Raw genomic sequence first — 57,671 nt, 5'->3', positions numbered from 1 at the left:
AAGCGATCGCCTAGAGTCGTTACTCGCTCGATCGTCACGGGATTGTAGCCAGCCACTCGCATGTAGGCAAATACTTCATCTTCTTGGTAAGTTTTAGCGATCGCTGGTACACCAATCACTGGAAACAAATTTTCGTAGTCTTTGAGACTGGTTGCATGTCCTGTAGGCTGTCCTTCATATAGAAGGTTAATTATCCTATTTAGAGCATCTCTGAGGATCACAAGTCCGTTTTCTTTCAAAATAGAATAAAAAAGATCGTCGAGTTCTCTAAGATCCTTAGATATGCCATTGAACAAAAACTGAGGGATAATTTGCAAGATTCTTACCAGAATGCTGATTCTGACTGGTACTGCTCCCTTGAGCAAGGCTTCTAAAATAAACCTTCCGACATCATCACGAATCGATTTAGAACCTTGATTGCCTCTGTTGACAATCAAGGTATTGATAAACACAACTCGTAACTGCTGGGCTAATAAAAAATACCAGTTAGTGGTGAACTCTTCGGCAATAGAAAGCCGATCTAGCATCGCAATAGATGGTATATGGATGTAGTTATATTGATACTGTTGCCTAGCTATATCTAAAGTATGAGTACTTGATGAACTGATTGAATTATCTGGTGATGAAGCAGTCATTGACTCTACTCATGTTTAGTATGGGGAACTTTAATAGTTTAGGATAAACAGGTTTGAGTTAGCTAAACGTATTATCGCAATCAAGTTTAAAGTTACGATTTTTCTCAAGAAGTTTTCTGGATTTTATCAACTCTTGAACCATGCACCAAATTTAGAAATATTGCCATAAATATTTAGCAACACAAATAATATTAGCCAAGATTTAGAAAAAATTCTCAAAAAAGACTTTCATACTAAGGTCTTGTGTTTGAGTTGACATTTGAACCACTGAAACAATATCAGGAATATGACTATCAGATTCTTCCTCTGCTGCCGATGTCTCCAATGCTTCTTCTGCTTATAGAGCGATCGCATATTTTTCTATTACTTTCCTCTCTCAAAAATCTATCTCTACCTCACTGCCTTTATCCTTCAACAGTTAGAAGCAGCGAATTTTGCTCCATGCAAAGCTATGAAGGCAAGTTTTCATACTGTGGCAAAAGGATAAATTTGTGGATATTAGCAGACGAAATTTACTGAAGGTAGTTTCTGCTTCTAGTTTAGGTGGAGCCGGGGTATTTGCTTTACAAGGTTTAACTAAACAGGTTTTAGCGCAAAATCAGTCTACCCCACTCCAAACTAAAAAAGGTGAAATGCTTTACAGGCAACTAGGACGCACCAAAGAACAAATATCTGTAATTGGTCTAGGTGGTCATCATATTGGTAGACCAAAAGATGAACAAGAGGGTATTGAGTTGATCCGTGCTGCTCTTGATCGCGGGATTAATTTTATGGATAATAGCTGGGATTACCATAATGGAGGTAGCGAAATTCGCATGGGTAAAGCTCTGCAAAATGGTTATCGTCAAAAAGCTTTTCTGATGACTAAAATCGACGGTCGCACAAAGGCGGCGGCTGCTAAACAAATTGATGAATCTTTAAAACGTTTGCAAACAGACCGGATTGATTTGTTGCAGCATCATGAAGTCATTCGCATGGAAGACCCAGACCGGATTTTTGCCCCTGGTGGTGCAATGGAAGCAGTTGTGGAAGCACAAAAAGCTGGCAAGATTCGCTACATAGGCTTTACTGGACACAAAGACCCTTTAGTACACCTGAGAATGTTGGAAGTTGCCGATCAAAACAACTTCCGTTTTGATGCAGTGCAGATGCCGTTAAATGTTATGGATGCCCATTTCCGCAGTTTTGAGAGGCAAGTCTTACCCAGACTGGTTCAAGACGGAATTGCTGTACTGGGGATGAAATCAATGGGCGATCAAAACATTCTCAAAAGCAATGTGGTCAAACCGATCGAATGTCTGCATTACGCGATGAATCTGCCAACTTCAACGGTGATTACAGGCATTGAAAGTATGCCCATCTTAAACCAGGCTTTCGAGGCGGTACGTACTTTTACACCTATGAGCCAGGAACAAGTTAGAGCATTACTGAATCGGACTCGCCAAGCTGCTCTCAAAGGTCAGTATGAACTGTTTAAAACCACTAACCAATTTGATAGTACAGCCAAAAATCCTGAGTGGTTAGGATAAGTTTTAGCTAGGGCGTGTTTGAAAACTAAGGTTCACAGCAAACAACCGTATATCTTGCTGTGGGCACAAAACTGGCAGAGCAGCTGCAAAATCCAGAACCAAGTACAATTTTGCGTAAAAGCGTAGCGTTTTTAATGCAGGGAGATGCATTGGCATTGCAGGGGCACGCACTAACATTGCAGAGAGATGCATTAGTATTGCAGAGGGACGCATTGGCATTGTATCGGGATGCAATGGCATTGCAGGGGCACGCATTAACATTGTATCGGGATGCATTGGCATTGCAGAGGGACGCATTGGCATTGCAACGTATTGCCAAATTTAATTCGCTACAAATTAATGAAATGCTGTACTAATACCAATTCTGTATAATGATGCGCCAAATTATATAAGGAACGAACCGCAAAGGCGCAAAGGACACAAAGGAAGAAAGAAAATTTGGCGCAGCCTCACAAAGAAATGGTATAAGCGATCGTGAGTTGAAAGTGTTGCGCCTGATGGAAGTACTGAAAAAATGTCATCATAGTTAAAGTGAAAACATTTTGGAGACAAGACAACGGTTTACGCACGCCCTTTAGCACGGTTAATTGAACAATTGCAACGCCTACCGGGAGTTGGCCCCAAAAGTGCCCAACGACTGGCTTTGCATATTTTGAAGCGACCAGAAGCAGAAGTAGAAGCTTTGGCACAAGCTTTAGTTGAGGCAAAAAAACAGATAGGCTTGTGTTCTGTTTGCTTTCATTTATCTGCTGAACCTGTTTGTGAAATTTGCCGCAATCCCAACCGTGACAACAACACTATCTGTGTTGTTGCAGATCCTCGCGATGTGATTGCGCTGGAAAAAACTCGCGAATACAAAGGCAAGTATCACGTTTTGGGCGGGGTGATTTCGCCAATTGATGGAATTGGCCCAGATCAATTGACTATACTAGCTTTGCAGCGCCGGGTGAGTCAGCAAAAACCTCAAGAAGTAATTCTCGCAATTAGTCCGAGTGTAGAAGGGGAGACAACAACCCTGTATATCGGTCAGCTACTGAAACCATTTACCAAGGTGACACGGATTGCTTTTGGTTTACCTGTAGGTGGCGATTTGGAGTACGCAGACGAAGTGACTTTGGCGAGGGCGTTGGAAGGACGCCGCGAGTTAGATTAAATTTTGTTTATTTTGCTGGTTAATCACTTTCTAGACTATTGACTGTACATAACATCCGATCGCAAGACGTACTTTTGTCCCTGGATAATAGTAGCGCCTTCATATACTAGTTTGTGGACAAAACACAAGCCTAATGATAGTGTATTCCTCATCACACAGTACGGTTCAGTTCAGCCTAAAATCCAATGAACAGAAATAGAGTTTTAGTCATGATTTTGACCTAGTAAATCTGCAATCAAGGTGAGTAATTCAGTTGGTTGTACTGGTTTGGCAATGTGTTTCTGAAAACCAGCTGCTAAAACTCGATCGCGATCGCTTTCTCCTGCATAGGCGGTAAGAGCGATCGCCGGAATTTCCCCGCCCTCCTCTTTGGGCATGGCTCTGAGCATCTTAATCAAGCTGTAGCCATCCATTTCTGGCATTCCTAAATCACTGATTAATAAATTAGGTACAGCCTGTGCGATAATTTTAAGCGCCTCATTTACCGATGCTGCGGCAGTTATCAACGCCCCATTCTGTTGTAGCAAGAAGTGCAGAAACTCACGTGTGTCAACATCATCATCGACAATTAATACTTTTAGTCCACGCAGAACTGACGAGTTAAATTTCTCCCCTGCTCCTCCTGCTTCCCCTGCACCCTCATTCTCCTTCATCACAGGCAGTCTGACAGTAAAAACTGCTCCCTGTCCAATTCCGGGACTGGCTGCTCTTACAGTACCACCATGCAACTCTACTAAGTGACGAACTATTGCCAATCCCAATCCCAGTCCGCCAAATTTCCTGGTTGTGCTGCTATCGGCTTGACGAAAATATTCAAATACTTGGGGTAGAAATTCAGGGGAAATACCTTGACCTGTGTCTTTAACTTGAATTAGTGCAGAGTGGAAAGTTAACTCACCACTCAATGAGAGACTTACTTCCACTGAACCACGAGAGGGAGTAAACTTGACTGCGTTTGAGAGTAAATTCCCGACAATTTGCTGTAAGCGATAATAATCGCCTAACACTTTACTAGCCTTGGGGTCAACCTGTACTCTAATCTGGATAGATTTGGTTTCGGCAATTAACCGGACTGTTTCCAATGCAGCATCAATTACAGCTACCAGGTTAACAGTGGCAAAAGTCAGGTTCAACTTACCACGAATAATTCGGGAAACATCCAGCAACTCATCAATTAATTGAATCTGCAATTGAGCATTTCTTTCGATGGTTTCCAAAGCACGATTTGTAGTCACTTCATCAAATTTGCGGCTTTTGAGTAGCGATGACCACCCTAAAATGGGGTTGAGGGGCGATCGCAATTCGTGGGAGAGAATAGCCAAAAACTCATCTTTATTCCGGTTTGCCTGTTTGAGTTCCTCAGCTTGTTGCCTGAGTGCCTTTTCTAATTGCTTCCTGGGGGTTAGGTCAAGAATAAAACAAATCCAAGACGCTGGCTCTCGCTCCACCAAAGCACCACCAATTAATATGGGAATGCGGGAACCATCCTTGCGGATGTATTCTTTTTCAAAGGGAGTACATATCCCAACCGTTAAAAGTTGTTCTAGCCCCTGCCGATCGACAGCATGATATTCAGGTGGGGTGATGTGTTGTCTGTGTACCTTAGCCGTTAATAGTTCCTCTCGTGTATAACCCACCATTTCTAAAAAAGCCTCGTTCGCCTCAGTAATGTAGTCAGGAGTGGCGAACATAATGCCAATAATGTTGGAATCTACTAACCGCCTTAATTGAGTTTCACGCTGGCGCAAATCATTTTCTACCTGTTTGCGTTGGGTAATATCCTGGGTAGTACCCATCATCCGTACTGCCTTCCCCTCAGCATCATAAAAGACGCGACCTTTGGCAGCAATCCAATGAATGCTAGCATCAGACCAAACGTTGCGGTATTCTAGATCACAGTCAACATTTTCTTCAATAGAGCGGGCGATCGCTTCATGAATGCATTGGCGGTCTTCTGGATATACACAGTTGAGGAAAATCTCAAAGCTGATTTCGGCTTTTAGAGACAGTCCAAACAGCTGCCGACATTTGTCTGTCCAAATTAACTCGTTGGTAATGATATTCCAAAACCACATACCCAGTTCAGCAGCATTAGTGGCCAACCGAATCCGTTCTTCACTCTCGCGCAGATTTGTTTGAATTTTTTGACGTTCCCATAAAGCAGCTTGCTGTTCGGTAATATCAGTACTCGCACCAACTACCCTAACTACCTGACCATTTGCATCCCGGACTGCAAACCCCTGGTCTTCCACCCACAAATAACGGCCATCCTGGTGACGTACTCGATACTCAATCCGATAACGGTTTCCATTGGCCATACTAGCCATGAACTGGTCATTAACTCTTTGTTGGTCATCGGGATGGATGCGTTCTTGCCACCACTGGAAGGTAGGTTCCGTTTCTTGTTGTGTGTAGCCAAAAACCTGGGTTAGACCCTGAGTTCTTTCCACTGTATTTCTCCCAATCTCCCAGTCATAGATTAGGCAATTAACCGCAGCTGCTGCTAGCTCAAACCTTTCGTTACTTTGCCGCAGGGAAATTTCTATATGTTGTCGCTCTGTAATATCAAAAGCGATCCCCAAAAGATATTGCGGCAATCCATCAGCAGTTCTGCTGTGCACAGTATCATAGCTACAAAACCAGCGCCACTCACCATTGGCGTGTCGAATCCGGTATTCAAAGCTGAGGACTTCACCCTGATAAGCAGAATTAAATTTTTCAAAATAGCTAGGGAGTCGAGCCAAATCTTCAGGGTGTAAAAGTTGAGTAAATAACTCTTTTCCCATCGCCTGGATTTCTGCTGGTGTGTAGCCCCAACCTTGAGCAATTTCGTAATTAACGTAAGAATTTCGCTGCTCAATTAGATCATAAATGTAGATTATCCCCGGAAGAGTGCCAGCAATTTGTTGAAACAGATGATGACTATCCCACAGTATTTGAAATTCATCTACATCAAATCGTTGAGTATCTTGTTCGCAACTACAGTCCTCCTGGAACTGAGTATGCTTAGATTCCGTAATATCCGAAAAAGTTGTCACGATCGCATACAGATTACTTCCTTCAATTTGAAACAGAGGTTGCGAGGAAAACAATAGCCAGACTAGCTCACCATTTGGCTTATAAAAGCCACACACCACATTTAAGCAAGGTTTACCTGTTTTTTGGGTAACGATCGCAGGGTGAGTTTCACTGAGTAAAGGAGAGCCATCTTCATGAATAAACTGCAACTTGGGATCGAGCAAACTTTGCCCCACAAGCTGTTGTGCGGTCAGTCCCAAAATGCGATCGCTAGCGGCATTGCAAGCTTGGATAGTGCCATCAGCCAACTGAAGCACCATTCCTTCTTCTTCACTGGCTACTAGCAAAGATTTTGCCTTTTTACTAACTTGCCGATGCAGCAGCTTGTGATTAGCCAGCTGGTTCTGGAACTTTTCCGCGTCTGGCATTCTAAAAAGTTAATTAAATAATTTTAAAGTTAATCTCAGATTAAGTGGCTGATCATCACATAAATTTTAGGGCAATTTCTTCCATCTTGAGGCAGAAGCAGCGATCGCTACTTCTTTCACTGGTTTATTTTTTACCGCATCTTTATAGGACAAGGAAAGGGGGAGACAAGGGAACAAGGAGAAAAAAGAACTCTGTTAACGAAACAGTGCTGAGTGATTTTAATTTACTCAGCACTCAGCACTCCTGAATCAACCCCCAACATGAATACCAGGTCGCATGTGGGGATTCTTTTCAGCCCGACGCAGTACTTCACGGGTAACTACAGCAATGTCACCTTCGCCGAACAAGATAAAACGCAATAGGTATTGTATGGGATTTCCCTCAACCCAGCCGAAGTAAGCATGGGGAATCTTACCTGTTTGGTCACGAATGTAAAGTAGTAAAGCTGCGATCGCATTCGGTACTGCTGCACTTTCAGCCCGGAGGATGCGATAATCACCAACTTGTACCCCTTTTACTACGATCACATCCGCAAATTCTGAAGCATCGGATACATGAATTTCTAGAAACAGAATTGGATCGTTGGCTGGAATATGGTTGTCTTCGCGTACCTCTTTCTCTTTCATAAAATACTCTAGGACATCGCCCGTATTCAACCGATTTGCAATCAGTCGTATTGTTCCCTGGCTATCTTCGGCAAAGAATTGCCTAGCAAGTTCGTCAACTTCAATCCGCTCTGCTCGCAGTTCTGTTGAACGCCAAACACGAGAAACCAGCGAGGTGAAAATGATCGCACCGATGAAAAACCCAGCAATCTTAATCCCTTCTGGTCTTTCGATGATATTGACAATGGTGGTATATAAAAATAACAGTGTAATGATGCCAAAAACGAGTTTGGCCCGCTTCTGTCGATGACGGTGAGCTGATAAGGTGACGGCAAAGGCGGCTGAGGTGATCAACACAAGCACACCAGTTGCATAAGCCCCGCCTTGCGCTTCTACACTTGCTTTGAAGATAATTGTGACCACAAAAGCGAGCGCTGTGTAGACTAACACTAATGGTCGGGTTACTCGTGCCCAATTGGGTGCCATGCCATAGCGTGGTAGGTAGCGAGGCACGATATTTAACAGCCCTGCCATTGCAGATGCACCTGCAAACCACAAAATAGAAATAGTACTTAAATCGTAAATTGTGCCAAAGGCATTGCCTAAATACAAATGTGCTAAATAAGCAAGGGCCCGTCCGTTGGCTTTGCCCCCTGATGCAAATTCTGCGGTTGGAATCAGTAGAGTGGTTATAAAGCTGGTGGTAAGCAGAAAGAAGCTCATAATCAGAGCAGCAGTGGTGAGCAACTTGCGTGTATTCCGAATCCGCCCTTTGGGATGCTGTGGAGTGCTGTTACTGCTACCTTTAACCAGGGGCATAACGGTAACACCAGTCTCAAAACCTGACAATCCCAGCGCTAGTTTGGGGAAGATGAGGAGAGAGATGCCGATTAGCATCAAAGGATTGGAATGGCGTGCAAAAAGTGCAGTTTGCCAGTTCGCGATCGCTTCTGTGTGAGTTAATATCTGATACACACCGACGCCAACGACAATGAAGTTCAACAGCAGATAAGCTGCCACCAAAACTACTGCAATCCCAATGGCTTCTCGGAAACCTTTCAAGAAAACTGCACCTAGTAGTGCAACTAATATCAGGGTGATTGCGATCGTCTGATTGTGAAACCAATTTGGTGTCAGCGGATTTTCGATGATATGGGCAGTAGCATCAGCAGCTGACAAAGTAATGGTAATAATAAAGTCAGTTGCCACAAAGCCAAGTAAGCACAGTACAAGTAATTTGCCTTGCCACCAGGGAAGTAAACGCTCTAACATTGCGATCGACCCTTCACCATGAGGGCTTTCGGCAGCAATGCGCCGATAAATTGGCAACGCTCCAAAGAGCGTCAGCAAAACCAGAATCAGGGTAGCTATAGGAGAAAGAGCGCCAGCCGCTAGTGCTGCAATCCCTGGTTGATAGCCAAGGGTCGAGAAATAATCTACACCAGTCAAGCACATCACCTGCCACCAAGAATGCTGGCGATGTGCTTCTTCCTTGCGGTAAGGCCCTTTTTTCTCTTGTCGGTTTTCTTCAAGCAACCAATGGATTAACTGGCTGCCGAGCCGTTTTGTTGAAACAATTGATTTAGCCATCAAATACGGTTGTGTTGCAAAAGTCGGCTTTGTGATTTTTTTAAGCCTTCGTGGTTTATTAAAATTTTTAACTACAAAGGCATAGCACTATTATTGTATGTTAAGCATCCTGTCCGATTTACAAAATATATAGTAGCTGTTCACAGTCGTCTACCAGATCAAGATCGGTTGCAGGTTTTGGTATAGGAATAATCAATACCGCAACCGTATATTTGGGGGTTAACGCTTTCGTATCCTTAGCACCTTCAAGCTGTATCAGTTAAAAAAAACGCCGCTGCTAAACAAGGTATGTACGCAAATAACAAATCAGCCCTAAAACAAAAGTCACTTTTAGTTATATGATGTTTATCTAACTGACCATAAAATAATTAACCTGCTAATCTATAACTCTATTTGTATAGACGCAGACTTTAGTTTGATGGAATTATGGACATATAGTCGTATACAACATACAGGCAATGTGTTAGATAGGTTCCCAGCATCATGTGAACCCGTCTGTCCCAACTACACTAATTCAGATGTTTGACAATATCTGCAAATTATTAGTTGAGAACTTCTCCAGTGATTTCGCTACGTGGTTATTAGGCGAATCTATTAATTTAACAGAACTAAGTCCAAAAGAATTATCTCTCGAACCGATTCGGGCTGATGCTCTAATTCTGTTGCAGTCAGAGCAAAGCATATTGCATTTGGAATTTCAAACCCAAGTCGATCCGGAAATTCCTTTTCGGATGATTAACTATCGATTACGAGCATATCGCCGCTTTCCAGACAAAGCAATGCATCAAGTCGTAATTTACCTCAAGCAGACAAATTCAAATTTGGTACAACAAAATACATTTACAATTGCTGGCACACGACATGAATTTGCAGTTATCAGACTTTGGGAACAACCAACTGAAGTATTTTTGAGAACACCTGGACTTTTACCTTTGGCAGTGTTAAGCAATACAATTGCTCCAGAAGTTATACTTAACGAAGTGGCACGGGAAATTAACAGTATTACAGAATTAAGAACTCAAAGTAATATTGCTGCTTCTACAGCGATTTTAGCTGGTTTAGTATTAGATAAAGAGGTTATTAAACGAGTTTTGAGGTCAGATATTATGCGCGAGTCAGCGATTTATCAAGACATTTTGCAAGAAGGTAAGGCTGAAGGCAAGGCTGAAGGCAAGGCTGAAGCTTTACTTGAAGTGGCAAGAAATCTATTTAGTACTGGTATGCCATTAGAACAGATCGGCAGAGTTACACGGTTATCAATTGAGCAGTTACAGTATTTACAGGCAAGTGAGTCTCGTGAGTCCAATCAATAAATAATCGGTGCAGTCAACCTGCACCGATTACCAAGTCTCACTCGAATTGAACAAACATCCCATTGTTTCACGCCAATGCTGAAGCTTGCGGTTTGGCAAAAATCATTCTTCCTGCTGTAGTTTGCAAAGCACTAGTAACTACTACTCGCAGTTCACCACCCACATAACTGCTACCTTCTTCAACAACTACCATTGTGCCGTCATCTAGGTAGCCAATGCCTTGACTGGGTTCTTTGCCTTCCTTGAGAATTTTCAAATCCAGGTTGTCGCCAGGTAAATAACTGGGACGGACGGCATTCACTAAATCATTCACATTCAAAACAGGTACTTTCTGAACACTGGCAACTTTAGACAAGTTGTAGTCGTTGGTTAGCAGTGTGCCGCTAATTTCTTGGGCGAAGCGTACTAACTTGGCATCCACTGTGGGAATATCTTCGTAGTCAACTGCATTAATCAGGATGCGATCGGGATAATCTTCCTTAATGCGGTTGAGAATTTCTAGTCCTCGCCTTCCCCGTACCCGCTTTTGGTCTTTGCTAGCATCCGCTACTTGTTGAAGTTCTTGCAAGACAAACTGCGGTACGAGAATTTGCCCTTCCAGAAACCCTGTTTCTAGTAAGGCTTCAATACGACCATCAATAATACAGCTAGTATCTAAAACTTTGGTATTGGCTGGTTTTAATGTTCCTTCCACTACCATTGATTCGACGGTGTTAGGATTAATGAACCGCAATAAGCCTCGCCCGTGGGTGTCTGCCAAATTCATACCAGTGACGGAGAGGATAATACTACCGACAACTGCCACCAATGGCTTAATAAATCCAAAATCTGCCGGGATAGGGAGCAAAAATAGTGGGGCTAGCATCAGGTTGGCTAGTAATAGCCCAATTACTAAGCCAATGGCACGAGTTAAAATCACTTCCAGAGGCATTTCCTTAACTTGTGATTCTAGGCGACGATATGTCGTCTGGAAACTCAACCCGATCGCACCACCAATAATAGCGGCAAAGACGGCAACAACTAAGCGTAAAGCTTCTAGATTCGTTACCTGATCTAGCGCCCCACTGGGTAGTAGTTCAATACTGTAGAACCCTATTCCCGACGCTGCTAGGATAAATGAGAAAATAATAATGGCGTCAAGCATGGTTGTCTTGTTTTCCTGCAACTGTGTTAACCGATAAAGTTAAGTATTTTTTATTTCATCGGTAAGATAAACTGATCAATATTGACTTACACTAGGGGTTTAGGCTGACAATATCTGCAATTATTATAACTAAAGGCTTTTATCTTAATATTTTTCATTGTTTCGTTGTAAAACGACAAAAACTTGTAAATAAACTACTCATTTTGTAAGAATTCAGAATCCAAAAAGTCAGAATTAAGAAGACTTTGATACCCAAACTTAATAATTTTAATAAAATCAAGAAGTGATTGCACGCTTGATTTTACAATTATTCTGGCTCCTGACTCCTGAGTCCTGAATTCTTTCCTCATTTTCATTGTCTCTAATTTGCAGTTAGATTAACTTAAAACTTTCTCAAAATGAGTAAAAAATTTAGTATTTCTGGAATTGCGAGTTCTGCTTATGTGCATATTCCCTTTTGCAGACGGCGGTGCTTTTATTGTGATTTCCCGGTGTCTGTTGTTGGCGATCGCTTGCGGGGTGAAACATCTGGTACTATCTCCCAATATGTTGAGGTGCTATGTCAAGAAATTGCCATTACACCAGCATTTGATCAACCCCTAAAGACAATTTTCTTCGGTGGTGGTACTCCTTCACTGCTATCAATAGAGCAGTTACAACGGATAATCACAGAGCTACAGAAGCATTTTGGGATTGCGTCTGGGGCAGAGATTTCTATGGAAATTGACCCAGCTACCTTTGATTTAGCCCATATAGCAGGCTATGGCAGTGCAGGCGTGAACCGGATAAGTCTGGGTGTACAAGCCTTTCAAGCAGAATTATTGCAAAGGGCGGGGCGATCGCACTCAGTTGAAGATATTTTTGCAGCAGTGGAACTAATCCACCAAGTCAAGATTCCCGTATTTAGCTTAGACTTAATTTCTGGATTGCCGCATCAGTCTTTAGATCAATGGCAGGATTCTCTAGAAAAAGCAGTGGCGATCGCACCCACTCACATTTCCATTTACGATCTTACCATCGAACCAGGTACAGCCTTTGGTCGTTACTACAAACCTGGCGATACTCCAATGCCGACAGATGAAGCCACAGTCAAAATGTACCAGATGGGTCAGCAGGTTTTAACTAGTGCAGGTTATGAGCATTATGAAATTTCTAATTATGCTCAACCTGGTCATCAGTGTCGGCATAATCGAGTGTATTGGGAAAACCGCCCTTATTATGGCTTTGGTATGGGTGCGGCGAGTTATGTTGAGGGGAAACGCTTCACTCGTCCGCGCAAAACTAAGGAGTATTACCAATGGGTACAAGCTGGCGGTGTAATTGATTGTGATGTGACTCCCCCAAAGGAGGTATTGTTAGAAACGTTAATGTTGGGGTTGCGTTTGGCAGAGGGTTTGAGTTTGGCGGCGTTGGTAGAGGCGTTTGGGGAAGAGAAGGTGGAGGAGATTTGTCGGTGTTTGCAAGGGTATTTTGAGAAAGGTTGGGTGGAAATTGCAGAGGGAAGGTTGCGTTTGATCGATCCCCAAGGGTTTTTGTTTTCTAATGTAGTGTTAGCGGAGTTGTTTGAGAAGTTGGGGTGACGAACTGCTTATGCAAAAAAATAAAGTTAGAAAAGCTGTAATTCCGGTAGCTGGTTTCGGTACTCGTTTGTTTCCAGCTACTAAAGTTGTCAAAAAAGAACTTTTCCCGATTATCGATCGAGATGGTAGGGCAAAACCTGTGATTCTCGCAATTATTGAAGAGGCAATTGGTGCTGGAATTGCAGAAGTGGGGATCGTGGTGCAGCCGGATGACAAAGAAATATTTGCAGATTTATTGAAAAATCCACCCAAAAAAGAGCTTTTACAAAAACTCTCACCAGAAAATCAAGAATATAGTCGATATTTGGAAGAATTAGGTAGCAGAATTACCATTTTGTTACAAGAGGAACAATTAGGCTATGGTCATGCGGTATTTTGTGCCAAGGATTGGGTACAAAATGAGCCGTTTTTGCTGATGTTGGGCGACCATATTTATGCATCTGATATTGAAAAATCTTGTGCGCATCAAGTTTTAGATGTTTACGAACAACTTAATCAAAACATTGTTGGCTTAACTACAATGCCAGCAGAAATTATTCATAAAGCTGGGTGTATAACAGGAGTTTGGCAAGAGTTAAACTCGATTTTGTCAGTTACACAACTCTATGAAAAACCGACTATTGAGTATGCACAACAGCATTTACGTGTAGAGGGAATGTTAGAAAATGATTTTTTAGGTATATTTGGCTTATATTTACTAACGCCGAAAATTTTTGACTTTCTCGCAGAACATATTAAGCAAAATTTTCGAGAACGAGGGGAATTTCAGTTAACATCTTGTCTGGAAAGATTGCGTCAGGAAGAGGGAATGACAGGATATGTTGTTAAAGGCAAGTGTTTTGATACAGGTTTGCCAGATGCTTATCGTCAGACAATGATTGATTTTAGAAAAATATAGATTAATCTCAGTTCAATTCGTTTGTCTGGGAGGATCTCACTTTTTAAGATGGCTCAAGCAGACAGTAATCCATTGAGGTAAGCAGAGCGCTGAACAAGGACTTGAGGCATCTTGAAACTATACCGTTTAATTTGCCCCTGGTAACAGCCTCCTGTTTTTTTGTTAAAGCAGTTTTCAGGTAGATGAGTTACAAAATGCAGGACTCAAAATCAGACACAAAGAATTTCTACTTCCTTCCTACTGCATCCTTAAAAAACTACCTCAAAACTAGCGGTAGTTAGAGTCGGAAAAGAGTTAGTACCTAATTGTGCAAATTTACCCCCGGAATTAATCTCAGCAAAATCATCCGCGGAACCATTCGGGTTATAAAAGAGACTACCATTTGCGCTATTATAAACGATCGCCGCACTACTACTTGCAGCCAAAGTATCGTTCGTCACTGTGGCAAAGTCTGCGGAATTTAATTTAGTTGGGAAGACTGAGTTACTTAGAGCGGTAAAGGTAGATTTAGATAGTTGGATCTTGTCTTGCTTAGGAGTGAAGTCACTAATAATATCAACTCCGAGTTCCCTAATATCAAACTTCGATCCTGTTGCAAATGCAAACTTATCTAAACCAGCGCCTCCTTCTAGTAAGTCATCCCCACTATCTCCCTGTAGGTAATCGTTGCCTTTGTTCCCGATCAGAATATCTTTTCCACTACTGCCAAAGAGAATATCATCACCGTTGCTCCCCTTGAGGATGTCGTCATCACTACCCCCATCTATTCTGTCTGCACCAGCTCCACCAACAAGGATGTCAGAACCTGCCCCCCCATCAATGTAATGATTACCAATAACACCAGAAAGCGAAATACTGTCATCACCATCCCCAGCAAAAATAACCTTATCGCCAGGCGAAAAATCCCTCCTACTAAAGGTATCGTCTCCATTTGTGGTAGCAACATCAGTACTTATCACATTTCTGGCTCGAGCAACTGCCTCTTTTATGGCATCAGCAAAATTCTCACTTTTAGAACCAAGAGTTAGTACACTACCTCGACCAAGCTGGGTAACTAGTGTCTCGTAATGACCTGCAACATCACTCGTAGTTAGAAAAATTGGAATAATGTTATTTGCTTCTAGCGCAGTTTTTACTTGTCCGATCTCTGGATAATCTTCATAAGTATCAACTATACCATCTCCATTATTGGCAATAGTATCACTTGGACTAACTGCTGCCCGATCGCCAGCAACGTGATAAATACTATTGGTGGCTATTATAACAACACGAAATGAACCTACTCTGTAACCAAGACTGCCACCACTATCTAAAGCTGCATACAAGAGTGCGTCTAATTGTGATTCTGACCCATCATTGCCACCAAAAGCTTCAAAGTTAAAGATTTTGTCTTTAACTGTTGTGACATTATTTGTCAAAGCGACTTCTGCTTGATATACATAGTCAGCGTAACCCCCAAAAGGTGGGAGTGGCTTATCCTTGAAAGAGGCAATACCAAATTTCAGGTCATCACCAAAGATACTTGCTAACGTCGGGTTGGTTAAGCGATTTACCGTCGCCGGAAGTACGGCTTTAAGCTGGACTAAATTGTCATCAGATGACGATGTTAAGTCTTGTAGCAGAACAATATCAGATACTAAACTCATAGTTTTTCCCTCTGACTATTTTTCTTCATGAGCTGTATAGCAAAGTGCCTGAGTAGTATTTCAGCTTGATATTAGCAGGGTTAATTGATTTAAGATAGTACTTAAACTGAAGAAAATATAATCTCTTTGAATAAATATTTGCTGTGTCCTTACTCAGGCTTGATTTCGTTTGTCTGGCGCTTGTGGTGCTGAGTTACCGAAGAAAGGCAGGAGGCAGAGGGCAGGAGGCAGGAGGAAGAAAATATATTTTTTACCCTCTGCAACTTTCTTTTAGAGCAAGTAAATTTATTTATTTTCGCGTAGCATGTCGTAGACAAGAAAGAATAAAATATGTATTGCGAGGTGCGTAGCGAATATTTACTGCCTCCTTATTGAAACGAAACCGATAAAGAAATTTAGGGGGTTTACCTCCTGCCTTCTGCCTTCTGCCTCCTGCCTCTACCGTACTAAGGTTCTAATCGCAGACTTAACGAGAGAGAATGTCACAAGATATGAGTTAAGCTAAAGTGCGTTAATGGGTGAGCAGTGAAGATAATGCTTTGGATTAGAGGATGAATCAGTATTTTGCAACGGTTGCTCGCGGATTAGAAACCCTCGCCGCTCAGGAGTTAGAGCAACTGGGTGCTCATTCCGTGGAGCCGGGGTTTTGCGGTGTAGCCTTTGAGGGCGATCGCACCCTACTTTATCGCGTCAACCTCTGGGCTAGGCTACCGTTCCGAATCTTGGTGAATATCGATGAGTTTCCTTGCCTTGATGCCAAGGATCTCTATCGCGGTATCCAGACTATCGATTGGCAAAACTATCTCACGCCAGACATGACGCTGGCGGTGAATGTCACGGGCAAAAATGATCGCCTCAACCACACCCACTTTACATCTCTCCAGATCAAAAATGCGATCGTTGACCAGCAGCAAGAAAATCTGGGTGAACGTTCAAATGTAGAGCTTCATGACCCAGATGTGCGGATCAATGTTCATATTGAACGCGATAGTTGTACCGTCAAACTCGACAGTTCTGGAAATAGTCTGCACCGTAGAGGCTACCGCCCTGCGGTTGGAGCAGCCCCTCTCAAAGAATCTCTAGCTGCTGCCCTAATTCAACTTTCGGGTTGGCAACCAGACCAGATGTTCTACGATCCTCTCTGTGGATCTGGCACTTTACCCTTAGAAGCTAGCTTAAAGGCACTGAACATCGCACCAGGACTATTTCGCGATTGCTTTGGATTTGAAAATTGGCTCGATTTTGATCTGTCCCTTTTAGAAAAGCTGCTGCAAGAAGCTAAGGATAGCCAACTGGATACCCTGCCCGCGCCTATTTGGGGAAGCGATCGCGATGAAAATATAATCGAGCAAGCGATCAACAATGCTCAAAACTGCGGCGTTGATAACCATGTATGGTTTTCTCAAATGGAGCTTGCCGATGTTGTCGCCCCCGCAGACAGTGGGGTTTTATTCTGCAATCCACCTTACGGCGAACGGCTGGGGCGAGATAGCGATCTAGGGGCGTTCTATAAACTTTTAGGTGATGTGCTGAAACAACGCTTCAAAGGCTGGACTGCATTTGTCCTGAGTGGCAACAAGGAACTGTCTCAATCGATTGGACTAAAATCATCCCAACGGATTGCAGTGTACAACGGAACGCTGCCCTGTCAGTTAATGAAATATGAACTGTACTAAGTACAGCATTTCATTAATTCGTAGCGAATTAAATTTGGCAATACTTTGCAATGCCAATGCATCCCAATACAATGTTAATGCCTCCCCCTGCAATGCCAATGCATCCCGATACAATGTCAATGCGTCCCTCTGCAATGCCAATGCATCCCGATACAATGCCAATGCGTCCCTCTGCAATGCTAATGCATCCCTCTGCAATGCCAATGCGTCCCTCTGCAATGCTAATGCATCCCCCTACATTAAAAATGCTACGCTTTTACGCAAAACTGTATTAAGACAGAATCGATCAGATTTTGCGATTTCCGATTTGTAGTATGTTTGAGGCGATCGCTCTCAACTACTTTTGCTCAGTAAAAAATACATTGCCTGAAAATTTTGTGACACTGGGGATGTGCTGTATTGTCGGAGCTTGTGAGAACCGCGACCTAAATCTGCTGTTGCATGGCATTGGCTATCTCGATAGACTCAATCTGAATCGGTGATATTTTCAATCCTCTTTAATAAATTTAAATTAAGTCAAACAAACTTGAAACTATGTGTAGGTCTATATTCTGGCAGTTAGTATGACAACTGTTGAAACAAGTGACAGTATAATCAGTGACTGACAATCTGCAATTTATTTATCGTTAAAAGGCAAGGGTATTTATGTCAGACCAATTCACCTTTACCGTTACCAATAAAACTGAATTGGCAATTACAGAGTTGTGGGTATCTATCGATGATGAAGAGTGGGCCTCATTTAACTTGGGTGAGTCAGGGATTCCATCAGGTGAAACAGCAACAATTGCTTGGGCTGAATATACGAATGGTTCGCCCTGTGAATGGTACATTTCTGCTGTATTTGAAGATGAATCAAAAACTGAGTCAGCCCTATTTAACTTCTGTAAAGAACCAGCTTTAACAATCGGATAAATTCTGCACTGCGATCGCCTACGCGGGCGTGTACGCCATCGCGCTTGATACATGATTCTATATCGACTCTAGACATAAAAACAAAAGCCCTACCTCGAAAGTATCTAGGTGGGGCTTGATATTAGAATTGATATGTCCCTTTTAGAGAAGTTGCTCGAAGAAGCTAGGGACAGCCAGTGAGACGCCCTGACTGCGCCTATTTGGGGAAGCGATCGCTCTCAACTACTTGGACTTTGCGATCTTCACAGTTTACCGTAGGTATGGCGATCGCCTTTTTGAAATTGACAATCTAGTACAACACGGCGGAAATAAACATACCCTTCGGGTTCACCAGTCGCCTGCGGAGGGAAACCCTCCCACAGCGCTGGTTCACCATTTCAATTGGCGCAAGAGCTTGGAATACAATTTTTTTGACTTTTGACTTTTGACTTTTGACTTCCGCTTTGCGGTACTAGTTACTTGAGTAAACGAATAAAGCTGGCTTTGTGATTTGGCCTAATTTGTCGGGCTGAAACAGGTTTCGTCCTTGCTTATCAGACAAAGCTGTTTCTGACCTAAATCGGTTTTGAATTTCACCTGATAAGTTTCGTTTTCGGCAGGCAAAGTTTTTGTGTAGTTATTCGCTCTATCGCAGGAAAAGTCACGAGTGAAAGATGTTGGAGACCAATTAATTGTCATCGTACTGCCGCTCAGACTGACTTTTCCTTTTCGAGATTGGAAAATTTGCTGGTTGCAGCTGCCGCTCATTACGTTCATTATTCCCGTAAATTCGACTGTTCCGTTCGGCATAAATTGATAAGTGAAACGCGAACCGTTTGATCCGATATATGCGCCACTCGTGCTTACAGCACTGTTTCCGGTATGCGTCCAGACCCATTTTCCAACTATAGACGAAATCTCTCCAACGCTATCAGATGAATTATCAGCATTATTTGAAGCGGTTTCGCCTGCGTGTGCGCTATCGTAAACAGACAGCAAAAGTTTAGCTTTTGCATCATTCGGTAAATTTCGCAATTGCCCTACATATTCTCCGTTAAATGCCTGCCGAATCCGGCTTTGTTCCTCTTCATTCTTAGCAAGAGCTTGTGTATAATTGGAAATTAAATTGTCAATGCTTTTTCTGGTTCCATCTGGGTCTTTGCGAAACTCATTTAATTTGATTGACTGATATTGATTGCGCTGTTCGCTAGTGAATTTAGCTGAAAATGCCCATTCGTAAAAAGCGATAACTTTATCAATATCCGATTTGTTAAGAGATTCGTTTTGAGCCGTTACTAAAACTTTACTTCCAGCAGCCTGGGCAGAAATATTTATAGTCGCTCCGTCCATCAAAACGATAGATAAAAATAAGATGGAAAAATATTTGAATTTGTTCATCATTACTTTAATTCTATGCATTCACTATTTCAGATTTTACGATCGCCATTCTTCAAAATACTTAAAGCCACCGCCTCCGCAACCTTAATCCCATCGATACCAGCCGACAGGATTCCGCCTGCGTATCCCGCGCCTTCCCCACCCGGATAAAGACCGACTGTATTTAAACTTTGATAATCTTCTTGGCGCTTAATCCGAATCGGTGATGAGGTGCGGGTTTCTACCCCAGTCAATACGGCATCGTCCATTGCAAATCCTTTAATTTGTTTATCAAAAGCGGGAAGGGCTTCACGGATGGCGGCGATCGCATAATCTGGTAAACTCTGACTCAAATCACCCAAATGTACCCCAGGTGTATAAGACGGTTTAACAGTGCCCAATGCTGTAGAGGGGCGATGGTTGAGAAAGTCTCCCACCAACTGCCCTGGCGCTTCATAAGTTCCACCGCCCAATTCAAAAGCCTGTTCTTCCAAGCGCCGTTGGAAGTCAATTCCCGCCAAGGCATTGCCCGGATAATCTTCAGGGGTGATGCCGACAACTATCGCACTATTGGCATTGCGCTCATTGCGAGAGTATTGGCTCATCCCATTGGTAACAAGTCGCCCCGGCTCTGATGCGGCTGCGACTACCAAGCCTCCCGGACACATACAGAAACTATAGACGGAACGACCATTTTGGCAGTGGTGAACTAGTTTATAATCGGCAGCACCTAAAAGCTTATGACCAGCCTGAGCGCCGAAACGACATTGGTCGATGAGAGACTGGGGATGTTCAACCCGAAAGCCGATGGAAAATGGTTTAGCCTCGATGTAAACCCCGCGATTAAATAGCATTTGGAAGGTATCACGGGCGCTGTGTCCCACCGCCAGAACCACATGATCGCTGGCGATATATTCCCCATTAGCGAGGGTGACTCCCCGCACCTGTCCATTTTCGATGTTGATATCTTCCACCCGACTTTGAAAGCGAATTTCACCGCCGAGGGATTCGATTTTAGCACGCATACTTTGGACGATTCCGACCAGTTTGAAAGTGCCGATATGCGGTTTGTTGATATAGAGAATTTCCGGTGAGGCTCCCGCATTCACGAGTTCGGTTAGCACCTTGCGCCCATAATGCTGAGGATCTTTGACCTGACTGTAGAGTTTGCCATCGGAGAATGTACCCGCACCACCTTCGCCAAACTGGACATTGGATTCTGGGTTGAAGTCTGATTTTTTCTTCCAAAAGTTAAAGGTATCAACGGTGCGATCGCGGACTTGTTTGCCACGTTCTAAAATGATGGGACAAAAGCCCATTTGTGCGAGCATCAAACCCGCAAACAATCCACAAGGCCCAGTACCAATCACGATGGGGCGAATCGCCAAATTGCTGCTAGCTTGTGCTACTGGGCGATAACTCATGTCTGGCGTGGCAATCACATGGGGATCTTTTTTCAGGCGCTTGAGTAGATGAGTTTCCTGAGTCGTTTCTACATCCAGAATATAAACAAGGTTAATCTCTCCTTTCTTACGGGCATCATAGCTACGCTTGAAGATGGAATAGCTGATCAAATCTTCGTCCGTGATTTGCAGCTTTTTGATGATGGCAGTCTTGATCTCATCTTCAGGATGATCAAGCGGGAGCTTTACTTCTGTTAGTCGTAACATAGCGAGGAGAAATTCATACTGTCTATCAAAATATTAACAAGAGAGGCAGGAGGCAGGACGAATACTGCCTTCTGCCGAAACTTTACATAAACACTGATTTTTCACGTCATGGAAAAACCCGCGAAAAACCTAACCCCCCTCCCGACGCAGTTGCAATGAGTAATAATACGTAGCAAAAATTACCTCAGAGAGACAAGAAAAGTTTAGTTCAAATCAATACCTGTTAAGGTGTAGTTCCAGTGTATTAAGCAACTTGGGCAAGTCCTTTTGAGAAACCTGACGTGTACCCGTCTCGACTGCATCAACCCAGGAAACGCTTTTCTCCATCGTTGTAGCGAAAAATGCTCTAGACCAGCCTTTTGCTTTTCTCGCTTCTCTGATCACATTACCTGATACAGGCTGGATATTGTTTGCACTTAGCTGATTCGAGTCCAGAGTCAAGCGTTCCTGTACTTCTGCTGGTAAATGAAAACGCCATCTAGAATTGAGTATTTGATTCCAGTAACCTATAGGTCTTTTAGCGCTTGTGCTGCTTGTTAACCAAGCTGGGCCTGTTTCCAGTTCTGCTTGCCATCCGGCTTCTTTGACAACTTTCAAGTCAGTTTCCAAATCATCAGCCATTTGCCGTCTAAGCTGTCTGTCTTGCTCTGCTGTTGACACTTTGTCTGCACCGTAGGCAATCTCCATCAAAGTCTTGCCCATTACACAATCCTGGAATTCCGGTTGGATTTGGAAGGTTAGCCAAACTAGCATTCTAGCCGCGCCAGCATTTTGTTTACCAATACTAAATAGTTTCTGTACAGTTTTCTTGGTAATAATTCCAGTCTGGTAGTGGTTTTTAGATTTGTTGAGGAAGTATTTTGTCCATACTCCAGCTTGACCGATCACCTTTAAACCCACTAGCTTGTTATTGCCAGCTTTATCTGTTTCAAAATCTCGTATTATGCTAACATCCCAAATCTTTAAATCAGCAACAGTAAAAGCTCCTACTTTCCCCTGTTTAGGCGATGCAATACAAGCTAGTACCTGAGCAGGTTGCCGTAACAAGTCGTACAAAATACTCAATTTTTCATGCTTGCATAAGTCCCTGCGTTTAATAAGCCCTGTGTATTCAAATAGTTGCTTATCATCAATGACAAAATTGCCTGACCAAGGTTTATCTAGGCTAGCTACTAAGGCACAGTAAATCAGGTGAATAGCACAGGCTCTTGGATCAAATTGGTCTATAACAACTAAAGCTGCCTCTTCTGCCAGAGTTTCTGGTTGTGGAGTTTCGGGATTATCTGTTACATAATAAAAGATTTTTCCTTTTCCAGTTTTAGCTTCTTTTTCGTAACTAAAAATATTATTTACTTGACTTTTCCATGACAGATTCATTTTTTGAGATAAGACTTCAGCAACTCCATACAAAACTAGCGACAAGGCAGCAACATTAGTCTTACTATCAGGAAATAAAGAAGCTTTTTTGAATTGCCGAGGTTTTGCTGAATACTGGTAATTTAATAGTAAATTTTGCTCATCTTTATTAACTCTGTCTGGAAGAGGAATTTGCTTTGATAATTGAATAGTTTGGTCTTTTAGAGATTCTTCATCAACAACATTAGTTTCCTTTGAATTTGGATTACGGGAAATGGTAATTACCATTACCTGGTGAAATAGATGCAGAAGTTTACTATATAAAGTTTTTGCTAACTGTTTCATTTTTATATAAATCCGCTGCTTACGTAGGTAATTGACAATGATGAAATAAAGCCTGAGTTTCTTCTACTTGACCTTGCTAGAATAAACTCTCAGCCGCTTTGAGTCGCTTTAAAGAACCACCAACAATGCAAGATATTTGACACCAGATGATACTAATATAATAAAAAGTGGTCAAGTAAAAAAACTGATTTTTACTTGACCATAATTATCAGTGATGAGTTTAAGCTTTCACTGATTGTAATTACGAATTGCAGCTTTGCTGCTTGACGTTACTAGCGGTACTGTTAGTCAGCAGGATCTCCATACGGGTCTTCGCTAGCTGGGCGGATATTACCATACTGCCCGGAATTTCCTTGATAGCCTTTTTGCATTAACTTTTTGACAGCTAAGACCGCGATCGCAGCGATCGCTCCCTTATACCATTTCTTTGTGAAGGTGCGCCAAATTTTCTTAGCTTCTTCTTTCTTTCTTTCTTTGTGTCCTTTGCGTTCTTTGCGGTTCGTTTCTCATATAGTTTGGCGCATCTTCATACAGAATTGGTATTAGCTAGTGACAACTCTCACCGCTAACTGCAAGCAGTGTCTGCATCCGCTCTTGTGGTGACATCCGACTAAAGGCTTCTTGTGCAGATTCCTGATATATGGAAAAAAGTTTCTATTAAAAAATAGAATGACGGTTAAACGCCATCTATTTATAATATATACAAAAATTAATTTGTTGGAACAGTACCTTCACCCAAACCCCTTAAGTCTCGCCCTGTGGGACTGTTATTATATCCTTGAAAGTCCCGGTATTGTTGTGCCTCCGACTGTGGAACACGAATGCCCTCTTGTGGCGCTGTTACCCAGACAGGGCGACGTTGAGCATCTCGATAGTAAACACGCCCATTCTTAGAAAGGTAGTATTTCCCCTGCGCTCCTGTTCCTTGGGCATTCTTTCGCTGATTGTAGAGGTAGAAAAGTCCAGCGGCTCCTGCCAAGATTGCCACTTTCTGCCCTGTACTCAATCCCCTCCTAGCTTGGGGTTGATTTACGGGGGCGCGATTATTTAAATTTCTACCAATACTATCGTCAATTGGAGGTGGCGCACCATTTTGGGAACCTCTGCCGCAGCTATTAAGCAGTGGGAGTGTTAGCAATGTTGAAAGAAATACTGTTGTTGTCAGCGAAGCTAATCTATTTGTCTTGATCATACATTTTCTTTTCCTGCTAATTTAGCTGACGTGGTGTAAGAGTCTACAGTTCTATACAATGGTCAAGTAAAACTCGGCTTTTTACTTGACCGAAAGTTCAAATACACTGGATTCGCCACTACACTTTAGTTAGCTTAAAGTCTGTGATTCTTCTCTGCCTAGAATTTGTTTTTTAAGCGAGCGAATTTCTGCTGTTAATTCTTGCCGAGTGGAATCTTTGAGCAAATAGCGGAAAGTAAACCAAATTGTGTAACCAAGTCCAATTAATTGGAGAAATGGAGTAACTAGTGGAATATCATTTATGGCGTTGATTACCGCTAGAAAAATTCTTAGTGCCGTAACCGTGATCACAAGCAAAGCAAAGCTGATAATCGGTAGTTTGTATTCTTGGTAGAATCTACCTATGTACTCAGGGATTTTTGCCAAAAATATAGAAATCTGTCTACCATTTTTTTGCCATTGTTCTTCATTTTCCGAGGCGGGTGGTAACATTGCCAGGTTTCCAGACTCTGAACCAATAAGAGCTTCTATCTGGTTTTGGGAGGCAGTATCGACATACTGCTGTTGCTGTAATTCTGTATCCATAATTATCTCCTGATTTTCTGCAATAAGAGCAGTTTTAAAGTTTACACTTAGCCACAATTTATCAACTTATGTAGCGCTTGTTCGGCATCCCGATGATGAGTAAATACGCCTATAGCACGCTGATGTACACTTAAGTCCATTATTTTTCCTTATTGCTCCTTAGCAGCACAGGTAAATATTTGTTTGCGAATTTATTAGGACTTTAATAATATTTAGGCATTTTTAAATTTATTTATCATCAATCTTTTGGAATAAATTCTGTCTTCAACAAGAGTGATAGAGCAAGCATTACAACTTAAGGCAATAAATCTTTAAGAATGTGAGGATATTTGATTTAAGTGTAAGGTATTAATAAATATTTTAAACTAGCTAGGTTTACTGGCATGTATCGATTTAGCTAAATTTAGACTTGAACTTTACTGCTAGTAAGTAGTCACACAAATGCTAGAAACTAGTCACAAAAGTTATAAAAATTTAGTCATTATCAATTTTATTTAAAATAAGAGGTTAATACTGAAAGCCTTATCCCGTATCATTCTTTTGGGTTATTAAACTATATTTAATTACTTCGATTGATGAAATATACAAGTGATTGAAGTCACTCCTGGGAGAGACGATTTATCTAAACTAAATTGTGTAATTTAGAAAAAAGACACAGCAAGATTTTAAGGAATCAAATAATGCCACTCCAGAAAATAAGTGAATTTGATGCAGACTACCATAATACTATTGAAGGTAATGACATCAAAGGAATGGGTGTGTATGTTCAAGGAACTGATGAGAAGATTGGCACAGTAAATGATGCTGTAGTAGACGACCAAGGAGAATTCCGCTATTTAATTGTTGACATCGGCTTTTGGATTTTTGGCAAGAAAGTCTTACTACCAGTAGGAAAATCGCGTATTGACTCTACAGCAAACCGTGTATATGTCGTTGGTATAACAAGAGAGCAAGCGGAAAATTTACCTGAATATCAAGAGCATACAAAACTTGACTACGACTATGAAGAACAGGTGCGTGGAGGATATCGTACACCGTCTGTAGAAAGTTCAGCTGCGTTAGCATCGACAGTTGGTCGCACTACTCCAAGTCCTGACAACTACACCTACGCAAAGGACGCGGATCTGTATGATGTCAGCGCTCACGAAGACCAAACTTTCAAACTTTACCAAGAAAGGCTAGTTGCTAATAAACAGCGCCGAAAAAGCGGAGAAGTAGCGATTAGTAAGCGTGTTGAAACCGAAACTGCAAAAGTTGCTGTTCCGGTGGAAAAAGAGCGAGTCGTGATTGAGCGAGTGACTTCTCAAGACACAGGCAAAGTTGTGTCTGCTGAAGCGACTGACTTTGGCGGGGGCGAGGTAGCGCATATAGACCTCTATGAAGAAGTTGCAGACATCCATAAGGAAGCTTTTTTGCGAGAAGAAGTCAGAGTGCAGAAAGTTGTAGACAAAGAAACCGTTGAAGCTGAAGAAACGATTCGACGCGAAGAATTAGATGTTAACACTGATGGAACTCGAATAGAGAATAAAACTGACCGGGGTTAACCTACTTAAACTACAAAAGTCATTGCATTTGAGTTAGTAGGAGTGGGTTTTCTACCTACTTCTACTCAAAATACTCTCAGTAGATTGATATTGCAAAAGAGTCATTAGTTTAGATGAGGTGCTTAAATTGAAAATAATTCAACAGTTTCGTCGGGTTTTAACAGCTTTAGTCTTGGTATTAGTACTAACAACGACTGCCGCCTGTAGTGGTACTGTTCAAGCTAAACAACCAACTCAATTACCGCCTGGAATCAGTCATAGTGCTGACTATGACTTGTTGTCACGCGGTAACAGTGTACAGGGTAAAGATTTTGGGAACTGGGTTGTCGCTACAGCCAAGGGAATTGTCCAAGATGCTTATGTACGTGACAACAATAAGTTAGGTGTCGTGATTGCGCCTCAAGTTCGTCCGACCGAAGTGCGACCATTAGCAAAATCCTTACTCCAAGGTTTTCACCAAAATTTCCCGAATCAAGACTTAAAAGTTTTGATGTATGCACCAGACAAAAAACTGATTTTGACGGCTCAGTATGATATGCAATCTCGGCAAATTGAGTATAAATAACGACTCAAATTTTTGGGAAAACCGGAATTAATTCAGCTGATTATAAGTAGAAAAGGAGACATTTAAAATGAGCAGCAGTGACAAGTATAAACGTGAAATTCTTAACGAGTTGGCTCACGGTAATACAGAGTCTTTAGATGATGTTTCATCTGACCCAACTCAGGAATACCAAAATTTTGACGATTTTGCCCAGCGCTCATCTCACGATCAACGTCGGCAATTATTTAGTCAATCTTTCAACCATAACAGCATTCCACCAAGCCAGCTGGAGCCAGAACTCCAAAAAGCGATCGCTCAGATTAAGCCTAACGAACGGGATGATGTTGCACGGGCATTTTTCAAGCACTTAAAGCAAAGAGGTCTAGACGAGCGCCATCTGGAGCGAGATTTGGGACTTTCTACCCACAACCCTAACCACATAAGTGCAGATGACCTGAGCAAGCTGGCATCTTTCACATATCATAGCCATCCTGACATCTTCCACGAAGTGATTGCTGAACAACCAGTGATTCTTAAGTTTCTCAGTAATCCAGTCGTCGGAGCAGCTTTAGGAGCGATCGCCTCTAAATGGTTTGGTCGTCATAAGTAAGCATTCCCAAACTTGATACGGGAGCAACGTGATTTTGTGAGATTTGATTTTTCCTATGAATAAAATTGGTTTATTGATAGGAAACAGGGCAAAATTACCGTTTTTTTAGTGTTTTTACTGATGCTATCAGCTTGAAAAAGTTTTTAAAGTGACATTAAAGTGACATTATTTGTTGCTTCTCACTTTTACGCGTTGCTCCCACTTGATACACATAGTCCTTTGTCTGGACGCTGCAAATATAAAGGAGACGATGATCATGACTCAGAATAAGCAACAAGCAGATAAGTATGACGAAAATACCGACCCCGATCAAGAGCAAACCGATGCTCAATCTTCAGGATCAGGCATTGGTGCTGGTATAGCTGGTGCAGCGATTGGTGGTATAGTTGGTGGTCGAGTTGGAGGTGTATTTGGTGCTGTCGCGGGCGCGGTAGCAGGCGCTTTGGCTGGCAAGGGTACATCTGAAGCTGTTCACGATTCTGTTGAAGGTATAGTAGATGCAGCAAAGAGTATAGCTGAGACTGTTAACCACTCTGTAGAAGAGGTAACAGAAGTAGCCAAAGATACAGCACAAGCCGTGAAGCCATCCGTTGTTGATGTAGTAGAGGCAGTTAAGGAGACAGTTGAGGAAACCAAGCCAGCTGTAGTTGATGCAATTAAGGGTGCAGCCCAAGAGGTCAAACCAGCTGTTAAAAATGTAGCGGACGCTGTTAAGGAGACAGTTGAGGAAGTTAAACCAGCTTTCAAAGATGCAGCAAAAGATACAGCGAATGCAGTAAAGGGTGCAGCCCAAGAGGTCAAACCAGCCGTTAAAAATGTAGCGGACTCTGTTAAAGAGACAGTTGAGGAAGTCAAACCAGCTTTCAAAGATGCAGCAAAAGATACAGCGAATGCAGTAAAGGGTGCAGCCCAAGAGGTCAAACCAGCCGTTAAAAATGTAGCGGACTCTGTTAAAGAGACAGTTGAGGAAGCCAAACCAGCTTTCAAAGATGCAGCAAAAGATACAGCGAATGCAGTAAAGGGTGCAGCCCAAGAGGTCAAATCAGCTAGTAATCAAGGCGTAGGATTAGATGAACGGCTGGTTGCAGATAATAAGCAGGTGAAAACTGAAGATGTTGGCTTGAGGAAAAGTGTTGAAACTCACTCACCCCAATCACTCCCAGTAGAGATTATTGATCGAACCACCTCTGTAAACACTGACACACTATGAAATGGTGATAAGTTAGACATTCCTTAAGGGGTGTTAGGGGACTTGCAAAAAATAAAGCATTCCCCCATAGATAATTAGGACTTAGGCAAAAAGGCAGTGAAAGCCTTGATTTACCGTAGGGGCAATTCATGAATTGCCCCTACATATTAGATAAAATGTGAGTCACTATTTTTACTATTCTAACCTCTTGCATTCTTCACACAAGACTAACAGCCGCCTCTAACATTCGTATTGTCCCAAGTTCAGCATTTATTTCCACTTCCACACCGATTGGCAAGGTAAATTTATCCTTAATATGACCAATCATTGAACCATACCAAGCAGGAATACCTAAAGGAAGTATGTGTTGTTGCAATACTTGCATTAATGTAAACGATGGTTCATCCCTAAGACTACATTTAGTGCATTGCCCAAAGATAAAGCCAGCAATTTGATTAAGTATCCCAGCAGTTTTTAACTGCGTCAGCATCCTATCTATACGATAAACATCCTCGCCAACTTCTTCCACAAACAGGATGCTTTTGTTCCAAGAAGGTAGGTAAGGTGAACCTACCATCGCTGATAAAACTGATAAGTTTCCACCTACAAGTTTACCCCTCGCCTTTCCCGGTGCTATTATTTCCACCCGCACTTCGCTAGGGTTGAGATTTTGCATACTTACAGCTTCAGCATTAAATAGGATGCGTTTGAAGTAATCGACTGTAAATTGATTCCAGTTAGATGTCGCAACTGGCCCATGAAAAGTAATCATTTGACTACGGGCATTAATTGCCAATAACAGCGTCGTAATATCGCTGTAACCGATGATAATTTTCGGATGGGAGCGGATTAGGGAGTAGTTGAGTAGGGGTAAAATGCGATTACAACCCCAACCACCACGCATGGGGATAATTGCTTTGATGGAGCGATCGCTAAACATCAAGTTTACATCCTGAGCGCGATCGGCATCTTTCCCCGCTAAATAGCCGTAACGATCTAAAATATGCTTCCCCCGCTTGACTTTTAACCCTAATTGTGAAAGTGATTGTTGCGCTGCTTCGATATCTTTAGCGTCAACGATACCCGCAGGGGAGATCAATCCTACAGTATCACCTACTTGCAGGTGGGGCGGCTTACGGATGGTATTTGCGAGTTCACCTTCAGCAGTAAATGCTGGTATCTGGGTGGCTATGGTAGCTAGTCCACAAGTTGTGAGAAATTGCCGACGCTTGATAAGCATAACTATTGATTGGGATAGTGACGAATTTTAATAGGTTATAGCAAGCCTAAATCATTCATAAAAAGTTAGATCCCCGACAACTTTTACGAAGTCGGGGATCTGAATACCGCGAATTTTCACAAATAAAATAGAATTGCGATATGTAAATTATTGTTGACTAATTTTACTCATGAATCATGCGGCGAAGATCATCAAGAGGGGATTCTGGTTCAGTGATTTCTGAATTTTTGCTATTAGTTATTTCTATATCTTCTTCTTCAATATAAAATTCAACGCTTATCTTAATTTTCACTTTCCCCTTTTTCCAGCTTTGAGAACCTAGTGTTAAAATTTCACAATCGATACCCTTATGAAACCAATTCCCATTCGGAGACTCTTTTATATGTATTCCTTTGCTACTTAATTCTTGATTCAATTTATATTCTATCGTGGGGTTAAACGAGGTATCGATTGCTTGTTTAAATTTACCAATTTTATATGTATTGTCTCCGAAGTCTAAAACATCACCATTGTTACACTCTATTGGCTTAAATCTATCTCCCATATCAACCTCAATATCTTAAATATTTCTACTTTACAAAAAACTGTAATTAGTGAGTGCTAAGGCACTCACTAAGCTACAACTATCTCAAAGATTGAGATTAAAATTAAACCTCTTATACCATATTTAAAACCAAAAATTCATTATTGATAAACTTCCCATCAGGAGCAAAGGAATCACCAATTACAGGCAATAAATGGTCATATAATTTAATTGCTTGTAAACAACTATTGATACTAGAAGCTGCTGAATTATATGTTGCAATATTTTCTTCAACAACACCCAATAATCGGCGATTTTTCGCAATTTTTTCTTCAGCTTCTTGTTCTAATGTTTTCTCTAAATAAGCACGCGCCTGTGGGTATTGCTGCAAAATTTCATCTGCTTGCTGATTTGCCATTGGTATCAATTGAGTTTTGAGTGTTTGATTAATGGTTTGACGGAAAGATTTCCGAATAGTGTGGGAAACCTTTGGCTCAAAATCTAACTTCAATAATTGCCTAATGGCTGGTTCTGCTTCCACGATACTTTCAGCGTCATAACCTTGAGAAGTTTGTGATAAAGTCTGGCGAAATTGATATATAGAAAAAGTGCCTTCATCATAAAATCTCGGACTTTCTCGCACGAAGCGATCGCACTCTACACTAGCTGCACTCACTAATGCTTGAGTAACTACTTTTTCTACAGTTCTTATTTCTTGTTCAATTCCACCATCATTATCTAATAAACGATACAACTGGCGATAATATTCTGACTTGCGAATCTTTTCAATCAATCGCTGGAAATAATTCGCAACTACTTGCTGAGAAGATTCAACCAAAATATCTTCTAATTGATTTGCTAAGTAATAAAATGCCTCTACTAAAATAGCAATTAAAGGTGCGGTAGCATTGCGAGGATGGCTAATTGTTGCACGTTGATAAGCAGAAGCCACAGAAAAACTATCTAGCAATTCATCTAGACGGCGAATCATTCGTGATTGCAATTGCTTAAAATCTGCTTCAAAAGCATCACAAGAATTATTAATTATTTGGTTAACTTGTTCTGTGATATCCTCATTAAAGTCTCTACCAATTTGCTGGAGTTGCTGATTTAGGCGTTGCAACTCTTGCGCCTTCATCGTCTCAATTTCTTGGGGCTGACTATCTAAATCGCGTTGGACGCTCTGATAATGTTTTTTCAGTTTAATACAAATATCTTCCAAATCATCAGCAAGATTTTTAAATAATTGGGGACGCTTTTCTTGTGTAAGATAGCGAGTAATTGCTGTGCGAAATTCCTCAGTCCCACTATCTTTAATTAGCTGTTCTATAATTTCATTTCCCCAATCTCCTAGAATCCGCACATAATTTTGATTTGGGGTTTCAAAGCCATTAACAGAGACACGGAATTTAGTGGAAGATAGCTTTCCTGAATTTACACAGTAGTTGTTAAACGCATAGACAAATTGTGGTGTTTCTTCTTTACCATCTAAACCCTTAATACTTTCTGCAAAAACAGAATCTAAACCAAATCTATCTTGTTGGCTTGTCTGTTTAATCTGACTGCCATAAAATCCTAATAATCCACTCGTTTTATAAACCTTCCTTGAATTGCCAAATTGTCCACTAATTAAATCATCTAATCGTTGCCGTAGCTGAGTATTATACCAAGTCTCATCAATGCGGTTGAAGACATAGAAAACGCGATCGCGTACTCCCCCATTCTCCCGCATTAATTCCAAAAGTTCTGTTTCTTCTTTTGTCATCTCACCCGCCGCAGCAGGTTTTAGCACACACACCACCGCCGAAGTATCAGGATGTTGAATTTTGGCATAAGTTAGTTGGGCGTCTTTCTCTACTGGCGCATCAATACCAGGTGTGTCAATAATTACATTACCATCTTGTAGCAGAGGATGATTGCAGTAATATTCTATTCGCTTCAATACGGCACTATTACTACCACGACGGGCATATCCAGCAGCTTCCTTGAGATTAGAAAAGTTAAATTGCTCCATTGAATATGTAGCATTATTAACCGTGTTGATGCGATCGCGGTTTGCTATATATCCTTCTACCAACAACATTAACGCCTTCGCCTGTTTTGCACGTTCTGATTTACTCTCGCCACCCTCCTGCTGAATAATAGCTTCGCAACCTTGACGTAGCAAGTTAATTACATCAGTTTGATTAATATTAGTTACAGTCTTAAATCCTAGCTGCTGACACAAAGAAACTGCTTGTTCCCGAATTTCTGCTTCACTTAAAAACGTCAAAATAACACGTTCTTTATCTACTTCTGCATACTCGATTTTGCATTCTGTACCTGTAGCGTGTCCCTCTGCACTGTAGAGTAATTCCCTTTCTAATAGTGCATTGATTAGCATTGATTTTCCAGCACTAAAAGCACCTGCAAATACAATTTCAAACTTGGGAGAAATCGCCTTACTTAAAGAAGTTTGCACAGGTGTAATATCTTGGGAACGTAGTGTTGGTTCTTGTTGTAAAAGTTGTAATATAGACTCAACCTGCTCTTTCAAATTTTTGCACTGAAGCGGCATATCTGACATATTCAGCATCCTGACAATATTTATGTATATATTAGTAATATTTAGTGTTCTGATGGTTCAGTAAAACTGCTGATAATCTCACTGTGCTTTAGCTGCTGGATATTACTAGGACTGACGCACTGTACAAATTAATAATGAGCGATTATTCTACAAACCAAAAGCCTACCTGGTTGCAGAAGTAGCAGTCAATTTGCAGTTGTTAAGAGTGCGCCCAGTCTCACCACATCAGATTTTGTTGTGCAATAGATGCTATTTTCACGTAAATATATCATGCGGTAGGGGCACAGCAATACTCATTGCAACTTAGCGTGAAAGCCAGCCTAGAACTAGCTTTTAGATTGTCTCGTTCCCAGTCTCCGACTGGGAATGCTCATCGTTCTGGCGGCAGAGCCGCTAGGAGCCGCATTTCCAGCCTCTGCCTGGAAACGAGATTTGAAAAAGGCTTTTAGCCTAAGTTGACACCAATGAGCAATGCTGTACCCCAACAACAACTGAATTCTGACTCCTGAGTTCTAAATTCTTGTTAATAAATCGCATACATGAAATTTTTACCTTTTTTGAGGCACTAATACAGGCAGTTTACGTCCATCGGCTGCAAATTTAGCGTGTTGTCCAACAGTCAAAACATTAAACTGACTGGATATAATTTCTAAACTTTTGTTCACTATTGCCAGCTTTTTGTAGGTAGGGACACTCATACCAGGGAAGAATGAGAGTTCTGGTACATCTTCTTGACTTACAAAGTCTGTAGGATGGAGTAGGAGAGAAGGCTGAACGCGTGTAACTTTACACAGCCAGAGAGCAATTCGCAGGTAGAGTAAAGCTACTTCCGAAGAAAATGTACTCAGAAACATTATGTAACTGAAGTGAATTGGCACTTTAAAAATTGGCATGGTGGTAACGGGAATCTCAGTCAGTTTATTCTTATCTAGTTGCCACTGGTAAGGTTTTAGAGGCTGCAAACCCTCTTTAAAACCGCCAAACAGTGCTTCCCGTTTTTTACGTTCTTCCTTGCTCAATTTACAAGTTATTAAATAGTATGCTCGTGCTATGGGGCCCAAAAATGTGGGAAAAGTCGAAGCATCATATTCGTATCCCCGGCGTGCTAAAACTTTCAAGACTGCTGGAGAAAAACTGTATCCTGGCCCCCGAAAGCCGATAGGATGTTGATGAGTGACGCGTTTGATATGTTCTTCGGCGAGCGCCACCTCTTCTTCAATCTCATTCTCTGAATACAGATGTAGCCAAGGATCGTGATAAAATGAATGGTTGCCAATTTCGTGACCGGCACTAGCGATCGCTTGTATTGCTTTGGTATTCTTTTCTAGCGCTGCATCCTGACCGACAATGAATACTGTGATTGTCAAATCCCATTGCTGGAGAATATCTAAGAAACGAGGTACTGCGATATCCAGGTAAGAAGGATAAGTCTCCCAACCTGGAGCGCCCTGATTTTTTAAATAAGACCAAATATTATCCAAGTCTAAAGAAAGACTGGCTATTGGTTTATTTCCTTTTTGCTTTGTTTTCATTATGAATTAAATTATTTGGACAATTTTAAGCGTTAATTATAGTCTAAGGTTTGGACTTTATTGGTCAAGTTTCATAGTTCGACCAGGGCTGAGTTTAAGGGAAAACTCCAGCTAGAATATTTGCGGCTCCTAATTTTCAAAATAAAGAGTTACTTTAAGAGCAGCATTTGGTAGACATCGCCGTCATATCATGTCTGCTTGATTACTTCTTAAACCTGAAGAACTCCACCCCGCCAAAGCTACGCTTTGTCTCCCCTCCCCTTAGCAAAGCTACAGTGTATACACAAGTCTGAAATAGTTTACTCACCTGGTTTTTCGTGTCAGTTTTACCCTACCCTAACCCTCCCCGTATGTATTGGGGAGGGAACTAGATTTCTTTTTTCCCCCCAATAAACGGAGGGATTAAGGGGGGTAATTCAACTTATGTCTACACAGTAGCCTTAGCAAGCTATGGGGTGCAATGAGTGTAAAACAGATAAATAAATAGGTTATGATGTGCGTAGGCGTAGCCCGTCGTAGACATCGCATCCACCAATGGGAATTCTATACTTAGCAACTATTGCTACTTCACCATTAGAACTCTCAAGGTAAATATATAATGTCCTATCAAAATATTGCAGCTACCCTTTCGCCACAAGATATCCAAGAAATTAAAGCTGCGCTACAGACAGTCCAAAAAAAGCTGCCCTTTCTGATTACTCTCAGCACTGAAGAACGGCGTAAGTTAGTAAAAATGGGCGATAAAAGCCTAGCTTTTGTGAATAATAGCGTCACTGCTGCTCAGTCTAACCGCGAAATCCTTCCAGCCACTTTTGATATTGAAGAACTTGTTCAGGATTATCAATTAGCCGCAGCGCTGACCGAACTTTTAATCTCAATCCAGCAACTCAGCGAACAGGTAGATGATACCCTAATGGCTGTCGGTAGTGAAGCGATGACTAGCAGTTTGACAGTTTATGATTACGTGAAGACTGCATCGAAAAAGACTCCAGGTTTAAAGACTGTCGCTGAACAGTTAGGCGAACGTTTTAAGGCTATCAAAGGTAGACCGACTAAAGCTGCATCTGGTTCTTGAGTCTTTGATACTCATTAATGAGCCTTTGAACTCCATTAATGAGTCTTTGAACTCCATTAATGAGCCTTTGAACTCCATTAATGAGTCTTGGAACTCCATTAATGAGTCTTGGAACTCCATTAATGAGTCTTGGAACTCCATTAATAAGCCTTTGATACTCATTAATGAGCCTTTGATACTCATTAATGAGTCTTGGAACTCCATTAATGAGTCTTTGAACTCCATTAATGAGTCTCGATTAATTCTAGTAATTGTTGTTGTGGCAGTTGCAAATTTACTACTTGCTGGGTGCGGTTGATCAATTCCCTAGCGGTGCTCAGAAGCAATTATATATCTGTCGATGTTTACTGAAGATGGTAAACCTATAGAAAAGAATATTTGGATAATTGAAGAAGCGATTGCCCAAATTCAGCAACAGAATAATAATCAGGATTAGCTGTGTTGTTGGTAAATTTTACTGATTATCTGTGCGTAGACCGATAGCGGCTTGTCGTTAGACATCGCTCGGCATAGGTCAAGATAATCTTGATTAAGCTACCTATTCAGATTCTATTAGTCCAGTAATTTGGCTGACACTGGAGGTGCATGACTGCAACTATTAAAATTTGACGGAAATAATTTTAGTTTAAATAACTTTAGTTATTATCTGACTATATTCAGTCACAGCATCATATTGGTCAGCCATTCGCGCATATTTTGCTAATAAATCTAAATCTAAATCAGGCAATAAAGTACTTCTAGTAACTTTTATATAGCTGTCACCTTGCAAACAATAAACTGATAACAAACCATCTTCCCAAAACCAGACTTCAGGTACTCGCAAACGCTGATAAATTTCTAGCTTATTAATTCCGCCACTCGTGACAGTTATTTCCAAAATTAAATCAGGAATAGGTTTTTTTGCCCCTAAATTATAAGACTCATCCGGTTCCCGTCGCGTTTTGTCTGACTTTTTACCTATGGCTGCACTTCCCCGTCCATAAAACCGGATCTTTTTCGTCTGCATATAGACTTCCAGCAACATCGCCAGAGTTTTTTTACTGTCCTCGTGGTCGTCAGAAAGTGGGGACATAATTTCGAGAATATTATCTAAATAAGTTAATCGTGCGCTTGTCCCTGCAAGGGTGACATCAAGCTGTTCTAACTGTTCCCAACTGACATTGTACAGAAGAACATAGGAAGTCTCAGCAGTCGTAGGGTTTTCCAGGACAGGGGAAGACATAAGTTAAACCTAATTAGTGGCTTGTTTCTATCATAAAACTGAGATGCCATAGATCCAGATCATCTTAATTAATCTGCGATAATTCTCAAAACTACTCTTGAGGTGATTAGTAAAGTAGTTGATGGGAAGGCGAATCGCACTCAAAACTCTTAACTCCATTAATAAGCCTCTACAAGTTTCGTGGCTAGGGTAGCATAGCTTTACGCCGCTACAGCAATCAGCAATTATTTAACTGCTATGAGAATATCTACCTATTATGCCGCTCTAAGATTTTGTGTTGGCTATTCCCACACATCTATATAATAAGAAAACAGTCCCGATAAGCGATAACTATATTTTGAAACGTATACATACATACAGACAGCAAATCCTAAAATAAAATAAAGAAACCTGTTGTTTGCCTATCCAAATAATAAGATACTAATAGTAATAGGATATACAGAATATTGATTTGTAGCCTTATTAAATTCATGCTTGAGTGCATCTGAGTACAGCTTAATATATTGCAAAATATCTTGATTAAATCTTAGCAAAGGCTTACAGGTAAAGTTTCTTGTAGCGAGCACAGAAATTCTTAACCCCTACCCCAAAAATACTAGTACCCCCATCATTAAATACTAGCGCCCCTACCCCAAGATAAATTTTAAATTTATTTTAAGTAGGGGTTTCGGCGTTTGAGTACAACCTCAATCAATCCAATAAATCCAATCAGCATTGGGTTTTCTATCGAGTTGGAAGTTACCTGATATAAGCATAAAAATAGCAGATGACTCTTTTTACCAGATAGACATTACCGATGCAACAGTCTTTAGACAATATTAGCGACTCCCAGACTACCAAAACGCAGGATTCTGCCCATACATCCATGCTGAAAAATCTCCTCTCTGGCGTTTTTTTTGAGCCATTATTGAGTGATTTTCGCATTATCTTTGAGCGCGATCCAGCAGCACGGAATTGGCTAGAGGTGGTGTTTTGCTACCCTGGATTGCACGCGCTATGTTTGCATCGTCTTGCTCACTGGTTACATAGTCGAGGAGTCGGTTTTATCCCCCGCTTAATTTCTCACTTGGGGCGATTTTTGACCGGAATTGAAATTCACCCAGGTGCAGAGATTGGTCAGGGCGTGTTTATCGACCACGGAATGGGTGTTGTGATTGGCGAAACTGCGATCGTCGGCGACTATACACTGATTTATCAGGACGTCACCCTTGGCGGAACTGGTAAAGAAAGCGGTAAGCGTCATCCCACAGTCGGCAAAAATGCAGTAATTGGGGCGGGTGCGAAAGTTTTGGGTAATCTGCAAATTGGCGATCGCGTCCGTATTGGTGCAGGTTCGATTCTCTTGCAGAATGTCCCTAACGACTCCACAGTTGTGGGAGTTCCCGGTCGAATTATTTCTCGCAACGAAAGCGCCAGCCTTTCTCCTTTAGAACATGGAAAGCTACCCGATGTAGAAGCAACTGTGATTCGTTCTTTGCTCTCACGCATCGAGCAACTCGAAAAACAACTGCAAACTTTAGGCGTTAAGAGTCATTAGTCATTGGTCATTGGTCATTAGCAAAGGACAAAGGACAAATGACAACTGACAAATGACAAAGGACAACCGACAAAGGACAAATGACAAATGACAAATCACGTTTTGCAGATTCCTTTGAGCGATCGCTGGCGAATCTATCACCGCTTGCAAGAGTTAAAAATTAAGAGCTACTGTCCCCCCGATGGTTCTTTGCGAGTGCAAGTGAACAATTTAGTCGAAGTAATTCTGATTCGCAGTATAGTTATGCAATTTCTTGCTTCTCGTCACGAATTATTAGAGTGGCTAGAGCGTTGCTGGCATTATAGTGGTGAGTCATGATTATTTCAAAAAGACCTAATTCAGAGACGATTAATCTTGAATTCATGACGCAAGTACTGGACTTCATCCTTTTTGTTCATAGATGCACAAAGTTCAAATAGGTTTAGAGTTTGAAGCTACTGTCCGCTAGGAGAATTTGTTGCAGACTGAGATGGATTAGATGGGGTTTAGATTTTGTTAAGTCTACTAAATCTGAAACTTCCCTGACATATAGCAACAATTAAAAAGGTGAAGTTCCTAAATATAAATTGGAATTTCTGATTTTTAATCTTTTCCCAAATTAATAAATTGAAAGTTCGATTATGCCGACTCGGAACAGAGATATAAAACTCCTCAATTTTTTGCACAATGAACTTGAACTTTCAAATGCCGATATTGCTGTAGCTCTGCGACACCGTGAATCAGAAAATGGCCCACTACCGATGCTCCTCTGGCAGTATGGTTTCGTTGACTTGGAGCAGTTAGGAAAAATTTTTGATTGGCTAGCAGACCAAAGTTAGCAAATTTGTACCCCTTAGCTTTGAGTACCATTACCTGCCTAAATTACACCAAAATGCACTAGAAAAGATGAGGTTACGAAGATGATTACATCCTTAATTGCTGGATTATGTGTATTACTTTGTTCGGGATTTGCTAATAGTTATATTAGTTCATTGCTAATCGAAGACATTTCAAATGACATCGGTAAAAACGATTAGTAAATTATACATTGTTTTAGTTCCCTGTCATACAGATGTGATGCTACTAATGGGGCAATAATTAAGGATCATGTATCCTACATTATGAATTGTGATATTTTTAGCATTTACCATCACGAGGGATTGTAAAGGGAAAGGATATTAAGAATACTTCCAAGAGAGGGATATTTGCAATGAATCAAATCATAATTAATGACACTACATTACGTGATGGCGAACAAGCCGCAGGTGTTGCCTTTACTCTACAAGAAAAAGTAGCGATCGCTAAGTTTCTCGATGCCATTGGTATACCGGAATTAGAAGTGGGTATACCGGCAATGGGCGACGAAGAAACCCGTGCGATCGCCGCAATTTGTAACTTAGGTTTACAAGCAAAACTCTTGGGCTGGAACCGTGCTGTCATCTCAGATATCAAGGCTTCCATCGCCTGTGGTTTGAACCGGGTGCATATTGCCATTCCCGTCTCTGGTATCCAAATTGCCACTAAATTTCATGGTCAGTGGCGAGTAAGTTTGCAAAAACTCAAAGACTCAATCAACTTCGCCCTCGATCAAGGTCTTTGGGTAGCAGTTGGCGGAGAAGATTCTTCCAGGGCTGATGAAAACTTCCTCTTAGATGTAGCACTTTATGCCCAAGAATGGGGTGCATCCCGCTTCCGTTTCTGCGACACTGTAGGAGTTCTCGACCCCTTCACCACCTACACCAAAGTCCAAAGGCTGGTTTCCGCGTTGACGATTCCCCTAGAAATCCACACGCATAATGATTTTGGCATGGCAACTGCCAACGCCCTTGCAGGTATCAAAGCTGGAGCCTCATCAGTGAATACCACAGTCAACGGATTGGGTGAAAGGGCGGGAAATGCAGCATTAGAAGAAGTTGTCATGGCGATCAAACGCATCTACAACGTTGATTTGGGAATTGACACTCCCAGTTTGCTGGAACTGTCTCAACTAGTTGCAGCCGCATCAGGAGCCGATGTACCACCCTGGAAAGCGATCGTTGGCGAAAATACTTTTGCTCACGAATCTGGCATCCATGCTCACGGGGTATTGCAAAACCCGATCACCTACGAACCATTTGCACCCGAAGAAGTAGGTTGGGAACGGCGTTTAGTAGTAGGTAAACATTCTGGACGGCATTTGGTTGCTAACTTACTAGAACAGCATGGAATTTTCTTGAACTCCCAAGAAACCCAATCTGTTTTAGACGCAGTGCGCCATCAATCGGTACAGAAAAAACGTAGTTTGACGACAGAAGAACTATTGAATTTGGTCAGAGAACAGAGGTACTCTCATGCAACGCGATGAATTAGAACTAAACTTGCCACCTGCTTTTGAAATTGGTGAAAAAGTCAGAGTTCGGAAACTGCTAAAAAACGATGGTACTTTTCCTGGTAAGGAAGTCGGCCAAGTTTTGGTAAACAAGGGAGATATCGGCTACATAGCGAGTATAGGCACATATTTGCAGAGTTCCTATATATATGCTGTGCATTTCTTAGAAACAGGGTTCGTCGTCGGCTGTATGAAAAAAGAACTAGAATCTGTTGAGGAATCTCATGAAAGTAATGCTACGGATGAATGATGCCGGTACTTTAGTAGTTTACGTTGCTAAAAAAGACCTAGAAGAAGAAGTCGTCAAACAAACCGATGGAACTGATGGTAAGATTCTCACCCTAGCAAATGGTTGGGAATTAGAATTTCGTGATTTGCCAGATGCAGCAAATTTACCTCAAACGGTAGAAGCTAAACGCCTCGCGTAACAAGAATAGGGAGTGGGGAGTCAGGAAGAAATAATTAATTTCAATTCCCAATTCCCAATTCCCAATTCCCAATGCCCAATTCCCAATTCCCAATAACTTTTTATCAATCATGGGTAACAAGTATTTGACGTTATCAGAATTGAACCTTGAAGGACAGTTACTAGGTTTTGTTGGTGGTGAACCAGGAAAATATAAATATTTGCAATTGGCAGTTCCATCTGGAAATGTGGAAATCAAACTGCCTAAAGAGTTGCGCAGTTCTCTAAGTTCATCCTTAGTTCCCGGTCAGCGAGTTCGTGTTTGTGGTCATAGTAAGGTGGACTCGCGCACAAGTAAAATAAAAATTAAAGCCTATCGAGTGACACCAATTGATGCGTGTCCAAAGCAAGATTTACCACCTCAACCTAAAGCGAGGATTATGGTATGTCAAAAAGGCGGTTGCCTGAAACGTGGTGGTAAAGGTTTGTTATCAGAATTAGAAAAAACTTTGAGCGATCGCGGTTTGTTAGACAAAGTTAACATTGAACATACTAGTTGCCAAAAATGCTGTGGCAGCGCTCCCAACTGTGTTTTACAGCTTGGTAACAAGAAATACAAGAATATTCATCCTGAAGCGATCGCATCTTTGCTAGAAGGTCACTTAACAGAGCAATAAACTTCTCTAGCTATTCTTAAAATAATACATAAATTTGTAGGGGTAAAAATTTTACCCCTATTTTTTTTGTATCGTTTAGCACCCTTGTCAAACTGCGAGCGGCTAAGTTATAACTGCTGCAACGCTAGTAATATCGAATACAAACATAACTTATAAAACTTTTGTGTAGCCTTGTTCAAGCACGACTACAAGCTTAGTGTGTATAACTTTTTTAGATTACTTTAAATACTTAAAAATAAATGTCTTTGTTTACTAATTTACTCAACTTACATTCAGCAAGTAAACCGCGTGAAGATTTTTTTACTGAGATTGTTGCTTATTTTCTGTCCCTAAATAATGATATTTTAATTGGTTGGCTAAAACATCACTCAATCATTAGTGATGATAATTATTCCAGCATCAAGATTTCAACTCAACAAGAACACAAAGGACTTGAAAACCATACAGAGGATAGCAGACTTGATATTGAGGTTGAACTGTCAAATGGTTTTAGCACAGATGTAATATTTATTGAATCCAAAATTGGCGCGAATGATGGAAATAATTCTTTAAAAAAATATGCTGAAATTTTGAGTAATTTACCAAATATCAGACATCGAATTTTAATTTACATCACCCGTGATTATGACCCGAAAAAAGAAATTAAAACTCCAGCATTTAATCTAGAGCCAAAAGTAAGTTTTTATCAATTGAGGTGGCATCAATTTTATGCCCGATTACAACAATACGCAACTGATATCTTAGCCCAAGAAATATTAATGTTCATGAGGAGAAATGGAATGTCTACCACTAATCAATTTTCATCGCTTGACTTATTGACAATGGTGAATTTTAACAAAACTCTCAATCTTATGGAATCAACCCTCAGTGAAGAAGTACAGCACGAATTCAGGTTAGCTTTTGGAGGTGTTATCAGAGGTGCAGCAAGTAGGACTCAATGGAAATGGGACGAGAGATATATTATCTACACCCACTTTTCTCCCTCCACATGGGATTTATGGTGTGGTCTTGGATACTTCGGTTTAAATCCAAGTAATTTAACTGATTATCCATATTTAGGTATATTTTTGCAGGTTTCTTCTAGGTTTGGACAACGCCCAAAAATTATTGAATCTATGCAAAAAATAATTTACGATAAACCCAATCTATGGACTCCTAGTAATTTAAAAGTTTTGCCAGCATGGTCAGGTATATTTTATCGAAAAAGCTTACAAGACTTTTTATCTGAAGAAAACCACGTATCTGCTATTAAATTATTTTTCCAAGAGTCAATAAAGGAATTAAAAACGGTTCAGGAACAATATTTTGATTTTCCTTGGAAGGGTGTAAGTATAGAAACAGTTACAGAAACTGATAAAGAAGACCTAGACACCTTACCATCTTCCATCGCATAACTTTAATCAGCTATAGCTATATTAAGATAAAAGCAACTCTGCATTCTCGTAGTTGTTATGAGCCTTACCACTGCTAAACGCTTTACTATAGCTGAATATCACCGTCTAGCTGAACTCGGCTTCTTTGAGGAGAATGACCGAGTTGAGCTAATTAAGGGTGAAATAATCCAGATGGCAGCAAAAGGTACACCGCATTCTGTTTGCAGCACCCGCTTATATCGGGAATTATTCAAGCTGGTTGTAGAAGATGCGATTCTTCGAGGACAAGAACCAATTATTATACCTGATGACAGCGAACCAGAACCCGATATAGTCATTGTACGAAATCGTCCTGATGACTATTTAGAAGCTCATCCTAGCCCATCTGATGTATTGTTGGTAATTGAAATTTCTAATTCCACTTTGAAATATGACCAAGATGTAAAACTATCTGTTTATGCAGAAGCTGGTATTTCCGACTATTGGATATTTAATTTAGTAGATAACTACTTAGAATCTTACAGCGAGCCTTATAAAGATTTACAAGGTAGATTTGGTTATCGTCGTAAGTTAATTTTTCTACAAAATGAATCAGTTAGTCTGCCATATTTTCCTGATTTATTTCTGGATTTATCTAAAGTATTTCCAGGTTAATGTATGAGATTGGTGAATTACTCGATTGATGGTTTGTCGGATAAAAAGTTAAAATGGTCAAAAAGATTAAAGACGCCATTAATGGCGTCTTTAATCTTTACATTATTTGTTTCTAGATTTATCTAAAGTGTTTTTTTAACTACTTACACTGTTACCATTGTCTTTGTTTGGGATGAAATTTTTTCAAGCTTTGAGTGATAGAGATGCATCCAAGATACAGTTCTGAACCATTTACCACGACCTTTTCTGTAAGGCTCTAACATCTCATACTGAAACTTATGTTTGCTAGAAAATGATATATCTACATCTACCAATTTTGCTTGATTACTTAAAGCATAGTTGTAGCTTTTTGAATCTTCGACTTCAGGTAGCAAATGTGCTACTCCGAATAGTTGTCCCAAAGAAGACGTTTTCAGGAAAGCTTGCCTTTGGGCGTGAGTCATAACAACTTTTGACCCGGCTTTTATTGTATTACTGGCCATATAACTTTGGCACTCCTCTTAAGCTTTCTTGTTGATCACAGAAGGATGCGGCTGCTTTCCGCAAGAATCTAAAAGCATATCCATCTTCTCCCGGAGCGATTGTGACAGCCCCCAGATACTCCATCTGCACCTTATTACTATAATAGGACACAGCCGTATTTAGAGCAACCAGGACAACTAGCGGTTCATCTGTTTCTGTTTGACACAACTCCAATCCAACCTTGGTTGCATACCAAATTAACCATTTGCCGATTGGTTCCATGAAGCGTTCAGCCCCCTCTCCTCGACTTGTAGGGTGAGCTTCTATCTGTTCTATCTCTAAAAACTTTGGAGAGCCAGGATAGGGATAAAGACCATATCGCACTAATCCCCAGACTTTACCCTTATAAACAAGTTTGACGATGTTTTGACATTCAAAATCGGTATTTTGCCACAAATTCAACCAGTTAAAAGACCAATTAGTAGGCATATCATTTTTTTTAGCTGAAGAAAGCATAGCAATTTCCTCGACTGCCGATTTAATGCGGACTTTTACCTTATAAGATCCAATGGTAGTCAATTAAGTTGTATAAACTTTTAGTAGCAATGTTTCAGATTGATAGATTATAAAGAACTACCTAGTCAGATGGCAATTAACAGTTCAAGATAATTTATAGACTGCAATGATGAGGGAGAGAAAGAGCCTCATCATCCCAATCCAATCAATCCTTCCAACGCGTGTTGTAAATTATTCGTCACATCAGCAATAGCTTGTCTAGCACCCAAACGATTTTCCTTATATGCTGGGTAATGCTCAGAAATAGATATGGGTTCACCCACAGTAATTTTTACTTTTTGTTTACCCAATTGCGGACGCTGCACAGTTTTATTACCTTTGATTTTAGCAATCATTTGCCATAAAATTAAAGTTGTCTCAGCAAACCTTTCTACTGTTGGGTTTTCACGAATATAATTACCAGAAATAGCGACAAAACTTTCTACTAAACGCATGTGCCACATCCGTGCATTCGCTTCTTCTGCAATGCGATCGCCTAAAGCTTTTTCTACAGCAGATACCCCTTTTACATCCTTAAAATCTTCTCTAAATATATAATTCCACCCAGCTTGTTCTACTCGCCGACATCGGTCACTCAAAGTACCTTTTGACTGCAAATCAAAATACTGTTCTGATATTAGTAGCGCCGCATTCAACAACGCTTGTAAACGAACAGCTAATGCTTCATTTCTATTTTCGATTTCTTTTCCTACTGTTTTGGCATCTGTAAGCTTTAGATGATAAAAGCGCGTGTAAAATTTTTCCATCAGCGAAAGTAAATGTTCAGCCAAAGTCAACAAGCAGGGATAAAGCGATTCTATAGAAGCATTTTCTGCTGCATTCACAGGTAAACCACTAGCCGCTTCCAACTCATTTAAAAGGTTAGCGATCGCATCCCAAGGAGCATCAACGTAACTATATTTAATCCCAACTGGTACAATTAGAACCTGTTGGTCGCTTCCAGCTTTTTGCAAATCTTCAGCACACCAAAAGCCTAATTGGGCAATACCAGGTTCTAGGGGGCTAATATTCTCTGATAAACCATTGGTAGCACCTTCTGGCGCAGCCGCCATCGGGAATTTCCCATTAGCAAACAACTCACGCGCCGAACGTAACCCCGTCCAGTCAGCCTTACCTCGCTGAATCGGAGTCCCACCTAAATGAGAAGCAATCCAGCCAACATGGGAACCTGCCCACAGAGGAATGCCGCGATCGTAGATAAAATGAGCGTGAATGGGAAGTTGTAGTGTTATATTTTGCGATCGCGCTACTTTTGGCACGAGTTGAGACAGCAAGTAACCCAAACAAAACGGATCGTCTGTTTTCGGATGGCGAAATGCCAGCATAAAACGGATCTTACCGTCTTGAAACTGGCGATAGAGATCCACCAGAACCTCTACGTTGTCTGCTTCAATTTGGGTAATAGGTGTTTGCCATTTTATCCAACTGGGTAGCAACAGATGGACACCTCGTAGCAATAAAGGGTTAAACGCCGGAGGAATAAATTCTAAGGGTGCTTGTGCTTGATAAATTACATCTGCCAAAGTAGCTTCTCCTAAAGATGCCCTGATTCTAATCGCCTGATAGTTATTTCTTTTAAGATATCCTAACGGCTGTAATATGCCCTGAGTAATGAAGTCGAAGTAAAACCTCCCTATTGCGCTGTGCTTGGCACATTACTCGGCTTAGAAAACTAGGATACCTTCTTAGTCCGCCTACGTAGATTTTTTAATGAAGCAGACTGACGCAGACTTATAAAGTATTTTCTGCTGCAATGAAAAGTGTTAGCAGATAGTGGAGGTTTAATAGGACTTACAAATCTTAATAACAAGAAAGACTTAAGCTAAATCCCGGCAATACATCTTCACCCGATAATTGTGTGGGTAGATTTCGCACTTCCGTATCTTGTTTTTGGCGATAAATTTCTACTTGCTGATGTTGGGGGTTAATTAACCATGTCAATTGCACCCCTGCATCTATATATTCTTGCATTTTGGAACGTAACATTTCCAAATCATCTGTTGCTGACCTTAATTCAATGACAAAATCGGGTGCAATCGAGGGAAATTTGCGTCTTTGTTCAGGTGTAAGTCCTTGCCAACGTTCTCGTTGAATTCAAGCGGCATCTGGGGAACGATCAGCACCATTGGGTAATTTGAATATAGTAGAAGAACTGAAGGTAAATCCGAGACAAGTTTGCCGATTCCAGATTCCCAGATCAATAATTAAATCTGCTTCTCGATTGCTGCTTTCACCTCCAACGGGAGACATGATGACTAATTCTCCCTTAGCAGTGCGTTCAAATTTCAATTCGCGGTTATTTTGACATAAGTGATAAAATTGTTCGTCACTCAGGTGAACGGCGTCTAGTTTTAATGTCAAAGGACTCATAACCTAGACCTAGATTAAATAGTTGCAAAGATTATATCATGCCATATCTTAATGGCTGTAAGATGCCGATCGCACACCACGCAAGTTAAAAAACTAAGATGCCTTCTTAGTCCGCACAGGCAAAGAGAGTTTGTGTAGCCAAGCCAGTGCGTTGGTGAGCCAGCGCCGTGGTGTTAGCGCAGCGTTAGCGACGTAGGAGGGTCGGCAGTCCGGTCTTCTCCCAAAGGGAGAGGCTAGCGCCAAGGGGGTTTCCCCCAGGAGGAACTGCCGAAAGGGTTTCCCGACTTGAGACGACTGGCGTCCGGCTGTGTCGACTTGAAGCATCTGGTGCGCGATTTCTAATCGCTAGGTGGTTTATAAACAAATTAGAGATTCTGGAAAGGGATTAAACGATGCGACTTTCACAAATGTTATTTGTTACACTGCGTGACGATCCGGCTGATGCTGAGATTCCCAGCCATAAATTATTACTCCGTGCAGGTTACATTCATCGCATCGGTAGTGGTATCTATGCTTATCTCCCGTTAATGTGGCGGGTACTGCAAAAAGTTTCCCAGATTGTGCGAGAAGAAATGAACGCTACAGGCGCACAAGAATGTCTTCTACCACAATTACAACCTGCTGATTTGTGGAAGGAATCGGGACGCTGGGACACTTACACCAAAGCTGAGGGGATTATGTTTTCCCTGATTGACCGCCGTGAGCAACAATTAGGATTAGGCCCAACTCATGAGGAAGTAATCACAGCGATCGCTCGTGATATGATTCGCTCGTATCGCCAATTACCACTGCATCTCTACCAAATTCAAACTAAATTCCGTGATGAAATTCGTCCCCGCTTTGGTTTAATGCGCGGACGGGAATTTATCATGAAGGACGGCTACTCTTGCCACGCCGATGAAGCCAGCCTCAAAGAAACTTACCAGGATATGTATAAAGCCTACAGCAATATCCTACGGCGTTCTGGTTTAGCTTTTCGGGCAGTAGAGGCTGATTCGGGTGCAATTGGTGGTTCTGGTTCCACAGAATTTATGATTTTGGCAGAAGCTGGCGAAGATGAAGTTCTCTACACTGAGGATGGTAAATACGCCGCTAACGTAGAAAAGGCTGTTTCTTTACCAATTGACGCCGAAACCTCACGGTTTACAACCTATGAAAAACGGGATACACCTGGAACAGAAACCATTGAAAAGGTCTGTAAACTTCTCAACTCTTCTCCTACTCAATTAGTGAAAAACGTCCTTTATCAGACAGTTTATGATAATGGTTTAACGGTGTTAGTTCTGGTAAGCATCCGAGGCGATCAGGAAGTTAATGAAGTCAAATTGCAAAATGAATTGACCAAATTAGCTTCTGAATATGGTGCTAAAACTATTATTAGTTTGGATGTACCAAATATAGAAGCCCAGCAAGCATGGACAGCTAAATCTTTACCTTTAGGTTACATTGCGCCAGACATCGCAGATGAGTATATTACCGCCAACAAGCAGATCCATCCCAAGTTTTTGCGCTTGGTAGATCAAACAGCCGTTGATTTAAAAAACTTTGTTACAGGTGCGAATGAAGCTGGCTATCACGTCGTTGGTGCTAATTGGGGTGAGCAATTTACATTGCCTACAGTAGTAGATATACGTAAGTCAAGACCAGGCGATCGCGCCATCCATAACCAAGAACAAACCTTACAAAGCGCCCGTGGAATTGAAGCAGGTCACATCTTCCAATTAGGTACTAAATATTCCCAAGCAATGGGAGCAACTTATACCAATGAACAGGGTGAAGAAAAGCCGCTATTTATGGGTTGTTTTGGCGTAGGTGTATCACGACTAGCGCAAGCTGCTGTAGAGCAATCTTACGATAAAGATGGGATTATTTGGCCAGTTGCGATCGCACCCTATCACGCGATCATCACAATTCCTAACATTAAGGATGCTCAACAAATCGAAATCGCCCAAAAACTTTACACAGAACTCAATCAAGCAGGAATTGAAACCCTACTAGATGACCGCGATGAACGTGCTGGAGTGAAATTTAAAGATGCTGACTTGATTGGCATACCTTATAGAATTGTAACCGGGCGGGCGATCGCTAATGGCAAAGTTGAAATTGTAGAAAGAGCCACCCGTAAATCTCAAGAAATAGTCATTGATGAAGTGACAACAACACTTAAACAGTGGATTACCGAAGCAATAGGGCATAGGGCATAGGGCATGGGGCATGGGGCATGGGGCATGGAGAAGAGATAAGGTAGATAAGGAAGAGGAGGGAGAAGGGAGAGACTTGTCCAATAATTCTCCCTTCTCCCCAACTCCTAACTCCTAACTCTTAACTTTTCGCACCCATTCCCCATAATTTACATAATCTGGTAGGTGACGGATTAAAAGTAAAAATTCTAGAATTAAATTAGGAACTTGCAGAATTAAAAGCCATCAAGTCTCCTCTAAATTGTGGGAAACTCTCTACTTATAAGTATCGTCTTTAACCAGGCTGCTCCTCACATAACTACCATATCAGCCCTCAGTTAGGAAGGTTTTGAACATGAAAGACCAACAAGGATCTAATCGTATTTCTTCAGGCGTAATTGCAGCCGTGTCAGCAGCGGTTGTAGCGGTGGGTGGCGGTGTAGCTTGGTTTACCACACAATCTGGCAATACTCCTACACCATCAAACCCCTCTGCGCGCATCGATCAACCAGCACAGCCATCAACTAGGCAGCCAGCTAATGAGCAAACCCCTAATGTTTATTGGCTAAGATCAAAAGACAAAAATATTGCTTTGGTTCCCCAACCTGTTAAAGTCGCTTCTATTCGACCCAACCAGCCTTTAGAAGCAGCTTTCCAAAGTTTGTTAGCAGGCCCAACAGAAGGGACAGATTCAACAACTATCCCTAAAGAAACTAAGCTATTGGGACTGAAGGCGGAAAATAACGAGGTTCACGTTAATTTATCTGAAGATTTTACCAGTGGTGGTGGTAGCACCTCAATGATGGGCCGCGTCGGACAAGTTGTTTATACTGCGACAAGTTTAAATCCCAAAGCCAAGGTGTACATTGACGTGAACGGCAAACCGTTGGATGTTTTAGGCGGCGAGGGTCTAGAGTTACAACAACCCCTAACTCGCGAACAGTTTCAGAAAGATTATCCGCTTTAGTCATTGGTCATTAGTCATTAGTCATTAGTTTTGGACAAATGACAAATGACAACTGACCTAACGTTTGCTATTTAACACGCGAAAATTACGGGCTTGCTGCTCTAACCTTGTGGCGAGGCGATCGCAAACCCGATTACACAAATCAAAAATCATTTGATCTTCCACCCGGTAATAGGCGCAAGTTCCTTCACTGCGGCGGCTAAGAATACCTGCTTGCCACATTACCTTCAGGTGTTTTGATACATTTGCCTGAGAAGTCTGTGTTGCCTCTACCAACTCTTGCACGCATTTTTCTTCATCCCGTAATAAGTGTAGCAGCCGTAGGCGCATTGGCTCACTTAACAAGCTGAAGTATTCAGCTACTTGTTGCACCACTTCTGGTGGTAAAGGCAACGTTTGTTTCATCAGGGTTAACCCGCAAGGACAGAAAATTTTAACAATGACTCACTTCATATATACATTAATACTTAATCAGGGTTAATTCGCATCAAAGGTTGACCATATTCTACAGCGTCGCCATTTTCGAGAAGAATTTCCATCACCTGTCCAGAGACTTCGGCTTCGATTTCATTCATCAGCTTCATGGCTTCAATGATACAGACTGTTTGACCCTTGCGGACGCGATCGCCCACTTCCACAAATGCTGCTTCCCCAGGCGCAGGAGCGCGATAAAATGTTCCTACCATTGGGGAAGGCACTTCTACTAATCTTTGGTCAATGGTTGAGGCAGGATTTACTGACAACTGCATTTGTGTGCTAGTTCCAGTATTCTCAAATACACGAGATGTGGATACCTCCGTTACCTGACTTCCGCTCATCTGGTTTCCCCCAGATGAACCCGATGTCAAGCCTGAACCTACCACACCGCCTAAAGTCCCTTGACCTACCGACAACATCTGATTGTTAACGCTCACAGCCTTACGGACTGTTAGCTCAAAATCATCGCTTTTGAGCGTGACTTCTGCAATATCTGTTTGTGCGATAGTTGCCAGAAGTTGGCGGATTTCATTAAAGTCCAATGGCACAGTTTTTATTACCTCGACCTATCCGTAAATGAGCATCTTAAGTGTGGCAGGGAATTAATCCCTATGTAGGGATTTCAATCGGGAGCAAGCATCTCCATAGAGATGAAAGTTATTCCCTGCTGATATATTTATCTTCCTGAGTATCAACTTTGATACGTTCTCCTTGGGAAATAAATAAAGGAACCATCACAACTGCACCAGTTTCCAGAGTTGCTGGTTTTGAGCCACCTGTGGCAGTGTCACCTTTTAAACCTGGATCTGTTTGTACAATTTCCAGAACCACAGACTTAGGTAACTCTACTCCCAGTACCTGTTCGCCCCACCGAATCACTTCGGCTTCCATACCTTCTTTGAGGTACTTGACGCGATCGCCAATTTGTTGGCGAGTCAATCTGCCTTCTTCGTAGGTTTCCATATCCATAAAGACAAACTCATCGCCTTCTTTATAGGTATGCTGCATCGTACTTTTTTCTAGAGTGGCTTGCGGCACTGTTTCCCCTGCGCGGAACGTTTTTTCCATAACGCTCCCACTCTGGACATTTTTTAGCTTAGTTCGTACAAAGGCGGAACCTTTGCCTGGTTTGACGTGCAAGAATTCAAGCACTCGCCATACAGACCCATCCAATACAATTGAAACACCGGGTCGAAAGTCGTTACTGGAGATCATGAAACTTTCAAATTTTGGAAGACAATCGGCATTTATTGTACCCTTCTAGGGTCGTCATTGGGCATTTGTCATTAGTTTAGTGTCATTGTCATTAGTCATTTTTCCTCAGCCCTAGACCTCTGCTCCACTCATCACCTAACGTGGGAAGATTATTTATGGGTTACGTCCAGTCAACAATTCACTGCTGCATTTGAGTTATCCCATGCTTAACTTATTAAAATCCTGGCTGAAGAAGAGCCTAATGGCAATACTGCTGATAACAATATTTTTAGGCATAACTACAGCTGGGTGGACTCCCTCCAGTAGCGCCGCACTCCCAGCCGGCAATGCAATTACCGACGGAAAGGCTTTGTTACGGTATGCACTCCCGATAGATAACAAACCTGTGCGGCAACTACAAGGCAGCTTAGAGGACATCTCTGCCCAACTGCGGGCGAATCGGCGTTGGGGTGCTATTTCCAAAGACATCAGCCAAGCATCCCGCATTCTCGATAAACCTTCCCAAATCTTAACAAGCGTTCCCGCAGAACGCCAACCCCAAGCTGAAGCTTGGATTACTGAGTTGAAATCTGGGGTGGGTAAATTGGAAGAATTGGCGAACAGCAAAGATAAAGAACAAATTCTGCAAGAGAGAAGTAAACTACTAAATCTCGTTACTGGGCTAGAAGATTCAATGGTGAAACAATTTCCCTTTGAAGTTCCTGTTGAATACAGTAACCTGCCACAACTTAAAGGTCGTGCCACTATAGAAATTAAAACCAACAAAGGCGATTTAGCTCTTGTGGTAGACGGTTATAGCGCCCCTGTAACTGCTGGTAATTTTGTAGATTTGGTACAGAGGGGTTTTTATAATGGCTTAGAATTTACCCGTTCTGAAGAATCTTACTTTCTCCAAACTGGAGATCCTGCTGGGAAAGATGTGGGTTTTATTGACCCAACAACGGGCAAATATCGCGCTATTCCCTTAGAAGTCTTAGTTAAAGGCGATAAAGTACCCACTTATGGCATTACTTTAGAAGAAGCTGGACGTTACGTTGATATGCCAGTTCTACCTTTTTCTGCCTTTGGTGCAGTAGTGATGGCTCGTCCTGAAAGTGAAGTAAATGGTGGTTCATCACAATTTTTCTTCTTTTTGTTTGAACCAGAACTCACCCCCGCCGGACGCAACCTATTGGATGGTCGTTATGCCGTTTTTGGCTATCTCACCGAAGGGAGAGAAGTTTTGGATAAACTAAAGGCTGGTGACAAAATTGAATCGGCAGCTGTGGTTCAGGGAATAGAAAATCTGGTTCAGCCGCAAGCTGCATAAAAAGGAGCAGGGGAAGAATAATTCCTGTACAGACGCGATTAATCGCGTCTCCCCTGATTCAAATTTCCGGCGGTGAATATCTGATCAACTGCGATCGCTAATTCTGGAAAAGTCCGTGATCCAATTTCTTGAGTTGTTGTAAAAACTGTTTCTTCGTACAATCCATCTTCCAGTAGTAACACGGAAACTTTTGTTTGCAGTGGGTCTACAATCCAATATTCAGGAACCTCTAACGCCGCATATTCTGATCGCTTATAGCGATAGTCCCGTTTCACAGACTCTGGACTAACCACCTCAACAATTAATAACGGGGGTGACTCAAATACTGCTGAAGCATTCAACAATTCTCTAGCTTGCTCCAGTGTCACTACACACAGATCGGTCAACCTAGATTTATTTCTACCCGTTCTCACCCCACTTTCCCGAAAACACAGCCAAGTATAGTTACAACGTTTGATTTCTGCTTTCAAAGCAGTATCCAAAAAATCGACAATCAGGAAATGTTCAATAGTAGGTGGATTCATTAGCTCTAGCTTGCCATCCACCAGCTCATAATGGAAATCGCTACCATCATCATAGGTTAAGTACTCCTCAAATGTGATGCTGGTTACTGGTGTTGTTACCATTCCAACTGACTCCTAGACGATACCCTTATCTTAAAGAGTAAAGTAAATCATCAGTTTTCTTCGTAATTTTGCAACACGGAAAACCGATTGTGAACAGTGAGTTATCTTCTCAACAAGTAAAAGACATTGGCGAACAAGGTCTTTTAGAAAGATTACAGCGCTTCTGCCCACCAGAAATTATCGGCGATGATGCCGCAGTACTTGAGACTGCACCAGGGCAATTTTTGGTAGTGACTACAGATGTGCTGGTTGATGGCATACATTTTAGCAACCTCACCACTTCTCCAGAAGATGCTGGTTGGCGAGCAGTGACTGCCAATTTATCAGATTTAGCAGCAATGGGCGCTTCGCCATTGGGAATCACTGTCGGCTTGGGACTACCCGGTGAACTTAGGGTGAGTTGGGTAGAACGCTTGTACCAGGGAATGACGGAATGCCTGCAAAAATACAATACCCCAATTGTTGGGGGTGATGTGGTGCGATCGCCTGTTACTACTTTGGCAATTACTGCTTTTGGTCAAGTTAACCCTAGTCAAATTATCCGTCGTTCTGCTGCTGCGATTGGGGATGCGATCGTCGTTACAGGCGTTCATGGAGCCTCTCACGCGGGCTTAGAACTGCTTTTGCATCCCGAATTAGGAGAAAATCTTAACAACGAAGAAAAGACGGCTCTAATCCGCGCACACCAACGCCCACAGCCACGATTAGATGTCTTAGCAATCCTCTGGAAAATCTTAACTCCTAACTTCCAACTTTCCATTGCTGGTATGGATAGCAGCGATGGTTTAGCAGATGCGATTATTCAAATTTGCCGCACGAGTGGCGTTGGCGCTGTTTTAGAACGCAGACAAATTCCCCTACCAAAAACTTTTAACCATTGGCTGACACCAGACCAAGCGCTAGCTTATGCTCTATATGGTGGCGAAGACTTTGAATTAGTGCTGTGTTTACCACAAGAGTTAGCATCAACCTTAGTGCAACACCTTGGAGAAGGTGCTGCGATCGCAGGCAGGATTACAGCCGGATCGACAGTAATATTGCACGACGAGCAAAAAAAATTCCCTGACCAAGTTCTGAGTCTTGACCAGGGATTTCAACATTTTGGACAATAGTCCTACCCTGCGGGTACTCCGTTGGAGAACTCGTAGAGTAGCCGCTAGAGCGTCTATGTGATTTTTCTAATGACTAATGACTAATGACCAATGACTAATGACAAATTATTGCCACTTTTCAGCTACCAATTCTGCCAGATCCAAGACTCGTTGGCTGTAACCCCACTCGTTGTCATACCACGCCATAACTTTTACTAGGTCATTGCCCATAACCAAAGTCAAGCTAGAATCAACAATCGAAGAAGCATCACTACCTTGATAATCGGAAGATACTAGTTCTAGTTGGCTGTAGTCCAAAATCCCTTTGAGTGGGCCTTCGGCAGCATCTTTGAGAGCTTGGTTAACTTCTTCAGTAATAGTACGCTTCTCAACCTGAACTACGAAATCTACCATTGAGACGTTCGGGGTTGGTACGCGCAAGGCAACGCCATTTAGCTTGCCTTTGAGGTCTGGGATAACCAGCGCCACTGCTTTTGCTGCGCCAGTAGAGGTGGGTACAATGTTTATCGCTGCGGCCCTCGCCCGTCGCAAATCCCGGTGAGAAGCGTCTAGCAAGCGCTGATCGCCTGTATAGCTGTGGGTGGTGGTCATCGTACCTTTGATGATGCCGAACTTATCGTTCAACACCTTGGCGATTGGTGCCAAGCAATTGGTAGTACAGCTAGCATTACTGATAATGTGGTGTTTGTTGTGGTCATAGTCATGATGATTCACACCAACCACAAAAGTACCATCCTCGTTTTTACCAGGAGCGGTAATCAGAACTTTCTTGGCTCCGGCATTTACGTGCCTGAGCGCTCCTTCTTTGCTAGTAAATACCCCGGTTGCTTCGATAATTAGGTCAATTCCCCAATCTTTCCAGGGCAAGTTTTCTGGGTTGCGATCGGATACGCATTTAATGGTCTTACCGTTAACGATGATAGAGTTATCATCGGCACTAATCTCAGCACCCTTGATCTTCCCTAACATTGAGTCATACTTCAGCAGGTGAGCATTGGTTCTAGGGTCTGAAGTGTCATTAATAGCGACAAGATCGATTCGACTATTCTCTCTACCCACCCAGCAACGCGCAAAGTTACGTCCAATCCGCCCGAAACCGTTGATTGCAACTCTAATCACAGTGTCTTGCCCTCTGTATTTATGCTTATATGTTGATATCGTTGACCCCAATCATATCGCAAAGGGGGGGGGCACTTTTAACCATAAAGTGTTAGATCAATAAAAAAACACATAATTTATTCAGATTTGTAAGAGTAGAGATTGTTGTTAGTGATATATGATCTGACCGATTCCGGGACTAAATAACGAATTGACTGGCGTTCGCGGCAAAATTTGCGAATTAGACTTGACGAAACTCCTACTAAAGGTATATTTAAGAGTTGCCAGTGAATGTTACGTGACTGCTCTCTAAGTTGTTGCTCCACTTGCTTGCAGATTAATTTACTTTGAGTTATAGTCTCACCACCTAGCTGTCGGGGTGCGATTAGCCAATCACACATTTGTGCTAATTCGTGTCCTCGGTACCAACCGGGTAAGGTTTGGAAAGTATCCAAGCCCACAATCCAGTACCAGTGAGTATTTGGGTAACAAGCAGATAAGTCAATCAGGGTGTTAATGGCATAAGAAGTCCCAGAGCGATTTGTCTCCACTAGTGAGACAGTAAACGCTGGGTTATCTTTTATGGATAATTGCAACATTTGCACGCGATGCTCAAACAAAGCTGCTTCTTTGTGAGGAGGATTTAGGGATGGCACCCAAATTACCTTTTCAAGGGATACTTGATGCAAAGCTGTCTCGGCTACAAGCAGGTGTCCCCAATGAATTGGATTGAATGTGCCACCAAAAATTGCTAGTTGCTGCATCCAGATAAGCCTGGGTTTTATGCAATTGAAAAATAGTTTCATTACCAATGTACTATTGTACTCAATTCACGCCTAGACTTGATGCAATTTCAAATTAGTTTCACTAAACAATGTATTATGTAGCCAATTCCAGTAAGGTAGCCAAAAATATGTATTTGACATTACAAGAATTTCTTTCCCGATGCAGCCAAAATTTTCAGAATAATCTTAAGAACAGTTCAGAAATAGCAAAAACCTTCAACCAAGGTAAAATCATTCTGAACCAGGAAAGCCAGAGCAGAAACATCATTTGGGCATCAAACATGAACATGATACAGGAGTAGTTACGGTAAAAATCAAATTCCTGTTATGATACGCGTGTCATTTGTGATTATGGTGTGGTGTGGTGTAAGAGGAGCAATAAATGACTAATTCTGTAGATTTTAGTGGTAGACCATTTCATTTCATTGGCATCGGTGGCATAGGTATGTCTGCTCTGGCATACGTTCTCACAAAGCGTCAATTTCCAGTATCAGGTTCGGATCTTCGTCCTAACCACATTACGCACAAGTTGGAATCTATCGGCGCTCATATTTTTGGTAAACAAGAGGCAAGCAATCTCGAATTCTTTCACCCTCAGGTATTAGCTAATCCAGTAGTATTAAATTCACAAGAACAATTACCTGCTGATACTAAGTCAAAATTGCCTCAAGTCATTTGTTCAACAGCAATTAACACTAATAATTTAGAATACAAAGCAGCTCTGGAATTAGGTTGTCCAGTTTTACATCGTTCAGATGTACTAGCAGCTTTAATTGCCGATTACTACAGTATTGCAGTGGCAGGAACACACGGCAAAACTACA

Annotated in this window: 56 protein-coding genes and 1 pseudogene (2 of these 57 only partly in view); 30 read left to right on the top strand and 27 right to left on the bottom strand. The window is 41.6% G+C overall.

The features are described 5' to 3' along the window. Positions 1-635, bottom strand: partial view of a lipoxygenase family protein gene (locus tag NLP_RS27265; protein WP_104909059.1) — the 5' end (the start) only. The gene continues 1,258 nt to the left of window position 1, outside the view; the window shows 635 of its 1,893 coding nt (coding positions 1-635); the start codon lies at positions 633-635; its stop codon lies beyond the left edge, outside the window. Positions 636-1,126: 491 nt separating this feature from the next. Between NLP_RS27265 and NLP_RS27260 the strand changes: the two genes are divergently transcribed. The 3 genes from NLP_RS27260 (at position 1,127) to recR (ending at position 3,317) form a co-directional block, all read left to right on the top strand. Further along, entirely contained in the window at positions 1,127-2,164 is a 1,038-nt protein-coding gene (locus NLP_RS27260; RefSeq protein ID WP_104909058.1) for an aldo/keto reductase, read from the top strand. A gap of 59 nt (positions 2,165-2,223) precedes the next feature. Continuing rightward, on the top strand, positions 2,224-2,520 hold the full coding sequence (locus NLP_RS27255) for a hypothetical protein (RefSeq protein WP_104909057.1): 297 nt from the start codon (positions 2,224-2,226) through the stop codon (positions 2,518-2,520). A gap of 239 nt (positions 2,521-2,759) precedes the next feature. After that, positions 2,760-3,317, top strand: a complete 558-nt coding sequence (recR, locus tag NLP_RS27250) for a recombination mediator RecR (RefSeq protein ID WP_234017084.1) — start codon at positions 2,760-2,762, stop codon at positions 3,315-3,317. 203 nt (positions 3,318-3,520) lie between these two features. Here the strand turns inward: recR and NLP_RS27245 are convergent, their stop codons facing one another. After that, positions 3,521-6,763, bottom strand: a complete 3,243-nt coding sequence (locus tag NLP_RS27245) for a PAS domain-containing protein (protein ID WP_104909055.1) — start codon at positions 6,761-6,763, stop codon at positions 3,521-3,523. A gap of 249 nt (positions 6,764-7,012) precedes the next feature. Further along, on the bottom strand, positions 7,013-8,959 hold the full coding sequence (locus NLP_RS27240) for an amino acid permease (protein ID WP_104909054.1): 1,947 nt from the start codon (positions 8,957-8,959) through the stop codon (positions 7,013-7,015). A gap of 518 nt (positions 8,960-9,477) precedes the next feature. Here NLP_RS27240 and NLP_RS27235 point away from each other — a divergent pair. Next, a complete protein-coding gene (locus tag NLP_RS27235) occupies positions 9,478-10,272 on the top strand; it encodes an Rpn family recombination-promoting nuclease/putative transposase (protein ID WP_104909053.1) in 795 nt (264 codons plus the stop codon). Positions 10,273-10,339: 67 nt separating this feature from the next. On the opposite strand, the gene NLP_RS27230 is transcribed toward NLP_RS27235, so the two are convergent. Then, a complete protein-coding gene (locus NLP_RS27230; RefSeq protein ID WP_104909052.1) occupies positions 10,340-11,416 on the bottom strand; it encodes a PIN/TRAM domain-containing protein in 1,077 nt (358 codons plus the stop codon). Positions 11,417-11,814: 398 nt separating this feature from the next. Here NLP_RS27230 and hemW point away from each other — a divergent pair, with 398 nt between their 5' ends. Both hemW and NLP_RS27220 read left to right on the top strand, forming a co-directional pair. Next, entirely contained in the window at positions 11,815-12,996 is a 1,182-nt protein-coding gene (hemW, locus tag NLP_RS27225) for a radical SAM family heme chaperone HemW (RefSeq protein WP_104909051.1), read from the top strand. A 10-nt stretch (positions 12,997-13,006) separates the two neighbouring features. Then, positions 13,007-13,894 carry a UTP--glucose-1-phosphate uridylyltransferase gene (locus tag NLP_RS27220; RefSeq protein ID WP_104909050.1) on the top strand — a complete coding sequence of 296 codons (888 nt, stop codon included), beginning with the start codon at positions 13,007-13,009 and terminating at the stop codon, positions 13,892-13,894. Between the two features lie 248 nt (positions 13,895-14,142). On the opposite strand, the gene NLP_RS27215 is transcribed toward NLP_RS27220, so the two are convergent. Then, the gene (locus NLP_RS27215; RefSeq protein WP_104909049.1) at positions 14,143-15,540 is read right to left on the bottom strand and encodes a hypothetical protein; all 1,398 of its coding nucleotides are present in this window, start codon (positions 15,538-15,540) and stop codon (positions 14,143-14,145) included. A 551-nt stretch (positions 15,541-16,091) separates the two neighbouring features. Between NLP_RS27215 and NLP_RS27210 the strand changes: the two genes are divergently transcribed. Next, entirely contained in the window at positions 16,092-17,216 is a 1,125-nt protein-coding gene (locus NLP_RS27210; RefSeq protein WP_104909048.1) for a THUMP domain-containing class I SAM-dependent RNA methyltransferase, read from the top strand. Here the strand turns inward: NLP_RS27210 and NLP_RS27205 are convergent. Next, positions 17,193-17,435, bottom strand: a complete 243-nt coding sequence (locus tag NLP_RS27205; RefSeq protein ID WP_158680554.1) for a hypothetical protein — start codon at positions 17,433-17,435, stop codon at positions 17,193-17,195. The genes NLP_RS27210 and NLP_RS27205 overlap by 24 nt on opposite strands. 74 nt (positions 17,436-17,509) lie before the next feature. Here NLP_RS27205 and NLP_RS33675 point away from each other — a divergent pair, with 74 nt between their 5' ends. Beyond that, positions 17,510-17,698, top strand: a complete 189-nt coding sequence (locus NLP_RS33675) for a hypothetical protein (protein ID WP_158680553.1) — start codon at positions 17,510-17,512, stop codon at positions 17,696-17,698. Positions 17,699-17,861: 163 nt separating this feature from the next. Beyond that, positions 17,862-18,128 carry a hypothetical protein gene (locus tag NLP_RS27200; RefSeq protein WP_104909046.1) on the top strand — a complete coding sequence of 89 codons (267 nt, stop codon included), beginning with the start codon at positions 17,862-17,864 and terminating at the stop codon, positions 18,126-18,128. 495 nt (positions 18,129-18,623) lie between these two features. Here NLP_RS27200 and NLP_RS27195 read toward each other — a convergent pair whose 3' ends face one another. From NLP_RS27195 to NLP_RS27185, 3 genes are all read right to left on the bottom strand, one after another. Continuing rightward, on the bottom strand, positions 18,624-19,526 hold the full coding sequence (locus NLP_RS27195; protein WP_158680552.1) for a hypothetical protein: 903 nt from the start codon (positions 19,524-19,526) through the stop codon (positions 18,624-18,626). Positions 19,527-19,534: 8 nt separating this feature from the next. Next, the gene (locus NLP_RS27190; protein ID WP_104909044.1) at positions 19,535-21,154 is read right to left on the bottom strand and encodes an NAD(P)/FAD-dependent oxidoreductase; all 1,620 of its coding nucleotides are present in this window, start codon (positions 21,152-21,154) and stop codon (positions 19,535-19,537) included. A gap of 213 nt (positions 21,155-21,367) precedes the next feature. Next, the gene (locus NLP_RS27185; RefSeq protein ID WP_234017083.1) at positions 21,368-22,855 is read right to left on the bottom strand and encodes a helix-turn-helix domain-containing protein; all 1,488 of its coding nucleotides are present in this window, start codon (positions 22,853-22,855) and stop codon (positions 21,368-21,370) included. A gap of 378 nt (positions 22,856-23,233) precedes the next feature. Here NLP_RS27185 and NLP_RS33670 point away from each other — a divergent pair, with 378 nt between their 5' ends. Continuing rightward, positions 23,234-23,401, top strand: coding sequence for a hypothetical protein (locus NLP_RS33670; protein WP_158680551.1), 168 nt, complete (start codon positions 23,234-23,236; stop codon positions 23,399-23,401). A 163-nt stretch (positions 23,402-23,564) separates the two neighbouring features. On the opposite strand, the gene NLP_RS27175 is transcribed toward NLP_RS33670, so the two are convergent. Continuing rightward, the gene (locus NLP_RS27175; RefSeq protein ID WP_104909043.1) at positions 23,565-24,047 is read right to left on the bottom strand and encodes a hypothetical protein; all 483 of its coding nucleotides are present in this window, start codon (positions 24,045-24,047) and stop codon (positions 23,565-23,567) included. A gap of 129 nt (positions 24,048-24,176) precedes the next feature. Beyond that, positions 24,177-24,632: a CAAD domain-containing protein gene (locus tag NLP_RS27170; protein ID WP_104909042.1), complete on the bottom strand. Its 456-nt coding sequence runs from the start codon at positions 24,630-24,632 to the stop codon at positions 24,177-24,179. A gap of 680 nt (positions 24,633-25,312) precedes the next feature. Between NLP_RS27170 and NLP_RS27165 the strand changes: the two genes are divergently transcribed. The 4 genes from NLP_RS27165 to NLP_RS27150 all read left to right on the top strand — a co-directional run bounded on the left by NLP_RS27165 (position 25,313) and on the right by NLP_RS27150 (position 28,540). Then, a complete protein-coding gene (locus NLP_RS27165; RefSeq protein ID WP_104909041.1) occupies positions 25,313-26,176 on the top strand; it encodes a DUF2382 domain-containing protein in 864 nt (287 codons plus the stop codon). Between the two features lie 127 nt (positions 26,177-26,303). Next, positions 26,304-26,741 carry a hypothetical protein gene (locus NLP_RS27160; protein ID WP_104910057.1) on the top strand — a complete coding sequence of 146 codons (438 nt, stop codon included), beginning with the start codon at positions 26,304-26,306 and terminating at the stop codon, positions 26,739-26,741. Positions 26,742-26,808: 67 nt separating this feature from the next. Next, on the top strand, positions 26,809-27,330 hold the full coding sequence (locus NLP_RS27155) for a hypothetical protein (protein WP_104909040.1): 522 nt from the start codon (positions 26,809-26,811) through the stop codon (positions 27,328-27,330). 256 nt (positions 27,331-27,586) lie between these two features. After that, on the top strand, positions 27,587-28,540 hold the full coding sequence (locus NLP_RS27150) for a hypothetical protein (RefSeq protein ID WP_104909039.1): 954 nt from the start codon (positions 27,587-27,589) through the stop codon (positions 28,538-28,540). Positions 28,541-28,736: 196 nt separating this feature from the next. Here the strand turns inward: NLP_RS27150 and NLP_RS27145 are convergent, their stop codons facing one another. The 3 genes from NLP_RS27145 to NLP_RS27135 form a co-directional block, all read right to left on the bottom strand. Further along, a complete protein-coding gene (locus NLP_RS27145) occupies positions 28,737-29,759 on the bottom strand; it encodes a S66 peptidase family protein (RefSeq protein ID WP_104909038.1) in 1,023 nt (340 codons plus the stop codon). A 163-nt stretch (positions 29,760-29,922) separates the two neighbouring features. Further along, positions 29,923-30,303: a KGK domain-containing protein gene (locus NLP_RS27140; protein ID WP_104909037.1), complete on the bottom strand. Its 381-nt coding sequence runs from the start codon at positions 30,301-30,303 to the stop codon at positions 29,923-29,925. Positions 30,304-30,415: 112 nt separating this feature from the next. Further along, positions 30,416-32,848 (bottom strand): dynamin-like GTPase family protein, encoded by a 2,433-nt coding sequence (locus NLP_RS27135; RefSeq protein WP_104909036.1) that lies wholly within the window; start codon positions 32,846-32,848, stop codon positions 30,416-30,418. 308 nt (positions 32,849-33,156) lie between these two features. Here NLP_RS27135 and NLP_RS33665 point away from each other — a divergent pair, with 308 nt between their 5' ends. After that, entirely contained in the window at positions 33,157-33,297 is a 141-nt protein-coding gene (locus NLP_RS33665; protein ID WP_158680550.1) for a hypothetical protein, read from the top strand. 99 nt (positions 33,298-33,396) lie between these two features. On the opposite strand, the gene NLP_RS27130 is transcribed toward NLP_RS33665, so the two are convergent. After that, on the bottom strand, positions 33,397-34,380 hold the full coding sequence (locus NLP_RS27130) for a polysaccharide deacetylase family protein (protein ID WP_104909035.1): 984 nt from the start codon (positions 34,378-34,380) through the stop codon (positions 33,397-33,399). 598 nt (positions 34,381-34,978) lie between these two features. Here NLP_RS27130 and NLP_RS27125 point away from each other — a divergent pair. Further along, a complete protein-coding gene (locus tag NLP_RS27125) occupies positions 34,979-35,455 on the top strand; it encodes a hypothetical protein (protein WP_104909034.1) in 477 nt (158 codons plus the stop codon). 625 nt (positions 35,456-36,080) lie between these two features. Here the strand turns inward: NLP_RS27125 and NLP_RS27110 are convergent. Next, positions 36,081-36,677, bottom strand: a complete 597-nt coding sequence (locus NLP_RS27110; RefSeq protein WP_104909033.1) for a Uma2 family endonuclease — start codon at positions 36,675-36,677, stop codon at positions 36,081-36,083. A 796-nt stretch (positions 36,678-37,473) separates the two neighbouring features. On the opposite strand from NLP_RS27110, the gene cysE reads away from it, so the two are divergent. The 9 genes from cysE (at position 37,474) to NLP_RS27065 (ending at position 43,671) form a co-directional block, all read left to right on the top strand. Continuing rightward, the gene (gene cysE / locus NLP_RS27105; RefSeq protein WP_104909032.1) at positions 37,474-38,214 is read left to right on the top strand and encodes a serine O-acetyltransferase; all 741 of its coding nucleotides are present in this window, start codon (positions 37,474-37,476) and stop codon (positions 38,212-38,214) included. A gap of 87 nt (positions 38,215-38,301) precedes the next feature. Further along, positions 38,302-38,532: an Asr1405/Asl0597 family protein gene (locus tag NLP_RS27100; protein WP_104909031.1), complete on the top strand. Its 231-nt coding sequence runs from the start codon at positions 38,302-38,304 to the stop codon at positions 38,530-38,532. 302 nt (positions 38,533-38,834) lie between these two features. Continuing rightward, on the top strand, positions 38,835-39,032 hold the full coding sequence (locus NLP_RS27095) for a DUF2949 domain-containing protein (RefSeq protein ID WP_104909030.1): 198 nt from the start codon (positions 38,835-38,837) through the stop codon (positions 39,030-39,032). 371 nt (positions 39,033-39,403) lie between these two features. Further along, the gene (gene nifV, locus NLP_RS27090; protein ID WP_104909029.1) at positions 39,404-40,537 is read left to right on the top strand and encodes a homocitrate synthase; all 1,134 of its coding nucleotides are present in this window, start codon (positions 39,404-39,406) and stop codon (positions 40,535-40,537) included. After that, positions 40,524-40,811 (top strand): nitrogen fixation protein NifZ, encoded by a 288-nt coding sequence (locus tag NLP_RS27085; protein WP_104909028.1) that lies wholly within the window; start codon positions 40,524-40,526, stop codon positions 40,809-40,811. The genes nifV and NLP_RS27085 overlap by 14 nt, the downstream gene beginning before the upstream one ends. Beyond that, on the top strand, positions 40,786-40,989 hold the full coding sequence (gene nifT, locus NLP_RS27080) for a putative nitrogen fixation protein NifT (protein WP_104909027.1): 204 nt from the start codon (positions 40,786-40,788) through the stop codon (positions 40,987-40,989). The genes NLP_RS27085 and nifT overlap by 26 nt, the downstream gene beginning before the upstream one ends. Positions 40,990-41,098: 109 nt before the next feature. After that, positions 41,099-41,644: a (2Fe-2S) ferredoxin domain-containing protein gene (locus NLP_RS27075; RefSeq protein ID WP_104909026.1), complete on the top strand. Its 546-nt coding sequence runs from the start codon at positions 41,099-41,101 to the stop codon at positions 41,642-41,644. Positions 41,645-41,883: 239 nt separating this feature from the next. Beyond that, positions 41,884-43,038: a PD-(D/E)XK nuclease family protein gene (locus NLP_RS27070; protein WP_104909025.1), complete on the top strand. Its 1,155-nt coding sequence runs from the start codon at positions 41,884-41,886 to the stop codon at positions 43,036-43,038. A gap of 57 nt (positions 43,039-43,095) precedes the next feature. Further along, positions 43,096-43,671: a Uma2 family endonuclease gene (locus NLP_RS27065; protein ID WP_104909024.1), complete on the top strand. Its 576-nt coding sequence runs from the start codon at positions 43,096-43,098 to the stop codon at positions 43,669-43,671. A 143-nt stretch (positions 43,672-43,814) separates the two neighbouring features. Here NLP_RS27065 and NLP_RS27060 read toward each other — a convergent pair whose 3' ends face one another. The 5 genes and pseudogenes from NLP_RS27060 to NLP_RS33660 all read right to left on the bottom strand — a co-directional run bounded on the left by NLP_RS27060 (position 43,815) and on the right by NLP_RS33660 (position 47,403). Next, positions 43,815-44,114 carry a protochlorophyllide oxidoreductase gene (locus tag NLP_RS27060; RefSeq protein WP_234017082.1) on the bottom strand — a complete coding sequence of 100 codons (300 nt, stop codon included), beginning with the start codon at positions 44,112-44,114 and terminating at the stop codon, positions 43,815-43,817. A gap of 28 nt (positions 44,115-44,142) precedes the next feature. Beyond that, the gene (locus NLP_RS27055) at positions 44,143-44,712 is read right to left on the bottom strand and encodes a hypothetical protein (RefSeq protein WP_104909022.1); all 570 of its coding nucleotides are present in this window, start codon (positions 44,710-44,712) and stop codon (positions 44,143-44,145) included. A 128-nt stretch (positions 44,713-44,840) separates the two neighbouring features. Beyond that, positions 44,841-46,232, bottom strand: coding sequence for a glycerol acyltransferase (locus tag NLP_RS27050; protein WP_104909021.1), 1,392 nt, complete (start codon positions 46,230-46,232; stop codon positions 44,841-44,843). A 277-nt stretch (positions 46,233-46,509) separates the two neighbouring features. Continuing rightward, positions 46,510-47,079 (bottom strand): annotated as a pseudogene (locus NLP_RS27045) (Uma2 family endonuclease). A 93-nt stretch (positions 47,080-47,172) separates the two neighbouring features. Continuing rightward, positions 47,173-47,403 (bottom strand): hypothetical protein, encoded by a 231-nt coding sequence (locus NLP_RS33660; RefSeq protein WP_158680549.1) that lies wholly within the window; start codon positions 47,401-47,403, stop codon positions 47,173-47,175. Positions 47,404-47,471: 68 nt separating this feature from the next. Here NLP_RS33660 and NLP_RS27040 point away from each other — a divergent pair, with 68 nt between their 5' ends. Both NLP_RS27040 and NLP_RS27035 read left to right on the top strand, forming a co-directional pair. Beyond that, positions 47,472-49,283: a proline--tRNA ligase gene (locus tag NLP_RS27040; protein WP_104909020.1), complete on the top strand. Its 1,812-nt coding sequence runs from the start codon at positions 47,472-47,474 to the stop codon at positions 49,281-49,283. A 331-nt stretch (positions 49,284-49,614) separates the two neighbouring features. Continuing rightward, positions 49,615-50,226, top strand: a complete 612-nt coding sequence (locus NLP_RS27035; RefSeq protein WP_104909019.1) for a GerMN domain-containing protein — start codon at positions 49,615-49,617, stop codon at positions 50,224-50,226. A 57-nt stretch (positions 50,227-50,283) separates the two neighbouring features. Here NLP_RS27035 and NLP_RS27030 read toward each other — a convergent pair whose 3' ends face one another. The 3 genes from NLP_RS27030 to efp form a co-directional block, all read right to left on the bottom strand. Further along, complete coding sequence (locus tag NLP_RS27030; RefSeq protein WP_104909018.1) at positions 50,284-50,631, bottom strand: ArsR/SmtB family transcription factor; 348 nt, start codon at positions 50,629-50,631, stop codon at positions 50,284-50,286. A gap of 62 nt (positions 50,632-50,693) precedes the next feature. Next, entirely contained in the window at positions 50,694-51,251 is a 558-nt protein-coding gene (gene accB / locus NLP_RS27025) for an acetyl-CoA carboxylase biotin carboxyl carrier protein (RefSeq protein ID WP_104909017.1), read from the bottom strand. Between the two features lie 109 nt (positions 51,252-51,360). Beyond that, a complete protein-coding gene (efp, locus tag NLP_RS27020) occupies positions 51,361-51,918 on the bottom strand; it encodes an elongation factor P (RefSeq protein WP_104909016.1) in 558 nt (185 codons plus the stop codon). Positions 51,919-52,120: 202 nt separating this feature from the next. On the opposite strand from efp, the gene NLP_RS27015 reads away from it, so the two are divergent. Continuing rightward, a complete protein-coding gene (locus NLP_RS27015) occupies positions 52,121-53,227 on the top strand; it encodes a peptidylprolyl isomerase (RefSeq protein WP_104909015.1) in 1,107 nt (368 codons plus the stop codon). Between the two features lie 38 nt (positions 53,228-53,265). Here the strand turns inward: NLP_RS27015 and NLP_RS27010 are convergent, their stop codons facing one another. Then, positions 53,266-53,853: a Uma2 family endonuclease gene (locus NLP_RS27010; protein ID WP_104909014.1), complete on the bottom strand. Its 588-nt coding sequence runs from the start codon at positions 53,851-53,853 to the stop codon at positions 53,266-53,268. A gap of 89 nt (positions 53,854-53,942) precedes the next feature. Here NLP_RS27010 and thiL point away from each other — a divergent pair, with 89 nt between their 5' ends. Then, complete coding sequence (gene thiL / locus NLP_RS27005; RefSeq protein ID WP_104909013.1) at positions 53,943-54,965, top strand: thiamine-phosphate kinase; 1,023 nt, start codon at positions 53,943-53,945, stop codon at positions 54,963-54,965. A gap of 105 nt (positions 54,966-55,070) precedes the next feature. Here thiL and NLP_RS27000 read toward each other — a convergent pair whose 3' ends face one another. Beyond that, on the bottom strand, positions 55,071-56,084 hold the full coding sequence (locus NLP_RS27000; protein ID WP_104909012.1) for a type I glyceraldehyde-3-phosphate dehydrogenase: 1,014 nt from the start codon (positions 56,082-56,084) through the stop codon (positions 55,071-55,073). 116 nt (positions 56,085-56,200) lie between these two features. Beyond that, positions 56,201-56,827, bottom strand: coding sequence for a nicotinate (nicotinamide) nucleotide adenylyltransferase (gene nadD, locus NLP_RS26995; protein ID WP_104909011.1), 627 nt, complete (start codon positions 56,825-56,827; stop codon positions 56,201-56,203). 403 nt (positions 56,828-57,230) lie between these two features. Between nadD and murC the strand changes: the two genes are divergently transcribed. Further along, positions 57,231-57,671, top strand: the 5' portion of a protein-coding gene (gene murC, locus NLP_RS26985; protein ID WP_104909009.1) for a UDP-N-acetylmuramate--L-alanine ligase. 1,023 nt of this gene lie beyond the right edge of the window; 441 of the gene's 1,464 nt are visible here — the first part of the coding sequence; the start codon lies at positions 57,231-57,233; the stop codon falls past the right edge of the window.

This window comes from Nostoc sp. 'Lobaria pulmonaria (5183) cyanobiont', from assembly GCF_002949795.1.
Lineage (GTDB): Bacteria > Cyanobacteriota > Cyanobacteriia > Cyanobacteriales > Nostocaceae > Nostoc.
The sequence above is the reverse complement of the archived record's forward strand: the minus strand, read 5'-3'. Positions and strand labels throughout refer to the sequence as shown.

What these genes read in the sequence shown, in the direction of transcription:
- NLP_RS27170 (WP_104909042.1), bottom strand. Translation starts at nt 24,632, where the DNA reads ATGGATACAGAATTACAGCAACAGCAGTATGTCGATACTGCCTCCCAA.
- NLP_RS27030 (WP_104909018.1), bottom strand. Translation starts at nt 50,631, where the DNA reads ATGAAACAAACGTTGCCTTTACCACCAGAAGTGGTGCAACAAGTAGCT.
- NLP_RS27040 (WP_104909020.1), top strand. Translation starts at nt 47,472, where the DNA reads ATGCGACTTTCACAAATGTTATTTGTTACACTGCGTGACGATCCGGCT.
- NLP_RS27060 (WP_234017082.1), bottom strand. Translation starts at nt 44,114, where the DNA reads ATGACTCACGCCCAAAGGCAAGCTTTCCTGAAAACGTCTTCTTTGGGA.
- NLP_RS27210 (WP_104909048.1), top strand. Translation starts at nt 16,092, where the DNA reads ATGAATCAGTATTTTGCAACGGTTGCTCGCGGATTAGAAACCCTCGCC.
- NLP_RS27135 (WP_104909036.1), bottom strand. Translation starts at nt 32,848, where the DNA reads ATGTCAGATATGCCGCTTCAGTGCAAAAATTTGAAAGAGCAGGTTGAG.
- NLP_RS27015 (WP_104909015.1), top strand. Translation starts at nt 52,121, where the DNA reads ATGCTTAACTTATTAAAATCCTGGCTGAAGAAGAGCCTAATGGCAATA.
- NLP_RS27095 (WP_104909030.1), top strand. Translation starts at nt 38,835, where the DNA reads ATGCCGACTCGGAACAGAGATATAAAACTCCTCAATTTTTTGCACAAT.
- NLP_RS27215 (WP_104909049.1), bottom strand. Translation starts at nt 15,540, where the DNA reads ATGAGTTTAGTATCTGATATTGTTCTGCTACAAGACTTAACATCGTCA.
- NLP_RS27100 (WP_104909031.1), top strand. Translation starts at nt 38,302, where the DNA reads ATGACAAATCACGTTTTGCAGATTCCTTTGAGCGATCGCTGGCGAATC.
- NLP_RS27200 (WP_104909046.1), top strand. Translation starts at nt 17,862, where the DNA reads ATGTCAGACCAATTCACCTTTACCGTTACCAATAAAACTGAATTGGCA.
- NLP_RS27145 (WP_104909038.1), bottom strand. Translation starts at nt 29,759, where the DNA reads ATGCTTATCAAGCGTCGGCAATTTCTCACAACTTGTGGACTAGCTACC.
- efp (WP_104909016.1), bottom strand. Translation starts at nt 51,918, where the DNA reads ATGATCTCCAGTAACGACTTTCGACCCGGTGTTTCAATTGTATTGGAT.
- NLP_RS27130 (WP_104909035.1), bottom strand. Translation starts at nt 34,380, where the DNA reads ATGAAAACAAAGCAAAAAGGAAATAAACCAATAGCCAGTCTTTCTTTA.
- NLP_RS27175 (WP_104909043.1), bottom strand. Translation starts at nt 24,047, where the DNA reads ATGATCAAGACAAATAGATTAGCTTCGCTGACAACAACAGTATTTCTT.
- nifT (WP_104909027.1), top strand. Translation starts at nt 40,786, where the DNA reads ATGAAAGTAATGCTACGGATGAATGATGCCGGTACTTTAGTAGTTTAC.
- NLP_RS27235 (WP_104909053.1), top strand. Translation starts at nt 9,478, where the DNA reads ATGTTTGACAATATCTGCAAATTATTAGTTGAGAACTTCTCCAGTGAT.
- NLP_RS27140 (WP_104909037.1), bottom strand. Translation starts at nt 30,303, where the DNA reads ATGGGAGATAGATTTAAGCCAATAGAGTGTAACAATGGTGATGTTTTA.
- NLP_RS27125 (WP_104909034.1), top strand. Translation starts at nt 34,979, where the DNA reads ATGTCCTATCAAAATATTGCAGCTACCCTTTCGCCACAAGATATCCAA.
- NLP_RS27230 (WP_104909052.1), bottom strand. Translation starts at nt 11,416, where the DNA reads ATGCTTGACGCCATTATTATTTTCTCATTTATCCTAGCAGCGTCGGGA.
- NLP_RS27010 (WP_104909014.1), bottom strand. Translation starts at nt 53,853, where the DNA reads ATGGTAACAACACCAGTAACCAGCATCACATTTGAGGAGTACTTAACC.
- NLP_RS33660 (WP_158680549.1), bottom strand. Translation starts at nt 47,403, where the DNA reads ATGCTTCAAGTCGACACAGCCGGACGCCAGTCGTCTCAAGTCGGGAAA.
- NLP_RS27195 (WP_158680552.1), bottom strand. Translation starts at nt 19,526, where the DNA reads ATGCATAGAATTAAAGTAATGATGAACAAATTCAAATATTTTTCCATC.
- NLP_RS27075 (WP_104909026.1), top strand. Translation starts at nt 41,099, where the DNA reads ATGGGTAACAAGTATTTGACGTTATCAGAATTGAACCTTGAAGGACAG.
- nadD (WP_104909011.1), bottom strand. Translation starts at nt 56,827, where the DNA reads ATGCAGCAACTAGCAATTTTTGGTGGCACATTCAATCCAATTCATTGG.
- cysE (WP_104909032.1), top strand. Translation starts at nt 37,474, where the DNA reads ATGCAACAGTCTTTAGACAATATTAGCGACTCCCAGACTACCAAAACG.
- NLP_RS27185 (WP_234017083.1), bottom strand. Translation starts at nt 22,855, where the DNA reads ATGAAACAGTTAGCAAAAACTTTATATAGTAAACTTCTGCATCTATTT.
- NLP_RS27155 (WP_104909040.1), top strand. Translation starts at nt 26,809, where the DNA reads ATGAGCAGCAGTGACAAGTATAAACGTGAAATTCTTAACGAGTTGGCT.
- NLP_RS27165 (WP_104909041.1), top strand. Translation starts at nt 25,313, where the DNA reads ATGCCACTCCAGAAAATAAGTGAATTTGATGCAGACTACCATAATACT.
- NLP_RS27035 (WP_104909019.1), top strand. Translation starts at nt 49,615, where the DNA reads ATGAAAGACCAACAAGGATCTAATCGTATTTCTTCAGGCGTAATTGCA.
- NLP_RS27240 (WP_104909054.1), bottom strand. Translation starts at nt 8,959, where the DNA reads ATGGCTAAATCAATTGTTTCAACAAAACGGCTCGGCAGCCAGTTAATC.
- NLP_RS27110 (WP_104909033.1), bottom strand. Translation starts at nt 36,677, where the DNA reads ATGTCTTCCCCTGTCCTGGAAAACCCTACGACTGCTGAGACTTCCTAT.
- NLP_RS27085 (WP_104909028.1), top strand. Translation starts at nt 40,524, where the DNA reads ATGCAACGCGATGAATTAGAACTAAACTTGCCACCTGCTTTTGAAATT.
- NLP_RS27150 (WP_104909039.1), top strand. Translation starts at nt 27,587, where the DNA reads ATGACTCAGAATAAGCAACAAGCAGATAAGTATGACGAAAATACCGAC.
- hemW (WP_104909051.1), top strand. Translation starts at nt 11,815, where the DNA reads ATGAGTAAAAAATTTAGTATTTCTGGAATTGCGAGTTCTGCTTATGTG.
- NLP_RS27220 (WP_104909050.1), top strand. Translation starts at nt 13,007, where the DNA reads ATGCAAAAAAATAAAGTTAGAAAAGCTGTAATTCCGGTAGCTGGTTTC.
- NLP_RS27070 (WP_104909025.1), top strand. Translation starts at nt 41,884, where the DNA reads ATGTCTTTGTTTACTAATTTACTCAACTTACATTCAGCAAGTAAACCG.
- NLP_RS27065 (WP_104909024.1), top strand. Translation starts at nt 43,096, where the DNA reads ATGAGCCTTACCACTGCTAAACGCTTTACTATAGCTGAATATCACCGT.
- NLP_RS27245 (WP_104909055.1), bottom strand. Translation starts at nt 6,763, where the DNA reads ATGCCAGACGCGGAAAAGTTCCAGAACCAGCTGGCTAATCACAAGCTG.
- nifV (WP_104909029.1), top strand. Translation starts at nt 39,404, where the DNA reads ATGAATCAAATCATAATTAATGACACTACATTACGTGATGGCGAACAA.
- NLP_RS27190 (WP_104909044.1), bottom strand. Translation starts at nt 21,154, where the DNA reads ATGTTACGACTAACAGAAGTAAAGCTCCCGCTTGATCATCCTGAAGAT.